The sequence below is a fragment of the Mycobacteriales bacterium genome (genome assembly GCA_030697205.1).
Taxonomy (GTDB): Bacteria; Actinomycetota; Actinomycetes; order Mycobacteriales; family SCTD01; genus JAUYQP01.
On the sequence record JAUYQP010000055.1, the window covers coordinates 1 to 57,671 of the forward strand.

General features: G+C 73.7%; 50 protein-coding genes (1 of these 50 running past the window's edge). 20 read left to right on the top strand and 30 right to left on the bottom strand.

Going from position 1 to position 57,671, the window contains the following annotated elements; translation table 11 throughout:
* Positions 1–55: 55 nt before the first annotated feature.
* Positions 56–2,050: an ATP-dependent DNA helicase gene (locus Q8R60_18290; protein MDP3714420.1), complete on the bottom strand. Its 1,995-nt coding sequence runs from the start codon at positions 2,048–2,050 to the stop codon at positions 56–58.
* A 160-nt stretch (positions 2,051–2,210) separates the two neighbouring features.
* Between Q8R60_18290 and Q8R60_18295 the strand changes: the two genes are divergently transcribed.
* A complete protein-coding gene (locus Q8R60_18295; protein MDP3714421.1) occupies positions 2,211–3,074 on the top strand; it encodes a PAC2 family protein in 864 nt (287 codons plus the stop codon).
* A 16-nt stretch (positions 3,075–3,090) separates the two neighbouring features.
* Here the strand turns inward: Q8R60_18295 and Q8R60_18300 are convergent, their stop codons facing one another.
* Genes Q8R60_18300 through Q8R60_18310 form a run of 3 tightly spaced genes read right to left on the bottom strand, consistent with a single transcriptional unit; the run spans position 3,091 to position 4,774 of the window.
* Complete coding sequence (locus Q8R60_18300) at positions 3,091–3,783, bottom strand: DUF1990 family protein (GenBank protein MDP3714422.1); 693 nt, start codon at positions 3,781–3,783, stop codon at positions 3,091–3,093.
* Complete coding sequence (locus tag Q8R60_18305) at positions 3,776–4,534, bottom strand: DUF1990 family protein (protein MDP3714423.1); 759 nt, start codon at positions 4,532–4,534, stop codon at positions 3,776–3,778. Before Q8R60_18305 ends, Q8R60_18300 begins: the two co-directional genes overlap by 8 nt.
* Before the next feature lie 42 nt (positions 4,535–4,576).
* The gene (locus tag Q8R60_18310) at positions 4,577–4,774 is read right to left on the bottom strand and encodes a zinc ribbon domain-containing protein (GenBank protein ID MDP3714424.1); all 198 of its coding nucleotides are present in this window, start codon (positions 4,772–4,774) and stop codon (positions 4,577–4,579) included.
* A gap of 71 nt (positions 4,775–4,845) precedes the next feature.
* On the opposite strand from Q8R60_18310, the gene Q8R60_18315 reads away from it, so the two are divergent.
* On the top strand, positions 4,846–5,901 hold the full coding sequence (locus tag Q8R60_18315; protein ID MDP3714425.1) for an aromatic acid exporter family protein: 1,056 nt from the start codon (positions 4,846–4,848) through the stop codon (positions 5,899–5,901).
* Positions 5,898–7,115, top strand: coding sequence for a serine hydrolase domain-containing protein (locus Q8R60_18320; GenBank protein MDP3714426.1), 1,218 nt, complete (start codon positions 5,898–5,900; stop codon positions 7,113–7,115). The genes Q8R60_18315 and Q8R60_18320 overlap by 4 nt, the downstream gene beginning before the upstream one ends.
* On the opposite strand, the gene Q8R60_18325 is transcribed toward Q8R60_18320, so the two are convergent.
* Complete coding sequence (locus tag Q8R60_18325; GenBank protein ID MDP3714427.1) at positions 7,116–8,081, bottom strand: pirin family protein; 966 nt, start codon at positions 8,079–8,081, stop codon at positions 7,116–7,118. It abuts the gene before it with no gap.
* Between the two features lie 71 nt (positions 8,082–8,152).
* Here Q8R60_18325 and Q8R60_18330 point away from each other — a divergent pair, with 71 nt between their 5' ends.
* Complete coding sequence (locus tag Q8R60_18330) at positions 8,153–8,821, top strand: TrmH family RNA methyltransferase (GenBank protein ID MDP3714428.1); 669 nt, start codon at positions 8,153–8,155, stop codon at positions 8,819–8,821.
* Here the strand turns inward: Q8R60_18330 and Q8R60_18335 are convergent.
* The gene (locus Q8R60_18335) at positions 8,772–9,575 is read right to left on the bottom strand and encodes a LuxR C-terminal-related transcriptional regulator (GenBank protein ID MDP3714429.1); all 804 of its coding nucleotides are present in this window, start codon (positions 9,573–9,575) and stop codon (positions 8,772–8,774) included. The two genes, Q8R60_18330 and Q8R60_18335, sit on opposite strands and share 50 nt — an antisense overlap.
* Positions 9,576–9,600: 25 nt before the next feature.
* On the opposite strand from Q8R60_18335, the gene Q8R60_18340 reads away from it, so the two are divergent.
* The gene (locus tag Q8R60_18340) at positions 9,601–10,056 is read left to right on the top strand and encodes a MaoC family dehydratase (protein MDP3714430.1); all 456 of its coding nucleotides are present in this window, start codon (positions 9,601–9,603) and stop codon (positions 10,054–10,056) included.
* Here Q8R60_18340 and Q8R60_18345 read toward each other — a convergent pair.
* Positions 10,043–11,281 (bottom strand): low temperature requirement protein A, encoded by a 1,239-nt coding sequence (locus Q8R60_18345; protein MDP3714431.1) that lies wholly within the window; start codon positions 11,279–11,281, stop codon positions 10,043–10,045. The two genes, Q8R60_18340 and Q8R60_18345, sit on opposite strands and share 14 nt — an antisense overlap.
* A gap of 52 nt (positions 11,282–11,333) precedes the next feature.
* On the opposite strand from Q8R60_18345, the gene Q8R60_18350 reads away from it, so the two are divergent.
* Together Q8R60_18350 and Q8R60_18355 are read left to right on the top strand one after the other, a co-directional pair.
* Positions 11,334–12,014 carry a maleylpyruvate isomerase family mycothiol-dependent enzyme gene (locus tag Q8R60_18350; GenBank protein MDP3714432.1) on the top strand — a complete coding sequence of 227 codons (681 nt, stop codon included), beginning with the start codon at positions 11,334–11,336 and terminating at the stop codon, positions 12,012–12,014.
* Between the two features lie 5 nt (positions 12,015–12,019).
* Positions 12,020–14,467, top strand: coding sequence for a DUF3516 domain-containing protein (locus Q8R60_18355; GenBank protein ID MDP3714433.1), 2,448 nt, complete (start codon positions 12,020–12,022; stop codon positions 14,465–14,467).
* On the opposite strand, the gene Q8R60_18360 is transcribed toward Q8R60_18355, so the two are convergent.
* Positions 14,460–16,055, bottom strand: a complete 1,596-nt coding sequence (locus Q8R60_18360) for a S8 family serine peptidase (GenBank protein ID MDP3714434.1) — start codon at positions 16,053–16,055, stop codon at positions 14,460–14,462. The two genes, Q8R60_18355 and Q8R60_18360, sit on opposite strands and share 8 nt — an antisense overlap.
* A gap of 29 nt (positions 16,056–16,084) precedes the next feature.
* Positions 16,085–16,909, bottom strand: coding sequence for a helix-turn-helix transcriptional regulator (locus Q8R60_18365; protein ID MDP3714435.1), 825 nt, complete (start codon positions 16,907–16,909; stop codon positions 16,085–16,087).
* A gap of 115 nt (positions 16,910–17,024) precedes the next feature.
* Between Q8R60_18365 and Q8R60_18370 the strand changes: the two genes are divergently transcribed.
* Both Q8R60_18370 and Q8R60_18375 read left to right on the top strand, forming a co-directional pair.
* Complete coding sequence (locus Q8R60_18370; GenBank protein MDP3714436.1) at positions 17,025–17,447, top strand: hypothetical protein; 423 nt, start codon at positions 17,025–17,027, stop codon at positions 17,445–17,447.
* Positions 17,448–17,691: 244 nt separating this feature from the next.
* Positions 17,692–19,176 (top strand): DUF222 domain-containing protein, encoded by a 1,485-nt coding sequence (locus Q8R60_18375; GenBank protein MDP3714437.1) that lies wholly within the window; start codon positions 17,692–17,694, stop codon positions 19,174–19,176.
* Between the two features lie 155 nt (positions 19,177–19,331).
* Here the strand turns inward: Q8R60_18375 and Q8R60_18380 are convergent, their stop codons facing one another.
* Complete coding sequence (locus tag Q8R60_18380) at positions 19,332–19,742, bottom strand: hypothetical protein (protein MDP3714438.1); 411 nt, start codon at positions 19,740–19,742, stop codon at positions 19,332–19,334.
* Between the two features lie 25 nt (positions 19,743–19,767).
* Here Q8R60_18380 and Q8R60_18385 point away from each other — a divergent pair, with 25 nt between their 5' ends.
* Complete coding sequence (locus tag Q8R60_18385) at positions 19,768–20,109, top strand: hypothetical protein (protein MDP3714439.1); 342 nt, start codon at positions 19,768–19,770, stop codon at positions 20,107–20,109.
* A gap of 66 nt (positions 20,110–20,175) precedes the next feature.
* On the top strand, positions 20,176–20,628 hold the full coding sequence (locus tag Q8R60_18390) for a pyridoxamine 5'-phosphate oxidase family protein (protein MDP3714440.1): 453 nt from the start codon (positions 20,176–20,178) through the stop codon (positions 20,626–20,628).
* On the opposite strand, the gene Q8R60_18395 is transcribed toward Q8R60_18390, so the two are convergent.
* Positions 20,625–21,119, bottom strand: a complete 495-nt coding sequence (locus tag Q8R60_18395; protein MDP3714441.1) for a 2'-5' RNA ligase family protein — start codon at positions 21,117–21,119, stop codon at positions 20,625–20,627. The two genes, Q8R60_18390 and Q8R60_18395, sit on opposite strands and share 4 nt — an antisense overlap.
* Entirely contained in the window at positions 21,112–24,807 is a 3,696-nt protein-coding gene (hrpA, locus tag Q8R60_18400) for an ATP-dependent RNA helicase HrpA (GenBank protein ID MDP3714442.1), read from the bottom strand. The genes Q8R60_18395 and hrpA overlap by 8 nt, the downstream gene beginning before the upstream one ends.
* Before the next feature lie 154 nt (positions 24,808–24,961).
* On the opposite strand from hrpA, the gene Q8R60_18405 reads away from it, so the two are divergent.
* Both Q8R60_18405 and Q8R60_18410 read left to right on the top strand, forming a co-directional pair.
* Positions 24,962–26,437 (top strand): ATP-dependent DNA ligase, encoded by a 1,476-nt coding sequence (locus tag Q8R60_18405; protein ID MDP3714443.1) that lies wholly within the window; start codon positions 24,962–24,964, stop codon positions 26,435–26,437.
* 63 nt (positions 26,438–26,500) lie between these two features.
* A complete protein-coding gene (locus Q8R60_18410; GenBank protein ID MDP3714444.1) occupies positions 26,501–26,824 on the top strand; it encodes a hypothetical protein in 324 nt (107 codons plus the stop codon).
* A gap of 25 nt (positions 26,825–26,849) precedes the next feature.
* Here Q8R60_18410 and Q8R60_18415 read toward each other — a convergent pair whose 3' ends face one another.
* The 4 genes from Q8R60_18415 to Q8R60_18430 all read right to left on the bottom strand — a co-directional run bounded on the left by Q8R60_18415 (position 26,850) and on the right by Q8R60_18430 (position 33,334).
* Entirely contained in the window at positions 26,850–28,040 is a 1,191-nt protein-coding gene (locus Q8R60_18415) for an acyl-CoA dehydrogenase family protein (protein ID MDP3714445.1), read from the bottom strand.
* A gap of 678 nt (positions 28,041–28,718) precedes the next feature.
* Positions 28,719–29,246 carry an amino-acid N-acetyltransferase gene (locus Q8R60_18420; GenBank protein ID MDP3714446.1) on the bottom strand — a complete coding sequence of 176 codons (528 nt, stop codon included), beginning with the start codon at positions 29,244–29,246 and terminating at the stop codon, positions 28,719–28,721.
* Positions 29,243–31,807, bottom strand: coding sequence for a hypothetical protein (locus tag Q8R60_18425; GenBank protein MDP3714447.1), 2,565 nt, complete (start codon positions 31,805–31,807; stop codon positions 29,243–29,245). The genes Q8R60_18420 and Q8R60_18425 overlap by 4 nt, the downstream gene beginning before the upstream one ends.
* A 105-nt stretch (positions 31,808–31,912) precedes the next feature.
* Positions 31,913–33,334: a wax ester/triacylglycerol synthase family O-acyltransferase gene (locus tag Q8R60_18430; GenBank protein ID MDP3714448.1), complete on the bottom strand. Its 1,422-nt coding sequence runs from the start codon at positions 33,332–33,334 to the stop codon at positions 31,913–31,915.
* 64 nt (positions 33,335–33,398) lie between these two features.
* Between Q8R60_18430 and Q8R60_18435 the strand changes: the two genes are divergently transcribed.
* Positions 33,399–34,124 carry a tryptophan 2,3-dioxygenase family protein gene (locus tag Q8R60_18435; GenBank protein ID MDP3714449.1) on the top strand — a complete coding sequence of 242 codons (726 nt, stop codon included), beginning with the start codon at positions 33,399–33,401 and terminating at the stop codon, positions 34,122–34,124.
* A 9-nt stretch (positions 34,125–34,133) separates the two neighbouring features.
* On the opposite strand, the gene Q8R60_18440 is transcribed toward Q8R60_18435, so the two are convergent.
* Entirely contained in the window at positions 34,134–34,763 is a 630-nt protein-coding gene (locus tag Q8R60_18440; GenBank protein ID MDP3714450.1) for a sterol desaturase family protein, read from the bottom strand.
* Positions 34,764–34,834: 71 nt separating this feature from the next.
* Here Q8R60_18440 and Q8R60_18445 point away from each other — a divergent pair, with 71 nt between their 5' ends.
* Positions 34,835–35,482, top strand: coding sequence for a TetR/AcrR family transcriptional regulator (locus Q8R60_18445; GenBank protein ID MDP3714451.1), 648 nt, complete (start codon positions 34,835–34,837; stop codon positions 35,480–35,482).
* Entirely contained in the window at positions 35,479–36,294 is an 816-nt protein-coding gene (locus Q8R60_18450) for a ribokinase (protein MDP3714452.1), read from the top strand. Before Q8R60_18445 ends, Q8R60_18450 begins: the two co-directional genes overlap by 4 nt.
* Here the strand turns inward: Q8R60_18450 and Q8R60_18455 are convergent.
* The 6 genes from Q8R60_18455 to Q8R60_18480 are packed head-to-tail and all read right to left on the bottom strand — an operon-like array spanning position 36,280 to position 45,080.
* Positions 36,280–36,675, bottom strand: coding sequence for a DUF1232 domain-containing protein (locus Q8R60_18455; GenBank protein ID MDP3714453.1), 396 nt, complete (start codon positions 36,673–36,675; stop codon positions 36,280–36,282). The genes Q8R60_18450 and Q8R60_18455 overlap by 15 nt on opposite strands.
* The gene (locus Q8R60_18460) at positions 36,672–37,721 is read right to left on the bottom strand and encodes a hypothetical protein (GenBank protein MDP3714454.1); all 1,050 of its coding nucleotides are present in this window, start codon (positions 37,719–37,721) and stop codon (positions 36,672–36,674) included. The genes Q8R60_18455 and Q8R60_18460 overlap by 4 nt, the downstream gene beginning before the upstream one ends.
* The gene (locus tag Q8R60_18465) at positions 37,697–39,454 is read right to left on the bottom strand and encodes a hypothetical protein (protein ID MDP3714455.1); all 1,758 of its coding nucleotides are present in this window, start codon (positions 39,452–39,454) and stop codon (positions 37,697–37,699) included. The genes Q8R60_18460 and Q8R60_18465 overlap by 25 nt, the downstream gene beginning before the upstream one ends.
* Positions 39,455–39,471: 17 nt before the next feature.
* The gene (locus Q8R60_18470; protein MDP3714456.1) at positions 39,472–41,493 is read right to left on the bottom strand and encodes an ATP-binding protein; all 2,022 of its coding nucleotides are present in this window, start codon (positions 41,491–41,493) and stop codon (positions 39,472–39,474) included.
* An 8-nt stretch (positions 41,494–41,501) separates the two neighbouring features.
* Positions 41,502–43,469, bottom strand: a complete 1,968-nt coding sequence (locus Q8R60_18475; GenBank protein ID MDP3714457.1) for an ABC transporter permease — start codon at positions 43,467–43,469, stop codon at positions 41,502–41,504.
* A complete protein-coding gene (locus Q8R60_18480) occupies positions 43,470–45,080 on the bottom strand; it encodes an ABC transporter substrate-binding protein (protein MDP3714458.1) in 1,611 nt (536 codons plus the stop codon).
* Positions 45,081–45,174: 94 nt separating this feature from the next.
* Here Q8R60_18480 and Q8R60_18485 point away from each other — a divergent pair, with 94 nt between their 5' ends.
* Positions 45,175–46,350, top strand: a complete 1,176-nt coding sequence (locus tag Q8R60_18485; protein ID MDP3714459.1) for an ROK family transcriptional regulator — start codon at positions 45,175–45,177, stop codon at positions 46,348–46,350.
* A gap of 245 nt (positions 46,351–46,595) precedes the next feature.
* Here Q8R60_18485 and Q8R60_18490 read toward each other — a convergent pair whose 3' ends face one another.
* Genes Q8R60_18490 through nagA form a run of 7 tightly spaced genes read right to left on the bottom strand, consistent with a single transcriptional unit; the run spans position 46,596 to position 53,900 of the window.
* Complete coding sequence (locus Q8R60_18490; GenBank protein MDP3714460.1) at positions 46,596–47,384, bottom strand: ABC transporter ATP-binding protein; 789 nt, start codon at positions 47,382–47,384, stop codon at positions 46,596–46,598.
* Complete coding sequence (locus Q8R60_18495; GenBank protein ID MDP3714461.1) at positions 47,381–48,664, bottom strand: beta-N-acetylglucosaminidase domain-containing protein; 1,284 nt, start codon at positions 48,662–48,664, stop codon at positions 47,381–47,383. Before Q8R60_18495 ends, Q8R60_18490 begins: the two co-directional genes overlap by 4 nt.
* Complete coding sequence (locus tag Q8R60_18500) at positions 48,661–49,767, bottom strand: hypothetical protein (protein ID MDP3714462.1); 1,107 nt, start codon at positions 49,765–49,767, stop codon at positions 48,661–48,663. The genes Q8R60_18495 and Q8R60_18500 overlap by 4 nt, the downstream gene beginning before the upstream one ends.
* Positions 49,764–50,711 carry a Gfo/Idh/MocA family oxidoreductase gene (locus Q8R60_18505; GenBank protein ID MDP3714463.1) on the bottom strand — a complete coding sequence of 316 codons (948 nt, stop codon included), beginning with the start codon at positions 50,709–50,711 and terminating at the stop codon, positions 49,764–49,766. The genes Q8R60_18500 and Q8R60_18505 overlap by 4 nt, the downstream gene beginning before the upstream one ends.
* On the bottom strand, positions 50,708–51,973 hold the full coding sequence (locus tag Q8R60_18510) for an aminotransferase class I/II-fold pyridoxal phosphate-dependent enzyme (protein MDP3714464.1): 1,266 nt from the start codon (positions 51,971–51,973) through the stop codon (positions 50,708–50,710). The genes Q8R60_18505 and Q8R60_18510 overlap by 4 nt, the downstream gene beginning before the upstream one ends.
* Positions 51,970–52,824, bottom strand: coding sequence for an alpha/beta hydrolase (locus tag Q8R60_18515; GenBank protein ID MDP3714465.1), 855 nt, complete (start codon positions 52,822–52,824; stop codon positions 51,970–51,972). Before Q8R60_18515 ends, Q8R60_18510 begins: the two co-directional genes overlap by 4 nt.
* Positions 52,821–53,900: an N-acetylglucosamine-6-phosphate deacetylase gene (nagA, locus tag Q8R60_18520; GenBank protein ID MDP3714466.1), complete on the bottom strand. Its 1,080-nt coding sequence runs from the start codon at positions 53,898–53,900 to the stop codon at positions 52,821–52,823. Before nagA ends, Q8R60_18515 begins: the two co-directional genes overlap by 4 nt.
* A gap of 144 nt (positions 53,901–54,044) precedes the next feature.
* Here nagA and Q8R60_18525 point away from each other — a divergent pair, with 144 nt between their 5' ends.
* The 3 genes in view from Q8R60_18525 to Q8R60_18535 are tightly spaced (at most 11 nt apart) and all read left to right on the top strand, a layout consistent with a single transcriptional unit that may run on beyond the window.
* A complete protein-coding gene (locus tag Q8R60_18525) occupies positions 54,045–54,773 on the top strand; it encodes an ROK family protein (GenBank protein ID MDP3714467.1) in 729 nt (242 codons plus the stop codon).
* Complete coding sequence (locus tag Q8R60_18530) at positions 54,770–55,576, top strand: alpha/beta hydrolase (GenBank protein MDP3714468.1); 807 nt, start codon at positions 54,770–54,772, stop codon at positions 55,574–55,576. Before Q8R60_18525 ends, Q8R60_18530 begins: the two co-directional genes overlap by 4 nt.
* Before the next feature lie 11 nt (positions 55,577–55,587).
* Positions 55,588–57,671, top strand: the 5' portion of a protein-coding gene (locus Q8R60_18535; protein MDP3714469.1) for a CehA/McbA family metallohydrolase. 382 nt of this gene lie beyond the right edge of the window; 2,084 of the gene's 2,466 nt are visible here — the first part of the coding sequence; it begins with the start codon at positions 55,588–55,590; its stop codon lies off the right edge, out of view.

A 57,671-nucleotide genomic window follows, 5' to 3' on the forward strand; every position in this document is an offset into this window, starting at 1 on the left:
GGGCGCGGGGCGGTCGGGTCGGGGCGGGGCGGGGGCGGGCGGGCGGGGCGGGCTGTCAGGACCGGCGGCGCTGCGACGGGGGCGGGCCGACCGGTGACAGCGGCGCGGCCGTCTCGTCGATGGCCCGCAGCGACGCGAGGACCGCGTCCTTGGACCGCGCGCGGTAGAAGCCGGGCAGCGTGTCGAGCAGGGTGCGGGAGTAGCCGGCGGTCGCGAGCCGCGGGTCGAGCACGGCGACCACGCCGCGGTCCGACGTCGCGCGGACCAGTCGGCCGGCGCCCTGGGCGAGCAGCACCGCGGCTGGCGGCAGGCTCACCTCGCGGAAGCCCGCGGAGCCCGCGTCGGCCAGGCGCGCCTTCTGCAATGGGTCGTCGACGTGGGAGAACGGGATCCGGTCGATGACGACGAGCTGGCAGGCCGAGCCGGGCACGTCGACGCCCTGCCAGAACGACCGGGTGCCGAACAGGCAGGTCCGCGCGTCGGAGGCGAAGGCGTGCACGAGCGCCCCGACGGAGTCCTCGCCCTGCAGCAGCACCGGCAGGTCGGTCGCGGCACGCACCGACTCGGCCGCGCGGGCCGCGGCGGCTGTCGAGCTGAAGAGCCCGAGGGTCCTCCCGCCGGCTGCCGTGAGGAGCTCAGCGAGCAGCGCATCGACCTCGGCGGCCCACGACGGCTGGGTCGGGGGCGGCAGCTCGGCGGCGATCCACAGCTGGCCCTGCCGCGGGTAGTCGAAGGGGCTGCCCACGTCGACGGAGTCCCAGCGCGGCGCCGGGTCATCGTCGGTCGCGGGCAGGTCGAGACCGAGCTGGTGGGCGGTGTGGCGGAACGACCCGCCGAGCGTCAGCGTCGCCGAGGTCGCGACGACGGTGCGCTCACCGAACAGCTGGGAGCGCAGGGCGTAGCCGACAGACAGCGGCGACACCCGCAGCGCGCCGGTGGTCGTGACGTAGACCGCGGCCCGCTCCGACGGCGACGCGATCTCGCGGGCCGCGTCGGCGACGCCCTGCAGTTGGAGCTTGACCCGCTCGCGGGTGGCCTGCTCGACCTCGTCGTCGCCGTCGGCCCCGGAGCCGACCTCGCGCGCGGCCGCGGTGGCCGCCTCCTGCACGAGGCCGAGCACGTCGCGCACCTCGTCGGGCAGCTGCGGGATCCACCCGGGTTGCAGCAGGACCTGCACCCCCTCGAAGGCGTCCCGCGCCTGCTCGAAGCGGTCGAGCACGGTGGCCGACAGGTCGGGCTTCGCGGCGGCACAGGCCCGGCGTACCTCCTGGTGGGTGAGCTCGGAGGTCAGAGCGTCGGTCGCCGAGTCGACGAACTCGTGCGCCTCGTCGATGACGACCGCGTCGTGCTCGGGCAGGACCGTGACGCCGGTGAAGGCGTCGAGAGCGAGCAGCGCGTGGTTGGCGACGACGATGTCGGCCTCCTTCGCGGTCTCGCGGGCCTTCTCGGCGAAGCAGTCGACCCGGTCGGGGCACTTCGTGCCGAGGCACTCGCGGGCGCTCACCGACACCTGCCGCCAGGCGCGGTCGGCCACCGGGAAGGGCACCTCGTCGCGGTCACCGGTCTCGGTCTCGGAGGCCCACTCGCGCAGCCGGAGCACCGTGCGGCCGAGGTCGGAGGTCGGGCCGGCGAACAGCTCGTCCTGCTCCGGCTCGCGCGCGCCGGGCCCGTCGTGGAGCTGCTGCAGGCACAGGTAGTTGCTGCGGCCCTTGGCCAGCGCGTAGGTCGGCGTGCGGCCGAGCTTGGCCGCGAGCGCCTCCACGAGGCGCGGGAGGTCCTTGTCGACGAGCTGCGCCTGCAGCGCCTTGGTGGCGGTCGCGATGACGACCGTGCGACCGGACGCGAGGGCTGGCACGAGGTAGCCGAGCGACTTGCCGGTGCCGGTGCCGGCCTGCACGAGCAGGTGCTCGCGGTTGCGCAGCGCCCGGTCGACGGCCACGACCATCTGCCGCTGACCCTCGCGGACCGCGGCGCCGGGCAGCACGCCGAGCGCGGTCTCCAGCAGGCTCAGCACCCGGCTCGAGACCGCCGGTGCAGAGGTCGGGGCCACGGCTCCATCATCGCAGGCGTGACGGGCCCGGACGCTGCCCTGTGGAAGCGTCCCGGCGGGTCGCGCGTTGGCCTTGACGACGGCCCCGAGAACCCTGGTGGAGACTGATCACGTGCGCGACCCCGCTGAGCTGTTCGACCTCGACCCCGACCGCCCTGAGATGGGCCGGCCGGTGCTCGTGCAGGCCCTCGACGGCTTCATCGACGCGGGCGGCGCCAAGCGGATCGCCGTGCAGCACCTGCTCACGTCACTGCCGTCGCAGGTCGTCGCGCGCTTCGACGTCGACCTGCTCCTCGACTACCGCGCGCGCCGCCCGATCATGCTCTTCGCCGAGGACCACTGGGAGTCCTACGACGACCCCTCGCTCGCGCTGCACCTGCTCCACGACGCCGCCGGCACGCCCTTCCTGCTGCTCACCGGCCCGGAGCCCGATGTGCAGTGGGAGCGCTTCGTCGCGGCGGTCCGCATCCTCGTCGACCGCCTCAAGGTCCGGCTGTCGGTCGGCCTCAACGCCATCCCGATGGGCATCCCCCACACCCGCCCGCCGGGCGTCATCGCCCACGGCTCGCGCCCGGAGCTGCTCGAGGGCTACCAGCCGTGGATCAGCTCCGTGCAGGTCCCTGCGTCGGCCGGTCACCTCATCGAGTTCCGGCTCGGTCAGGCCGGCTACGACACGATGGGCTTCGCCGCCCACGTGCCGCACTACCTGTCGCAGACGGAGTACCCCGCGGCCGCGGTCTCGCTGCTGCGCGAGGTCGCCAAGGTCGGTGGGCTCGTGCTCCCCCTCGACGAGCTGGTCGCCGCCGCCGAGACGACCCGGGTGTCCATCGACGAGCAGATCGCGGGCTCCGAGGAGGTCAGCGCCGTCGTCACTGGCCTCGAGGAGCAGTACGACGCCTTCGTCGCCGGGCAGGGGCGCTCGCTGCTGGCCGAGTCCGAGCTGCCCTCCGCCGACGAGCTCGGCGCCGAGCTCGAGCGCTTCCTCGCCGAGCAGCCGCGCCCCGGCGACACGCCCCCCGTCTGACCAGCCCGGGATCCCGTCAGGCGTCGGGCTGGTTGACCTCGATGCGGGTGGCTGCCCGACGCACGCCACCCGAGCTCCCACCGGCGAGCAGCTCGGCCTCTACGAGGCGACGCATCCGCGACATCGAGCGGCGGACGAACAGCACCTGCATCGCACGGCCGAAGGTCGCCCAGCCCAGGCGCACCACCGGGTTGGGGATGCGGCCGGTCTTCATGTAGCGGCAGACCCGGAACTGCACCTCACCGGTGTCGAGCAGCTTGACCACGCGCCAGCACATCTCGCCCGCCTCGAGGTGGCCGTGCAAGGTGCGGTAGCACCAGCCGTAGACCTGCAGCAGTCGGCCGTCCTCGACGACCTGCTCGTCGACGACGGACGACACCCGCACGCCGAGCAGGAAGCGCAGCGGGCCGAAGCGGCCGGACAGGAGCATGTCGCGCTGCTCGAGCGGGCTCTCCGGCAGCCACACCGCCTTGATGATGGCGGGGTCGGCGAACTCGTAGTCGCGCACCAGCCGGCACGCGACAGCGAAGGCACCGCCGGGCTCGGGCGGGCCGGGGGCCTCGACGGCGAGCTTCTGGCAGTAGTCGTCGAACGACCACCCGTCCTCGACCGTCGGTGCGCCCTCGAGGACGTAGTTGACGTCGACGTCGTGCAGCTTGGCGAGCTCGGCCAAGGCGTCGTGCGAGCCGAGCAGCCGGACGTCAACCACGGGGCCACCGCCAGGTCGTCGCGGTCACTCCGTCGGGGGCGTTGCCGCCGGCCATCCGCACCGCCGCCTCGCAGACCTGCGTCCACATGTGCAGCTGCATCTCGCGCGCGAGCGGCACCTTGTCGTAGAGCAGGTCGAACAGCCGGTCTCCGCTGCGGGTCCACGACTCGATCTCGAACAGCAGCCGCCCGCCGGGCGCGTCCGACGCGCGGAACTCGATCTCGCCGGCCTCCATGTGGCCGCGCAGGGTCGCGAGGCGGAACGACGTCGGGGTCCGCTCGACGACCCGCACCGGCGCGTCCCACGGGCCGGGCATCCGCACCGCGAACTCCGCGCCGGGCGAGCGGTCGCGCGAGACCGCCTCGAACGTCGCGACCTCCGTCGGCGACGCCCGGTTGGGGTCGACGAGCAGCCGCGACACCAGCTCCTGCGGACCGACCCGCGCGTCGTCGACGACGACGGCGTAGAGGCGTCGGTAGGTGCGACCTCGACCCTGGGTGCGACGCAGCAGCGACGCCTCGTCACCGGGAAGGGGTCGATCGCCGTCGGGAGCGGGTGGCGTGCCCTGACAGTCGATGACGCTGCGCCTGACGAGCGCGGTGCTGCGGGTCCAGCGCCAGGTGGTGAGCGCCATGCCGGGCAGCCGGCGGGCGAGCGAGACGGTGCTGGCCAGCAGCTGCCGCGGGCTCGGCGAGCGCTGCCGCCCGTCGGGGGCCGTGCGGTCATCGGCCGCGACAGGTGAGGTCGTCATGCCGTCGGGGCTACCCCGGCAGGGGTGCCGGCAAGCGTGATCTCAGCCGCAGCAGCCGCCGCCGCAGCAGCCGCCCGCGGGAGCAGGCGCCGCTGCCGAACCGCCAACGGCCACCGCGGTGAAGACCCGCGAGCAGTCGGTGTGACCGTCAGGGCAGCTGGCGGGAGCCGTGTCGGTCATCGACCGGGTCACCTCGAAGGAGGCGTCGCAGGTCCGGCAGCGATAGTCGTAGCGGGGCACGCCCCGATCCTACGGAGCCGACCGGCAGGATGAGCGGCGTGAGGCAGACCCGGACCAGAGGCGAACGGCGCGTGACCGCGCTGCAGATCCTCAAGACCGCGCTCGCTGCCACCCTCGCCTGGGAGTCCGCGCGGCTGCTCACCGGCGAGCAGACACCGGTGTTCGCCCCGCTGACTGCCCTGCTCGTCGTGCAGATCACGGTGCGCCGATCAGTGCGCGAGGCGGTGGAGCGCTTCGTCGGTGTCGTGGCCGGCGTCCTCGTCGCACTGCTGCTGGCCCGGGCCGTCGGCCTGTCGGCGCTGTCGATCGGGCTGCTGGTCGCGGGCGGGCTGGTGGTCGGCAGGCTGGTCCGGCTCGGACCGGCCGGGGCGGTGCAGGTCCCCGTGAGCGCGCTGCTCGTGCTCATCGTCGGCACCCAGGGCGACGTCGTCGTCGCCCGCGTCGAGGACACCGCGATCGGCGCGGTCGTCGGGGTGCTCGTCAACCTGGCCGTCGCGCCGCAGATCCGGCTCGGTCCGGCCGAGGCGGCCGTCGCGGCGCTCACCGCCGACCTTGCTGCGTTGCTGACGACGCTCGGCTCCGGCGTCGCGACCCGCTTCGACCAGCCGACGGCGCGCGGCTGGCTGACCGCCTCGCGACAGCTGCCGGGCAGCCTCGACCGGGCCCGCTCCGCGCTCGACGCCGCGCACGACAGCCTGCGCTTCAACCCGCGCAAGAGACGCGCAGCCGACCGGGTCGACCGGCTCGCCGAGGCCGTCCTCGCGCTCGACCACGTCGTCACGCAGGCCCGCGGGACGACCCGCACGCTGTTCGACCTGGCCCGGGTCCACGGCGAGGTCGAGCTCCCGGCGGTCTACCCCGCTGCCCTGTCGGCGGTCGGTCGGGCACTGCTGGTCCACCAGGCCGTCGTCCGCCAGGACAGCCCCGCCGACCAGCTGGATCGGGCGGTGGAGCAGGCCCGAGAGGCGCTCGCGACCGCGGTGGCCCACGGGCCGCAGACCGGCGCCCTGCGCGACGACGCGTGGCTCGCGCGCGGCGCGATCCTGTCCGACCTCACCCGGCTGGTCCGCGAGCTCGACCCGCGCGGACCGCACCGCGCGGCCTTCCGGCAGGATCAGGCCGCATGAAGGTGACCGCAGACCCCGCCGAGCTCGGCTTCGACCCGGCGCGGCTCGCCCGCATCGACTCCCACTTCGCGCGCTACGTCGACGACGACCTGCTCAGCGGCTGGCAGATCGCGGTGACGCGCAGGGGCCAGGTCGTCCACGCCTCCACCCACGGCCTGCGCGACCGCGAGGCCGGCCTGCCGGTCGAGCCCGACACCCTGTGGCGGATCTACTCGATGACCAAGCCGGTCACGAGCGTCGCGGCGATGATGCTGTGGGAGGAGGGCGCCTTCCAGCTCACCGACCCGGTGTCGCGCTGGATCCCGTCCTTCGCCGACCTGCGCGTCTTCGACAAGGGCTCTGCGGCCAAGCCCTTCACGGTGCCGGCGGCCGAGCCGGTGCGCGTCTGGCACCTGCTCACCCACACGGCCGGTCTCACCTACGGCTTCCTCGGCACCTCGACCGTCGACGCGATCTACCGGGCCCACGGCTTCGAGCTGGGGGCCCCCGAGGGCATGGACCTCGCGGCCGCGTGCGACGCCTGGGCGGGCCTGCCGCTGCTGTTCCAGCCGGGCAGCGCCTGGGGCTACTCCGTCGCGACCGACGTCCTCGGCCGGCTCATCGAGGTCGTCAGCGGGCAGACCCTCGCGGAGTTCTTCGCCGAGCGGATCACCGGGCCGCTCGGCATGACCGACACCGCTTTCTGGTCGGACTCGCCGCGGCTCGGCGCCCTCTACGCCCCCGACCCGACCACGGGCAGGGCACTGCGCTACGACGCCCTCGGCGACCGCGCACGCACCGAGCCCGCGATGCTGTCCGGCGGCGGCGGGCTGGTGTCCTCCGCCGACGACTACCACCGCTTCACCCAGCTGCTGCTGCGCGGCGGGGAGCTCGACGGCGTCCGCCTGCTCGGCACCCGGACCCTGGCCTACATGGCCCGCAACCACCTGCCCGGCGGGCTCGACCTCGGCCACCACAACACCGGCGGCTTCGCCGAGACCGTCTTCGACGGGGTCGGCTTCGGCCTCGGCTTCGCCGTGATGGAGGACCCGCGGCCGGCCAAGACGATGTCGAGCCCGGGCGAGCTCTTCTGGGGCGGGCTCGCCTCGACGGCGTTCTGGGTCGACCCGGTCGAGCAGGTCACGGCGCTGCTGTTCACCCAGCTGGTGCCCTCGAGCACCTACCCGTTGCGCCCGCAGCTGCGCCAGCTCGTCTACAGCGCCCTGGTGGACTGACTACCGGACGACGTGCGGCATGAGGGCGCCCGGCGGGATGGCGCCGAACGTGCCGGACTGGAAGTCCTCGACGGCCTGCTGCAGCTGCCAGCGGGTGTTCATGACGAACGGGCCGTACTGCGCGACCGGCTCCCGGATCGGCTGACCGCCGAGGACCATCACCTCCAGCGCGCCGTGGCGCGACTCCTGGCTCGCGTCGGCGCGCACGACCAGCCGGTCACCGGCGCCGAGCACCGCGGTCTGCCCGGTGCGGATCGGCTGTCCGCCGATCGTGCCGGTGCCACCGAGGACGTAGACGAGCGCGTTGAACAGCGGGTTCCACGGCACGTCGAGCTCCGCGCCCGGGCTGATCGAGGCGTGCGCCAGGGTGATCGGGGTGCGGGTCGAGCCGGGGCCGACGTGGCCGCCGAGGTCACCGGCGATGAGCCGGATCAGCGAGCCGCCGTCGGAGGATGCGAGCAGGACCGAGTCGCCGCCCTCGAGGTTCTGGTAGGCCGGGGCGGTCATCTTCTCGACGCCCGGCAGGTTGACCCACAGCTGGATGCCGTGGAAGACGCCGCCGGACTCGACCAGCTCGGCGGGCGGGGTCTCGATGTGCAGGATCCCCGAGCCGGCGGTCATCCACTGCGTCGCGCCGTCGGTGATCATGCCGCCGCCGCCATGGCTGTCCTGGTGCTGGAAGGCGCCGTCGAGGATGTAGGTGACGGTCTCGAAGCCGCGGTGAGGGTGCCAGTTCGTGCCCTTGGGCTCGCCCGGCGCGTACTCCACCTCGCCCATCTGGTCCATCATGATGAAGGGGTCGAGCTCGCGGGTGTCGACGCCGGCGAAGGCGCGGCGGACGGGGAAGCCCTCGCCCTCGTAGCCCTGCGGCGCGGTCGTCACCGACCGGACCGGTCGGACGACGTCGCCGAGCCCGGCAGGGGACACGCGGGGCAGGGTCAGGGTGTCAGCGGTGACAGCGGGCATCAGGTCCTCCATGTGGTTGAACTCGCAACCATCACAACCATCGTACGACGGATCTGCTTCCCTGTCGTGCTGTGACCACCGCCGAGCCCGTGCGCCTCGAAGGGTTCCACGCCGTCAAGCACGCGCTGCGCTTCGCCCCGGACCTCGTGGTGTCGGTCCGCGTCGCCGACCGCGACGCGGCCGCGGCGCTGGCCCGCGATCTCGCCCCAGACGTGGCCGAGGCCCTGCTCGACCGCGCCGAGGTGGGCCCGGTCGAACACCCGACAGGCGTCGAGGGCACGGCCACGCGTCCGGCGTACGACGGGGGTGTGCTCCTCGCCCGCACCGCTCCCCTGGTGCTGCTCGACGGGGTGCGCCACCCCGGCAACGCGGGCGCGGCGGTGCGCGTCGCGGCCGCCGCCGGCGCGAGCGGGGTGGCGGTGCACGGCGCGCTCGACCCTTGGCACCCGGCGGTCGTGCGTGGCTCGGCCGGGCTGCACTTCGCGCTGCCGGTGCTGCGCTGCTCCCCCGCCGACGTCACCGGGCCGGTGGTCGTGCTCGACGCCGACGGCGAGGACTGGAGCGGTCTCCCCCACGACGCGGTGCTGGTCGTCGGCAGCGAGCGGCACGGCGTCGGTGACGAGGCGCGGGCCCGGGCCGACGCGGTCGTCGCGCTGCCGATGCGGGCGGGGGTGAGCAGCCTCAACCTCGCTACCGCGGTCGCGGCTGCTCTCTACGCCTGGCGGCTGCCTGCGCCTTGATCTCGGCCCAGCTGCCGATGCGGTTGGTGAGGGTGTTGAGGGCCGGCGCGAAGGGGTTGCCCTCGGCGTAGCTGTTCCACTGGGCCGGTGTGCTGCCCAGGCCGTCACCGTGCGGCCGGACCAGGAAGCGGCCGACCTCGTCGAGCATCGCCTCGCGGGTCCAGGCACGGGGCAGGTCGCTGCGGACGAGGTCGGGCAGCGGCTGACCTGCCACCTCGAGGAAGAGCAGCCAGCCGCCGAAGCGGTAGCCCAGCGACGCTGCCGACGGAACCTCGTCTCGGTCGCGCTCGCGGTCCCAGCGCCCAGCCGTGACGGTGCCCGTGGCGGCCAGCGCCGAGGCGATCGCGAACAGCTCCTCGTCGGTGATGCCCTGCAGGCGACGGCGCTTCTCACCGGGCTCGTGCTTGTGCATGCGCTTCTTCTGGGCCGCGGTCAGCAGCGGCCGCACCTCGGCCTCGCTCACTCCGGCGTGGGCCGCGAGGTCGCGCATGAGGACGGTGCCCTTGGTCTTCGCGAGGTACTCGCGCACGGCCTTCTTGACGCGCATCTGCTCGAACAGGCTGCGGCTGCGGTTGCGCTCGATGAGCCGGTCCTGCAGCGTCGGCGCGTCCTTCACCCCGCGCAGGTAGGTGCTGACGGTCTGCGTCGTGATCCCCATCTCCTGGGCCACCTGCTCCATCGTCAGCCCCTGCAGGCGCAGCTCGAGGATGCGGGCCTCGCGGGCGACAGCGGTGGCGTGCGTGACTCGGGGCACGGCGACATCCTGCCAGGATGGGCGCATGACCTCCGACCCTCGTGTGGACAGGATCCAGGCCCTGGTGGGCACCCGGCTCGGCCCGAGCGACTGGCTGCTCGTCGACCAGGAGCGGGTCGACCGCTTCGCCGACGCCACCGACGACCACCAGTGGATCCACGTCGACGTCGAGCGCGCCGCGACGGGCCCCTTCGGGGGCACCGTCGCGCACGGCTACCTCACGGTGTCGCTGCTGCCCGCGCTCGCGTCACCGCTGATGCCGACAGAGGGCTTCGCCTCGCGCCTGAACTACGGCAGCGACAAGGTGCGCTTCCCCGCGCCGCTGCGGGTCGGCACCCGGGTGCGCGCCTGGTCGACGCCGGTGTCGGTCGACGTCACCGACCGTGGCGTGCTCGTGAAGCAGCGCGTCGAGATCGAGGCGGAGGGCTCCGAGCGCCCCATCTGCGTCGCCGAGGCCCTCGCCCTGCTCATCCCCGGCTGACCTCGTGCTCGGCGTGGCGGATGCGGTCGCGCGCCTCCGAGAAGCGCAGCGACTCGAAGGCCACGAGCCCGAGCAGCACGACGGCGAGCAGGCCGAGCGAGGCCAGCGCGGGCAGCCTCGTCGCCAGCAATGACAGCGACACCAGGCCGACCGCGACGACCAGCCGCGCCTTGTTGAGGGTGCGCACGTTGCGCAGCCGGAAGGCGATGTGGGCGAGCAGGTAGACCGAGGCGCCGCCGTAGAGCAGCCCGAGCGGGATGCCGGTGAGCGGGTCGGACAGGTCGTGGCCCTCGGTGTCGGCGACGTAGGACACGACCTTCTTCATGCCGACCGCCATGAAGATGATGGCCGCGACCATCGGCAGGTGGAGGTAGCTGTAGGAGTCGCGCGCGAGGCTGTTGCGCTCTTGGCCCTCCTTGCTCGTGAGCACCCGCTCGGCGACCAGCGCGACGACGTCGAAGTAGGTCCACCACAGGGCGACGCTCACGGCCAGCCCGAGGACGGCGGCGAGCACGACCGCTCCGGTCAGGGGCAGACCGCCCACGCCGACACCGATCGCGACGATCGACTCGCCGATCGCGATGATGACGATGAGACCGTGCCGCTCGGCGAAGTGGGCGGGAGCCGAGAGCCGCCAGTCCGCGGCGTCACCGATGCGGTAGGCGGCCATGTCGACGGCAGCGGCCGCGAACCACAGGAGCACCTGACCGCCACCACCGACCAGCGCGCCCGCGACCAGCAGCGAGCAGGCCAGGGCGACCGGCACCGCGGTGACCCCGAGCTGGCGCAGCAGGGCCCGGTCACCGTCCGCGGCCACGGCGTAGACAACGAGGTGCGACAGCCGCACGAAGGTCAACGCGAGCGCCAGCAGCAGCGGCGCGCTGACGCCCTCGCCGGCGTCGCCGTAGGACTCGGGGATGGCCAGCGCCACGACGAACAGCCCGGCCATCGCCGCGACCAGGCCCAACCGCAGCACGCCCTCGTCGGCCTTGGCCTGGTTGCCGAGCCAGGAGAAGCTCGCCCACGCGAACCACAGCAGCACGAGGAGCAGCGAGCCCTTGACCACGCCGTCGGCGGTGAGGTCGGCCGCGACGAACGCCGTGACCTGCGTGATGGCGAAGACGAAGACGAGGTCGAAGAACAGCTCGAGCGTCGTGACGCGGTGGGCCTCGTCGGTGGGCCGCGACAGCAGCGCGGGGCGGATCCGGGCGAGGGGGCTCGACATGGGGTGATCGTCGGGCACGGTGGGCCTCGACGCCAGCACTAGCCTCGACCGCGTGTCCCTCTCATTGCTCGCCTCCCTCGAGGCGTCGACCGCTGCCTTCGGGCAGCTGCTCGGCTGCAGCGACCTCAACCGCAGGGTGACGACCTGCCCCGACTGGCGGGTGCTCGACCTCGCGCACCACCTCGGCAACGTCCACCGCTGGGCCGTCGCCGCCACGCTCTCGGACTCCCCACCGGTTGTCCCCGAGGACGCACCCGGCCCGTCCGCCGTCCAGGACTGGTACGCCGGCTCCGCCGCCGCGCTGGTCGACCGGCTGACGTCGGCCGACCCGACCGACGCGTGCTGGCACTTCGGCGCACCTCCCCGCCAGGTCGGCTGGTGGGTCCGGCGCCAGGCCCATGAGGCGGCGGTGCACCTGTGGGACGCGCAGGCCGCGCTCGGCACCGGGGTCCCGCTCGACCCCGCGCTGGCCGCGGACGGCGTCGACGAGGTGCTCGACGTCTTCGTGCCACGCCAGGTGCGGATGCAGCGGATCCCCCCGCTGACCGCGGCCGTGCGGCTGGTCGCGACCGACGCGCCGCTCGACCGGGTGCTCGGCGACGGCGGCGTCGCCGCGACGGTCAGCGGCACCGCGTCCGACCTCGTGCTGCTGCTGTGGAAGCGGGTCCCGCTCGAGCGGGTGACCGTCGACGGCGACCCCACCACGGTCCTGTCCGCGAGGCTCGTCCCCTGACCGCCGTGCTGACGCTGCCCGACGACCGATCGCCCGACGCGGTCGTCGACGCCTTCGTCGCCTGGGCGACCTCCCAGGGGCTGTCGCTCTACCCCGCGCAGGAGGACGCGCTGCTCGCGCTGGTGTCGGGCGAGCACGTCGTGCTGGCGACACCGACCGGCAGCGGCAAGTCGCTGGTGGCGACGGCGGCGCACTTCGCCGCGCTCGCCGACGGGCGCCGGTCGTTCTACACCGCGCCGCTGAAGGCGCTGGTGAGCGAGAAGTTCTTCGCGCTCTGCGACGTCTTCGGCGCCGAGCTCGTCGGGATGGCCACCGGTGACGCCTCGGTCAACCCGGGCGCCCCGATCATCTGCGCGACCGCAGAGGTCCTCGCCAACCAGGCCCTGCGCGAGGGCGCGGCGGCCGACGTCGGACTGCTCGTCATGGACGAGTTCCACTACTACGCCGACCCCGACCGCGGGTGGGCCTGGCAGGTGCCGCTGCTCGAGCTGACGTCGACCCAGATGCTGCTCATGTCGGGCACCCTCGGCGACACCACCGAGCTGCGCGCCTCGATGGAGCACCGGAGCGGTCGGCCCGTCACCGAGGTCGCGTCGGTCGAGCGGCCCGTGCCGCTGTCGTTCACCTTCTCGCTGCAGCCGGTCCACGACGCGCTGACCGAGCTGCTCGACACCCGCCAGGCACCGGTCTACGTCGTGCACCCCACCCAGGCCGGAGCGGTCGAGCAGGCCCAGGCGCTGATGTCGCTCAACGTCTGCACCCGCGAGGAGAAGGACGCGATCGCCGCCGAGCTCGGGGCCTTCCGCTTCGCCAAGGGCTTCGGGCCGGTGCTGTCACGGCTGCTGCGCCACGGCATCGGCGTGCACCACGCCGGGATGCTCCCGAAGTACCGCCGCGTCGTCGAGCGGCTCACCCAGGCCGGGCTGCTCAAGGTCGTCTGCGGCACCGACACCCTCGGCGTCGGCATCAACGTGCCGATCCGCACGGTGCTGATGACGTCGCTGTCGAAGTACGACGGGACGCGCGTGCGGCTGCTCACGGCCCGCGAGTTCCACCAGGTCGCCGGGCGGGCAGGGCGGGCCGGCTTCGACACCGCGGGCTACGTCGTCGTCCAGGCCCCGCAGCACGTCATCGACAACGAGCGCTCGATCGCCAAGGCCGCCGGCGACCCGAAGAAGCTCAAGAGCATCAAGAAGAAGACGCCCCCGCAGGGGATGGTGTCGTGGGGCCAGCCGACCTTCGAGCGGCTGGTCGCCGCCGACCCTGAGCCGCTGCGGTCGCAGATGCGGGTGTCGCACTCGATGCTGCTGCAGCTCGCCTCCCGCGGACCCGGTGCGGTCACGGCCGCGAAGCGGCTGCTGCTCGACAACGACGAGTCGCGCCAGCGCCAGCGGGTCCTCGTGCGACAGGCCGTTGCGGCGTACCGCTCCCTGCTCGCGGCCGGGGTCGTCGAGCGGCTCGGACCCGACGACGTGCAAGTGACCGTCGACCTGCAGCGCGAGTTCGCCCTCAACCAGCCGCTGTCGCCCTTCGCCCTCGCCGCGCTCGAGCTGCTCGACGCGGAGTCCGACACCTTCGCGCTCGACGTCGTGTCGGTCGTCGAGTCGGTGCTCGACGACCCGCGGCAGGTCCTGTCGGCGCAGCGCCACAAGGCCCGCGGCGAGGCGGTCGCGGAGCTCAAGGCGCAGGGCATGGAGTACGAGGAGCGGATGGAGCGGCTCGAGGAGATCTCGCACCCGATGCCGCTCGCCGACCTGCTGCTGCCCGCCTACGAGCTCTACGCCGGAGGGCACCCGTGGGTGCGCGACCACGAGCTGCGGCCGAAGGCGGTGGTGCGCGACCTGTGGGAGCGGGCCATGACCTTCACCGAGTACGTCGGGTTCTACGGGCTGGCGCGCTCGGAGGGGCTGGTGCTGCGCTACCTCGCCGACTGCTACCGCGCGCTGCGCCAGACCGTGCCCGCCCCGATGCGGACCCCCGAGCTCGACGACCTGATCGAGTGGCTCGGCGAGCTGGTGCGCCAGGTGGACTCGTCGCTGCTCGACGAGTGGTCCGACCTCGTCGCCGGCGTCCTGCCGGAGCAGTCGGTCGCGGCCACTCCCCCACCGGTCACCCGCAACGAGCGGGCCTTCCGGGTCCTGGTGCGCAACGCGCTGTTCCGCCGGGTGGAGCTGTTCTCGCTGCGCCGCCCCGACCTGCTCGACGAGCTCGGTGACGACGTCGACTGGGTGGCCGCGATGGAGGGCTACTTCGAGGAGTACGCCGTCGTCGGCACCGGACCGGACGCGCGCGGGCCGGCCTTCTTCAGCTTCGACGGCACGACGGCCGTGCAGCTGCTCGACGACCCGGCCGGCGACCGCGACTGGCGGATCGTCGCGGTCGTCGACCCGGTGGCGTCCGACGAGGCCGGCGAGCCGGTCCTGGTGTCGCTGTCGGTGGGCCCCGTCAGCTGAGCCGGCGGCGGACCAGCGCTGCGGCACCGAGCACGACGAGGCCGGCCAGCGGCAGCAGCGGGGTGGCGCCGGTGGCCGGCAGAGGGCCCGCCGAAGGCTGCTTCACCGGTGCGGGCGGCGCGGCCGGCGGGACCGGGGTCGTGGGCGGCACGACTGCGGCGGCGCGCAGGTTGTTGGCGCAGCGCAGCGCCTCGACGGTGTCTACCATGCCGAAGCCGGAGTGGATGTCGCGGCCGACGGCGAGCAGGTCGGCGGCGGTGGTGGTCAGGCAGCGCTCGGCCTGCGCGGGCAGCAGCTCGGGGTTGACCTGCTGCATCAGGGCGACGACACCGGCGACGTGCGGGGCGGCCATCGACGTACCGGAGATGCAGTAGTAGAGCGGCTCGGCCGGGTCCGCGCACTCGGTGAGCGGGGCGAGCACCGATGGCGAAACTGGCGCGAGGATCTGGTCGCCGGGCGCGGACACGTCGACCTGCGGACCGGTGCCGTCCGCGGCCCCACGGCTCGAGAAGCCGGTGATCTGGCCGGCCGGGCACGACCCGCCCTGACCGGGGGCGTTGCCCTTGCAGGCCGCAGCGACGGTGATGGCCGACGGCGTACCTCCTGGGTCCTTGTTGATGGAGCCGGGCTCGGGTCCGTCGTTGCCGGCGGAGAAGACCATCGTGACGCCGGCCGCACTGGCCTTCTCGACCATCGCGTTGGCGGCGTCGAAGTCGGTCGGCATCCCGCCCGGGATCGTGCCGGGCTCGGCGTCGAGCAGGCCCCAGGAGTTGTTGGTGAGGCGAATGCCGAGGTCGGGGTGGCGGATGACGTAGTCGATGGCCGCGAGGGCGTTCTCCTCGAAGCCGATGTCCTCGACGACGCCGTTGACGGCGCTCGCGATCTTCAGCGAGACCAGCGAGACGTCCGGGGCGACACCGGACAGGTCGCGGTCGGTCTGCGTCCCGCCGCCGTCGCCGCCGACGGTGCCGGCGACGTGCGTGCCGTGGCCGACCTCGTCCTGCAGGGCGAGCTCGCCAGTCGACTCCGAGTAGGTGTCGAGCTGGGCGGTCGTCAGCAGGCCCGCGTCAGCGAGGCTCGACAGCTCGAAGTTGTAGCCGCCGACGACGCGGTCACCGAAGCCGGGGTGGGGCGCGAAGATGCCGGAGTCGATGATACCGACCGTCACGCCCTCACCGGTGACGCCGTCGCGCGTGCGCTGCGCGCCGCCGCTGGTGTAGGTGTCGGGCTCGGCGACGCCGTTGGCGCGGATCTGCTCCTTGGAGCGGTAGAGGTCGAGCGTGATCTTGCGCTGCGGGACGACAGCCGTGACGCCCGGGAGCGCACGCGCGGCCTGAAGGACAGCCATTGGCGCGGTGACGGCGACCGCGTCGATGCTGCGCAGCTGTACGCCGCTGACGACCCCGAGGCGCTCCAGCCCCAGCAGGTCCGCCCGATCCGTCGGGGCGTCGAACGCGACGATCGCCTTGACGAGCGGGCCTGCGACTGCGGGCGCCGCGGTCGCCCCTGCCTGCCCCGGGAGGGCGGCGGCGCCGGCGAGGCAGGCGGCGGTCAGCAGGAGGGCGGCGGGGGCGGTGCGGCGGGACACGGAAGGGACTCCAGGCAGGTCGAGGGCTGTCACCCTCTCGTTTCGCCACCGGCACGCCGGTCCCTGCTCCGCAGGACCCGCTCCGTCTCGGCGTCGGCCGGGAAGAACGACTCGACGGTGAGCTCGGCAAGCGTGACGTCCGCGGCCGTCCCGAAGGTCGCCGCGGTCGTGAAGAAGCTCAGCACGCCGTCCGGCGTCTCCAGCTGCACCGGGAGGACCACGCCCGGGTGGTCGGTGAACGGCTCAACCTCACTCACCCCGGGCAGGGCGGCGAGCTCGTCGTAGAGCGCCTGCAGGACCGGGTCGCCGGTGAGGGCGAGCTGGCGGCGCAGTCGACCGAGGACGTGACCGCTGAAGGCGTCGAGGTCGCGGATGCGACTGCCGAGGCCGTCGGGGTGCAGGGCGGCCCGCAGCACGTTGACACCGGGCGCGAGCACTTCCGGGGCGACGCCCTCGAGCAGGACCGTCGCTCCCTGGTTGGCGAGCATGAGGTCCCAGCCGCGGTCGACGACGACCGCGGGGTAGGGCTCGTGGTGACCGAGCACCAGCTCGAGGGCTTGGCGGACCGGCGCCATCTGCGGCGCGTCGAGATCGGTCTCGCCGTAGAGCGGGGCGAAGCCGGCCGCGACCAGCAGCTCGTTTCGGCCGCGCAACGGCACGTCGAGGTGCTCGGCGACGTGGAGCAGGAAGGACCGGCTGGGCCGGCTGCGGCCGGTCTCCACGCACGACAGGTGCCGGGTGCTCACCTCGGCCAGGCACGCAAGGTCGAGCTGGGACATCCGGCGTCGGGTGCGCCAGGTCCGCAGCAGGTCACCGGGCCCGGTGCTCGTCGTCGTGCGGGCCCGGTTCGTCATGTGGGCACGGTGCCACGACGAGGTCACTGCGGCCATGACCTCGGAGGTCATCGACACCGTGCGATCGGGAGCCGACCCTGCTGTCGTCCGATCCACCCACGACCTGGAGGTCACCATGACCGCTACCACCGCCCACGCCCCTTCCGTCACCTCAACCAGTGCGAGCGCCTCGATGCGCCGCGTGCTGCTCGCCGACGCCGTCGTCACTGCTGGCTTCGGAGCGCTCGCCCTGCTCGCCCCGACCTCGTGGTTCGACGCGGGCTGGCTGCCCCGAGCCGTCGGAGCCGTCCTGCTCCTCGTGGCCGTTGAGGTCGGGCTCGCGTCGCGGTGGAGCGGCCGCCGACTTCGGCTCGCCGGCACCGTCACGGGCGAGCTCGCCGTCGCCTGGGTCATCGGCGCGCTCGCCGTCGCCGTCCTGGTGGACCTCCCCACCACAGGCGCTGTGGTGCTCGAGGTCTCGGCAGCGGTGACCGTCGTCTTCGCGGTCCTCGAGCTCCGCCTCGCGCGCCTTATGCGCGCGGATGACGGCCAGAGCTGAAGGCACGCTCGCTGCTCGCGAAATGTCCACGGCTGCATGCAGCTACGGGTGCAGGGATTCCTCCGTTGGGCGCTGCAGATACTGGCTCGCTACGTACCGAAACCGGTCTGGTCGCGGACACCAAATAGTTGTCCACACCCCTTGCGATCCCGCAGATCCGGGTTACTATTAGCACAAGCGTTCGGGTGCCGGTACGGGGGTGAGGGTGGTGCAGGCGACAGCGGGGGTCCCGACTGACGCGCGCGTGACCGCTGCCCGTGCTGCGCTGCAGGCCGCGATCGAGCCTTCTGCTGACGGGCTGGTCGCGGCGGCTGATGTGCACGAGCTGCTGGCGATGCAGGCCGAGATCGCGGCCGCTCTCGCGGCCCGGTTGCAGGTCGTGGACGCGACCCAGACGTGGCAGCAGACCGGGTCGAAGGCGCAGTGGGCGTGGCTCGCCCGTCATTCGGCGACCGAGACGTCCGCCCCGATGAGCCCGTCGGAGGCGCGCCGGTGGGCGAAGCTCGCCCGCGGCCTGCGGGAGCGGCCGGACGTGGAGCGGCTGGTGCGGTCCGCGCGGATCAGTGCCGCGCACGCCTCGGTGTTGCTCACCCAGCTCGACCTCCTCGACAAGCGGGTCATCGGGACGGCGTTGCACAGCCCGGAGTGGTTGGCGGAGCAGCAGCAGGCGTTCTGCGATCTCGCGGAGCTCACCGACCCCCTCGTCCTGCAACGCGAGCTCGGCAAACGCCTCCGAGCCCTCGCTCCCGAGCCGGCAGCGCAGGAGGACCGGGACAAGGTCACCGAGCGCAAGGCCTCCCTGACCGAGGGCTTCGCGGGGATGTGGAACCTGATCGGGACCTTGGACCCGCACAGCGGGCAGGTCCTGAAAGCCGCGTTGAGCGCGTGGCGCCGCAACGACCACACCGCCGGGGACACCCGCAGCCCCGCGCAACGTGACGTCGACGCGCTCGTCGGGATCGCCAGCTTCTGGATGAGCCGGACCGAGACCGTGACCCGAGGCCGCGGCGTGCAGGTCGTCGTCACCGTCCCCGAGGCCCGACTCGCGGCGCACCAGAGCATGCGCGACCTCTACGGCGTCCCGGTCACGTGCCCGGACACCGGGGCCAGGCTCCCGGATCCGAGGACCCAGCCGTTGTTCAGCCGCGACGGGCAGCTCCTCCCGCACACCGACACCACCGGGCCAGACCCGGTCTTGCCTCCGGAGCTGCTCGGGGACCCCGTCCCACCCGCGACCTACCCCGACGGGTCAGCGGTCGCGGAGTCGACGCTGGAGATGCTGCTGTGCAACGCGACCCTCACCCGGGTCGTGCTCGACCAAGACAGCGCCGTGCTCGACGTCGGCCGGGGAAGCCGGGTGTTCACCCACCCGCAATGGCTCGCGAGCATGACCCAGTGGGACTGGCAGTGCGCCACCGACGGCTGTCAAGCCCCCGCTGACCGCCTCGAGCTGCACCACGCGCTGTGGTGGCGCAACGGCGGCACCACCGACCTCGTCAACTGCGCCCCGCTCTGCACCGGCAGCAGCAGCTGCCACAGCCGTGTCCACGACGGCGCCACCCTGCGACTACGCGACGGCCGGCTCCTCGACCAGCACGGCTTCCGACCCGCCGAGACCCACGAGCAGGTCTGGCCGCCACCCCTGCCAGCACCGCCAACCCAACAGCCCCGCGCCACAGCAGCAGCGACCTACCGCCTCCACGCCATCCTCAGCACCACCGCTGCCTGACGAAGAGACACCGCCCCGCGCAGAAGCGGACAAGGACACGAGGCTCTATCGCCTTCCTGCACGGACGTGTTCGCTACAGGGCAAAGGCCACGAGGTCGGGCCTGTGCAAAGCGATCAGCTCGGCGCGCGTCCCGGTCGCCTGCCTCTTGGCCGGATCAGCTAGCGACGTCGGCGTCGCTCGCTTCGCGTCGGTGCGCGTACACCCCGAGAGCAGCCTGCGCGGCCGCCATGAGGAGCGACAACACGAAGGGCAGCACCTTTCCCTGGGCGAGCCCGAAGACCACGCCGAAGAAGATCCATCCCAGACAGGTCACCGCAAGGAGGCCACGGATGTCTCGTCCCCGCATCGGCCTCGACTGCGTAGGCGAGCCGATCCGGAGCGAGCGGGAACGTCGCAACGCCCACCAGCAGAAGGCCAACAGCGTCGAGGCGAGGACGAAGGCGAGCGCGGCCCACAAAGGATCATTGCGCCGGTAGAACGCTGCGTAGTAAAAGAACGGAACCACCAACATCATGAGTAGCGCGCCGTTGCGCATCTGCCTCGGGTCCTTGGTCAACAGCGCCATACGTCACGTACTACCCACCGTCGCCGTGCAGAAGTCCGTGGTGGCACCACACCGCATCGGGTGGTCCTGCGTTCTCGCGCTCAGTGCGGCCTGGGTGGCCGTCCTCCGCTGGCGACTCCAGGCCGAGGGGTACGACGGGCCGCTGGTCTGGCCGATCAGGGCCATGGCGGGGTTGCCGGCGGTCGTGGGGGTCGCCGTGCTGTTCGTGCCCGCGCTGCGGGCAAGTCGATTCACGGGGCGGGTCGGCGCCTGCACCGCCGTCGAGCTCTTGAGAGTGACGGTCTACGCCGCCGTCGCGGACCTCTCCGGCGAGACGCAGTCCTGCTTCGGGCCGCCCGCTGCCTGCGAGGAGCTGCTCGGTCGCTGACAGCAGCGGCGCTGGTGGGCAACCACGGACCAGACCTGTCAGACGTGCGTGGCAGGGTGCTGCGACATGACGTCCTGGTCCGACTTCGCCGCTGACCAACCCGACCTCGCCGCCCGGGTCCGGGCCCGTTTCGAGGCCACCAAGCACAAGACGATGGCCACCCTGCGCAAGGACGGCTCGCCACGCATCAGCGGCACCGAGACCGCGTTCGACGCGACCGACCTGACGCTCGGGTCGATGCCCGGCTCGGTCAAGCTCGCCGACCTGCAGCGCGACCCGCGCGTCGCCCTGCACTCGACCACCGTCGACCCCGTCGACGGCCAGGAGGCGCAGTGGCCCGGCGAGGCCAAGGTCGCCGGCCGGGCGGTCGCGATCCCGCAACCGGGCGGGCCTGACGGCGCCTACTTCCGGGTCGAGCTGGAGGAGGTCGTCCTCACGACCATCACCGACAGCGGCAAGGAGCTGCGCATCGAGTCGTGGCACCCGGCGCACGGCTACCGCGAGCGGGTCCGCGCCTAGGGGACGACCTCGGCGACCAGCTCCCACGGACCGCCGCGGTACCACCACAGCCCCAGCCCGCGGACCGTCACCGGCCACGGTGCGAACGACGACGACAGCGACTCCAGCAGCGAGCGGGCGACAGTCGGCGGGACCTTGTTCGCCACCGTCACGTGCGGCCGCAGCCCCTGCGTGTCCTGCGCGGTCAGCCAGCCGGCGAAGCGCCGCCGCAGGCCCGCGTGCAGCGAGACGAGCTCGGGGCAGTGCACGTCGTACGCCACTCCCCTGCCGAGCGAGCGGACACCGGCCACGACCCCGTCGTACGACGACACGACGCTGTCGCGCAGCGCCTGCTCGACCGCGACGACCTGCTCGCCGGGCAGCGCGTGGAACAGCGTCAGGTGAGCCGCGACGTGGTTGCGGCTCGGCGGGAAGTGCTCCTGCCGCAGCGCGTCGAAGCGGGCCTGGGACCGGTCGTCCAGCAGCGCCGTGACGACCAGCGGGTCAACCACTGATCGCGTCCATCGCCTTGTAGATGCGCTGCTCCGAGACGGGGTAGCGGGTCTTGAGGTCCGGGGCGAACAGCGACACCCGAAGCTCCTCGACCATCCACCGCAGCTCCTCCACCGCGGGCGTCCCGACCAGGGTTCGAGGCACGCCGGTCAGGAACGCGACCCGCTCCTGCTCGACAGCCTCGACTCGCCGTTGCGACTGCCCGTCGCGAACGGGGTCCCGGGGCAGGCGGTCGAGGCGTCGGAGAACGCCGCGCAGGTAGCGCTCGACGTCGCGCAGCCGGCCCGCCCCGACGGCGGCGACGAAGCCCGGCCCGACCAGAGCGGACACCTGCGCGGTCATGTCAGCCACCGCCGACCGCAGCGGAGGCCGCGTCTCCGCGGCCAGCGCCGCCGTCAGCTCGTGCCAGACCGACAGCACCCTCTCGGTCGAGGCCACCACCGTCGCCACCGAGCCCGGCAGCGCCTCCTTCACCGAGGCGAGCTGCGCCGCGAAGTCCGCTGCGATGCGCACCGGCTGCACCAGCCCGTCGACCGCCGCGACGACGACGTCGTCGAGCAGCGCCGTCACCGAGCCGTGCGGGTTGCGCGACAGCGCGAGCTTCTGCGCCGTGGTCAGCCGGTCGGAGATCCCACGGACCGGTGACGGCACTCCGAGCAACAGCAGCCGCCTGACCCCGAGGCGGTGCGCGGCCTCAGCCGCGGCCGGAGTCGGCAGCACGCGCAGGGCGACAGAAGCCCCCTCGTCGACGAGAGCCGGGTAGCCGCGGACCGCCCCGTCGGACACCTCGACCGGCACCGGCTCGGCGGGGAAGGCCGTCAGCCCCGCCACCTCGATCGAGACCGCCGACGACAGCGCCTTCGCGACCCGCGGCGCCAGCGACGTCTGCAGCGCGGCGAGGTCGCGCCCCTCCCCCAGCACCTCGCCTGCAGCGTCGACGACGCGGAACAGCGTGCGCAGGTGACCGGGCACCCGCTCCCACTGCCAGTCCTCGCGCCGCACCATCAGCCCGCGCAGCACCCGCAGCTCGCGCTCCAGCGCCGGCAGCAGCTCCTCCTGCCGCGGGTCGACCCGTGCGAGGATCTCGCGCGCCGCGTCGGGTGCCGGCCCGACCTTCACCCGCAGCTGCTTGGGCAGCGACTTGAGCAGTGCGGTCACCAGCTCCTGACGCAGTCCCGGGACCTGCCACTGGAAGTCCTCGGACACCAGCCGGTTGAGCACCTCGACCGGCACCTCGACCGCGACGCCGTCATCGTCCGCGCCCGGGTCGAAGGCGTAGTCCAACTCGAGCACGAGGTCACCTGACGACCACGCCGACGGGTAGTCGCCCGGGGTCACGTCGACGGCGGCGGCGGAGAGCAGGTCGTCGAGCCGCATCGTCAGCAGGTCGGGGGTGTCGCGGCGTACGTCCTTCCACCACGCGTCGAAGTGCCGGCCCGAGACCACGTCGGCCGGGATCCTGCTGTCGTAGAAGTCGTAGACCGCCTGGACGCCCACGACGAGATCACGTCGGCGGGCCCGCTCCTCGAGCGCCTCGACGTCGCCCAGCAGCGCCTGGTTAGCCGCGAAGAACGCGTGATGGGTGTCCCACTCGCCCTCGACCAGCGCGTGCCGCAGGAAGAGATCGCGCGCGGTCTCCGGGTCGATGCGGCCGTAGTCGACGCGGCGCTGCGCGACGAGTGGGATGCCGTAGAGCGTGACCCTTTCGTAGGCCTGCGCACCGGCGCGCTTGCGGCTCCAGTGCGGCTCGCTGTAGACCCGCACGACGAGGTGCCCGGCGAGCTGCTCGACCCACTCCGGCTGCACCTTCGCGACCATCCGCCCCCACAGCCGGTTGGTCTCGACGAGCTCGGCGGCCATGACCCAGCGCGGCTGGCTCTTGGCCACGGCGGAGTCGCGTACGACGGAGAAGCGCGCACCGCGGGCGCCCAGGTAGTCGCGCCGCTCCCCCTCCCGCAGTCCCACGTGGGAGAGCAGCCCGGCGAGCAGCGCCTGGTGGATGCGGTCGTCATCGGCGCGCGAGGTGTCGAGGGCCATCCCCTGCTGGCGGCACACCGACCGCAGCTGGCTGTGGAGGTCCTGCCACTCGCGGATCCGCTGGTGGTGCAGGAACTCCGACCGGCAGCGTCGCCGGAAGGCGCTCGACGACAGCTCCTGCCGCAGCTCGCGCACGTGGTCCCACAACCGCAGCACCGACAGGTAGTCCGACGTCGGGTCGGCGAAGCGCGCGTGCTGCTCCGCGGCGGCCTGCTGCTTGTCCGAGGGCCGCTCGCGGACGTCCTGGATCGACATCGCCGCGACGAGCACGAGCACCTCGGGCAGGCAGCCGAGCCGGTCGGCCTCCACCACCATCCGGGCGAGCCGCGGGTCGACGGGCATCCGCGCGAGAGTGCGGCCCATGGGGGTCAGCGCGTCGTTGACGTCACGGGCCACCGGGTCCAGCGCCCCCAGCTCGTAGAGCAGGTCCTTGCCGTCCTTGACCGCGCGCCGGTCGGGTGGCTCGACGAAGGGGAACGCCTCGACGTCGCCGAGGCCGATCGACGTCATCTGCAGGATGACGCTCGCGAGGGAGGTGCGCAGGACCTCGGGCTCGGTGAACTCCGGCCGACTGGCGAGGTCCTCCTCGTCGTACAGCCTGATGGCGATGCCCGGGGCGACGCGCCCGCAGCGGCCGGCGCGCTGGTCGGCCGATGCCCGGCTGATCCGCTCGATCGGCAGTCGCTGCACCTTCAGCCGCTGGCTGTAGCGGCTGATCCGCGCGGTCCCCGGGTCGACGACGTAGCGGATCCCCGGGACCGTCAGCGAGGTCTCCGCGACGTTGGTCGCGAGCACGACGCGGCGCTGCTGGTGCTGCTCGAAGACGCGGTGCTGCTCGGCCGCGGACAGCCGCGCGTAGAGCGGCAGCACCTCGACGTGGTCGGGCAGCGAGCCGCGCAGCACCTCGGCGGTGTCGCGGATCTCGCGCTCCCCGGACAGGAAGACGAGCACGTCGCCCTGCCCCTCGGCGCACAGCTCGTCGACGGCGGAGGCGATCGCCTGCGGCTGGTCGAGCTCCTCGTCCGGCGGCCGGTAGCGGACCTCGACGGGGTAGGTGCGGCCGGTGACCTCGATGACCGGGGCGCCGCCGAAGTGCTGGCTGAAGCGGGCCGTCTCGATGGTCGCCGAGGTGATGACGAGCTTGAGGTCCGGCCGCTTCGGGAGCAGCTGGGTGAGGTAGCCGAGCAGGAAGTCGATGTTGAGCGACCGCTCGTGGGCCTCGTCGACGATGATCGTGTCGTAGCGGCGCAGCAGCCGGTCCGACTGCAGCTCGGCGAGCAGGATGCCGTCGGTCATGACCTTGACCAGCGTGTCGTCGCTGGACCGGTCGGTGAAGCGGACCTTGTAGCCGACCGCCTCGCCCAGCGTCGTCCCGAGCTCCTCGGCGATCCGCTCGGCGACTGACCGCGCGGCGATCCGGCGCGGCTGGGTGTGGCCGATCGTGCCGTGGACGCCGCGGCCGAGCTCGAGGCAGATCTTCGGCAGCTGGGTGGTCTTGCCGGAGCCGGTCTCGCCCGCTACGACGACGACCTGCGAGGACGCGATGGCGGCCGCGATCTCGTCACGGGCCGCCGACACCGGCAGGTCCGGAGGGTAGCTGATCGTGGGGACGAGCGAGCGCCGTCGGGCGGCGCGCGCGTCGTCGTTCATCCTCCTGGAGCCTAGCCAGTTCTCCCCCGACAGAAGCGGCTTGTGCGCGGCTCTCGGCGCAAGCCCGCCCGCGTAGCGCCGACAGAGGCGCACAAGCGGAAGGACAGGGGCGGGGGCGGGGCGGGGCGGGGCGGGGGCGTGGCAGGGTGAGGCGGTGCTGCTCGCCGAGGTCGCTGCCGCATCTGCGGCCGTCGGGGCGACCCGGTCCCGCACGGCCAAGCTGGGCCTGCTCGCCGACGTCCTGCGGGCCGCGGCTGCAGCGGAGGTCGCGCTGGTCGCGGCGTACCTGTCCGGCGAGCTCCCGCAGCGGCGCACCGGCGTCGGCTGGCGCTCGCTCCAGCAGCGCCCCGACCCGGCGACCGACCCGACGCTGACCGTCATCGCCACCGACGAGCGCATCGCGGCGCTGGCGGCGCTGTCCGGCCCCGGGTCGAGCTCCGCGAGGCAGGCCCCGCTGGCCGAGCTGCTCGGGCTCGCGACCGCCGACGAGCAACGCCTCCTCGTCGGTCTGCTGTCCGGCGAGCTGCGGCAGGGCGCGCAGACCGGGCTCGTCACCGACGCCGTCGCCCGCGCCGCCGGCGTGCCGCTCGCCGCGGTCCGCCGCGCCGTTCTGCTCTGCGGCTCGCTGCCCGAGGTCGCCACGACCGCGCTCACCGGCGGAGGCCTGTCGGCGTACTCCCTGGTCGTGGGTCGTCCGCTGTCGCCCATGCTCGCCTCCCCCGCCAGGGGCCTCGCCGAAGCGCTGGCCGGCGAGCGCGCGGTCGAGTGGAAGCTCGACGGGATCCGGGTGCAGGCGCACCGCGACGGCGACGAGGTCGGCGTCTTCACCCGCAGCCTCGACGACATCACCGAGCGGGTGCCCGAGCTCGTCGCCGCGGTACGCGCCCTGCCCGTGACCGCGGTCGTACTCGACGGCGAGGCCCTGGCGCTCGACGGCGACGAGCGGCCGCTGCCCTTCCAGGTCACGGCGTCGCGGACGGCCAGCCGCGAGGGCGTCGCGCTGACGGCCTTCTGGTTCGACGTCCTGCACGTCGACGGCACCGACCTGCTCGACGCGCCGCTGGCCGAGCGCGTCGCGGTCCTCGACCGCCTCGTGCCCCGACCGGCGCCGCGACTGGTGACCGCCGACCTCGCCGCTGCGGAGGCGTTCGCGGCGGACGCAGTCGCCCGCGGTCACGAGGGCGTCGTGGTCAAGGACCTCACAGCGTCGTACGACGCGGGGCGCCGCGGATCGGCCTGGCAGAAGGTGAAGCCGCGGCACACTCTCGACCTCGTCGTGCTGGCCGTCGAGCACGGCTCGGGTCGGCGCCGCGGTTGGCTGTCGAACCTGCACCTGGGCGCCCGCGACGGCGACGGCTTCGTGATGCTCGGCAAGACCTTCAAGGGCCTGACCGACGAGCTGCTGCGCTGGCAGATCGAGCGGTTCCGCGAGCTCGAGGTCAGCGACGACGGCGGGGTCGTGACGGTCCGGCCGGAGCAGGTCGTGGAGGTGGCCTTCGACGGCGTGCAGACCTCACCGCGCTACCCGGGTGGCGTCGCGCTGCGCTTCGCGCGGGTGCTGCGCTACCGCGACGACAAGCCGGCCGCCGAGGCCGACACCCTCGACGCCGTGCGCGATCTGCTCCCCTGAGGTTCTCCACAGATCCGACATCCGGCGGTCACGCGGCCGCTTGCGGTGCCAGGGTCGTGCGCCATGGAGATCACACCCGAGTTGAGCGAGACCGAGGTGTTCGTGCTGAGCGCCTACCGCGACTACCCGATGGACCCCGGCGACGTGACGCTGCTCGTCGACGGCGTCGCAATGGAGGTGGCCGGCCTCGCCGACCACTGGGACACCGTGCTGCGCGACAACATCGCGCTCACCCTGCGCGAGCTGCCCGTCGACCGCGTCGTCGTGGCGATCGCCCGGCCGGGAGCCGAGCTGCGGCCCGGCGACCACGTGCTGTGGGCCGAGCTGCGCGAGGAGCTGCTCGGCGAGGTCGACGTGGTGCCGCTCGTCGCGCTGCCGGCCGCCTGACCCGCAGGGCCACGACCCGTGCCGGTCAGCCGAGCAGCCGGTCGCTGACGATCCGGCGCTGGATCTCGCTGGTGCCCTCGAAGATGGTCGTCAGCCGGGCATCGCGCCAGTAGCGCTCGACGCGTCGCTCGGTGGTGTAGCCGTTGCCGCCGTGCAGCTGCATCGCCTGCCCGGTCACCCGCACCGCCATCTCGGTCGCCTGCAGCTTGACCATCGCCGCCTCCGACTCGCACGGCACGCCCTCGTCGAGCAGGTGCGCGACCTGCAGCCAGTAGGCACGGGCCTGTGCCACATCGGCGGCCATGTCGGCGACCGCGAAGCGCAGCGCCTGGAAGTCCGCGATCGGCCGGCCGAACTGCTCGCGCTCGAGCAGGTAGGCGGTGGTGTCCTCGAGCGCGCCTCGGGCGACGCCCACCGCCCGGGCTGCGGTGTGGACCCGCGCGATGTTGAGGGAGCGCTGCACGGCGGCGAAGTCGCCCTCGTCGGCCTGCGCGCCGGCATCGGCGTAGAGGCCCGTGAGGCGGTCGCTGTCGGGCACCCGGACGCCGTCGAGGACGAGGTCCCAGGTGAGGAAGCCGTGGTAGCCGATCTTGTCGATCGTGGTGCCGGTCATCCGGTCGGGGAAGACGCCTCGCTCCTTGACGACGAGGAAGGGCTCGAGGCCGGCAGAGCGCGGCTCACCGGGCTCGGGATCGCGGACCCGCGCGAGCACCTCGACGAAGTCGGCCGCGAGCGCGTTGCCGGCCCAGCGCTTGTGCCCGGTCAGCACCCAGTCGTCGCCGTCGCGGACCGCGCGGGTCTGCACACCCGCGAGGTCCGAGCCCGCGTCCGGCTCGGACAGCGCGATCGCGCCGATCCACTCGCCAGTGGCCGAGCGCTTGAGCAGCTCCGCACGGCGATCGGCATCGCGCACCTGCGTGCCGAGCCCCTGGGCGCGGGCCAGGATCGACCCCACCGACAGCCAGCCGCGGGCCAGCTCCTCGGAGACGAGGCAGTACTCCAGGACACCAAGCCCCTGGCCGCCGTGCTCGGTCGGGATCGTCAATCCGAACCACCCGCGCGCCGCCATGTCCTCGACGAGCTCGCGGGGCATCTCGCCCTTCACCGGGTCGAGCGCATCGGCGACCGGCAGCACCACGTCGCGGGCGAAGGCATGCGCCTCCTCCTGGAGCGCCAGGCGAGCGGAGGTCGACCAGGGCGGCAACAGCGGTGTCATGACCGTGCTCTTCCCCGAGGTGACACCGATGTCACCTACGTGGCACGACCGCCTGAGATATGGCGCGTGCCACAGTCTGCCCGGTCCGTCCCAGCGCCCCGACACCGTCGCCGACCTCGGAGGTCCCCTCGTGCGCGTCCCCCTCACCCTGCTCGCCTCCGGAGCCTTCGTGGCCGGCACCCTGCCAACGTCACCGCGAAGACGACCGCGATCAAGGACGCGCTGCTCAACGTGCGCACCGCGATGCGCAACTCCGGCCACGCCGACTCCGCCTGGTCGCTCGTCGTCCAGACCTACGAGTCGCCGCTCCCCAACGGCTCGGGCATCCGCTACTCGGAGAGCGGCTACACGCGGCAGAACACCGTTGGCTGCGGCTTCTGGAACGCCGTCGCGCAGTCCGGCATCACGGGCGCGAAGGTGCTCGACGTCGCGAGCGCCTTCAACGGCCGCCGGCTGTGCGAGACGACCGTAGGCCTGCTCGAGGAGAAGGGCCGGACCTCGTGGACCCAGGCCGGCGCCTCGGACGTGACGGAGTCGGCACCGCGCGACGAGCCGCGCGGTGTCGTCCGAGCCGTCCGGCGCGAGGTCGGTGAGCACCCCGCGCAGCGCCTCGGCGGCGGCGGCGGACCCGGACGTGCGGCAGCACGACATCCCCCACCGCGCTCTTCGGCCGTGGATCTAGGCGAGGTCCAGCAGCATGCGGGTGTTGCCCAGGGTGTTGGGGCGCACCCGCGCGAGGTCCAGGAACTCCGCGACGCCCTCGTCGGGCGACTGAAGCAGCTCCGAGGCGACGCCGGGGTCGACCGGGATGTCGCTCGCCTCGACGAAGCCGTGCCGGCCGAAGAACGCGGTCTCGAAGGTGAGGCAGAAGACCCGTCGTATGCCGAGCTCGCGAGCGCCTTCCAGCAGCGCGCGGAGCACCGCGCTGCCGATGCCCCTGCCGTGGTGCGCCGGGTCGACGGCGACGGTGCGGACCTCCGCGAGGTCCTCCCACATGACGTGCAGCGCCCCGCAGCCGACGACCTCGCCGGCGAGCTCGGCGACCCGGAACTCCTGCACGTCCTCGTAGAGGACGACGGTGGCCTTGGACAGCAGCCTGCGGTCGGGCGCGTAGGTGTCGACCAGGGCTCGGACCGCGGGCACGTCGGACGTGCGCGCACGGCGCACGGTCAGCTCTGTCACGCGGTCCAGCCTGCCAGGGCTCAGAGCGTGACGACCTTCGCCACGCGCTCGTCGGCGCCGAAGACGACCGCGACACGGCCCTTGTCGGTGCAGTACTCGAAGCGGTCCCCGACCCGCACGCTGGGCTGGCCGAGGGTGAGCAGCACGCCTTCGGGGCTCTGAGCATCGAGCTTCTTGAGCGCCTCGTCACCGAGGTCGGCGACGTCGGCCCGGCAGGCGTCGCCCTTGACGCCGATCGCGCGCTCCCACATCTGCAGGAAGGCCTCCGGTCCGCGCTCGAGGTCGGCACGGAAGGCCTCGGGGTCGGAGGCGGACCGGATCGCGTGCTCGGCCCAGTCGGCGTAGAGGCCGTAGTGGTCGACGCCCTCGACGTTGTAGTCCCAGGTGCGGGTGCCGGTCGAGCTCTTGTCGACGACCGCACCACCGAAGCCGGTGAAGGGGTAGGTGACCTTCGGAGCCGACGCGGAGACCGGTCGGCCCTGCGTGCTGAAGCCGTTGATGTCGGAGCCGAAGCCCAGGCCGAACGCGAAGCGGTCGTCACGGGCCTTGCGCAGGAACGGCCAGTCGCTCTTGGCGAATCCCTCGGACCCACCGGCGTGCGGGGTGACGACGCCGCCCATGGTGAGGATGCGCTGGTAGATCGTGTCGTCGGACCAGGTGTGGCTCGACACGACGCCGGAGTAGTTGGCCCGGCTCAGCTCGTCGAGCGCCTCCCGGCGGGCCTTGGAGCTCATGTGGTCCGGGTCGAAGAGCATCCCGCGCTTGACCATTCCCTTGAGGAACTCACGGCCGAGCTCGGTGAGGCCGATCGTGTTGCAGTGCGGGCCCGGGCCATAGGCCGGACTGACGCCTGTGGCACCCGCGGACTGCAGGACCCCGGCGAAGATGGAGTCGCGGCCCTGCCCGCTCGGGTCCTCGTCGAGCAGGTTGAGCTGCTGCTTGTCGTGGTCCTCCGGGTCGACGCGACCCTCGCAGGAGTCCATCTGCCAGTAGTGGCCGGTCTCGCCGCGGTTACCGGTGTTGACGATGAGGCCGGTCGCGCCGCCGTCGCCGGTGACGCCCGTGAACCCGTTGTCGAACTTGTTGGTCATCTCCATCTGGCGCACGCCGAGGTCGTAGACCTCCTGCATCCGCTGGTCGACGAGCGCGGCGTCGCAGGCGGAGGTGTCACCGAGGTACTCCCGGCAGTCGAGCGGCACGGAGACCTCGATGCCCATCACGACCGCGAGCTTGCCGGCGTTGATGACGCGACGCGCCTCGAAGGGGTCGAGCACGATCCGGAAGAAGCCCTTGCCCGGGCCGCCGGCCTGCGCGTCGATGTAGCGCTCGAGCTCGCGCAGCCGCTGTGCCTGGAGCCGGACGCCGTCCATCTCGTTGCAGCTGTTCTTCTTCAGCGGGTAGAGCTCGCACAGCTGGCCGTTCTCGACGAGCAGGTTGGTGAACATGCGCAGACCGCCGAGGTGCGCGCGCTCCAGCCAGCGGTAGTAGACCTGCTCGTGCGTGAGCGAGTCGTACTGCGGCCAGTAGCCGAAGCTCGGGTAGCCGACGGTGTCGTGGCCACTGCCGGGGGTCTTGCCGGACACGATGTCCTCGAGCGCGGAGCCGCGACCGCCGGGGCCATGGTCGTCGCAGTCGACGAGCGCCTTCGCGATGCCGTAGGGGTGCCACGGCCGGCCGCAGCGGGCCTTCCCACCGAGGAACTCGAAGGCCATCATGTGCAGGTGCGCGTCGAGGTAGCCGCGCGTCTCGGTGTAGCCGGTCGAGCCGAGCAGCACCGGCCCGGCGACGTCGAGGTCGGCCTCGGGGAAGACCGCGCAGCCGGTGGCGGGCTCGAGCGCGAAGCGCGCGGTCGCGCTCGCGTCACGACCGGGTACGACGGACAGGGCGCCGTCGGTGGCCGCGCTGAGGGTGCCGGCGATCGGCGGGTCCACGGGGCCGGGGTTCTCCGGCTCTCCGTCGTCGACGGGCAGCTCGAGGGAGAACGCGCCGGGGGCGCCCTTGACGACCCACTCGGCCGCCGCGGAGGGCTCCGCGGCGATGACCGTGGCGCTGCCGCGGACCTCCTCACGGACCGGGGCGGTGGCGTCGAGAGCCCCGACCTGCGCCTCGCCGAGCGCGCCGAGCAGCGGGTCGCGCACCGCGTCGACCTGCTCGTCGGAGGTGCCGGCCACCGTCCCCGTGGCCGTGCGGCCGGCGAGCGAGACGGCCGTGCCGAGGTCGTCCGGGGAGGCAGCGAGGTAGTCCGCGCCCGTGCCGTAGAGGAGGTACTTCCCGAGGTCGAGGGCCTGGAAGCGGAACGGCTCGGCGGCCGACGGCGACGCTGCCGTCGCCGCGAACGCCTCGGCTCCGCGGGCGACGTACCTACCGTTGCTCGCCTTGAGCGCCCAGCAGCCCCCCGCGAGGGAGTAGCGCGGCTCCGCGGGCGCAGCGGCCGGGTCCGCCGGGTCAGTCGCCTGCGCGGCGGCGGTGCGGGCCAGCGCGAGGTCGGTCGTGAAGCCCGTGCCGGCGCTCGTGACGGCGGTGAGCGAGCCGGCGCCGAGGGCACCGAGCAGCAGGGAGATGAGCAGCGGGCGGCGAGCCGGCACGGGGACGTCCTTCGATGCGGGGGGTGGAACGGGTTCTCGTTCCTCACCCTGTTCGCCGTCTCGCCCGCGTTTCCTGCCTGTGCCACCCGCTTCTCCCGATCAGGGTCAGGCGGCGGAGAGGAGGTCCTTGAGCTCGTCCGCGAGGTAGCCGGCCAGGGCGTCGAGGTCCGGCACGAGATAGCGGTCGGCGATCAGCCCGAAGTGCAGCTCGCCGTCGTAGGACATGACCGTGATGTTGAGGCCCTGGCCGTCGGCGATGGCCGACAACGGGTAGTAGGCGAGCAGCCGCGCCCCGGCGTAGTAGAGCGGGACGGGCGGGCCCGGGACGTTGCTGATGATGAGGTTGAAGGCGCTCACCCGCTCGACCAGCCGCAGCCGGGCCGCGAGCCGCGCGGCTTGACCGGCCAGCGCCGGCGCGGCGAACTGCGTGACGTCCGACAGCAGGTCGGCGGGCAGCGCGCCGTGCTGCGACTTGGCGTGGCCCATCGCGGCGCGGACCGCCTGCAGCCGCTCGACCGGGTCGGCCAGCTGCGTCGGAAGCGCCGCGAGCATGCTCGACACGCGGTTGCCGCCCGCTCCCTTCTCGGCATCGGAGCGCACCGACACGGGCACGCCGGCGACCAGCGGGGCCTCGGGCAGCGCGTCGTGGTCGAGCAGCCAGCGACGCAGGGCCCCGGCCGAGAGCGCCATCACGACGTCGTTGACGGTGGTGCCGTGGGCGTTCTTCACGGCCTTGACGTCGTCGAGCGAGAGGCTGACGAAGGCCCACCGGCGGTGCGGGCCGATCGAGCGGTTGAACGGCGTCGCGGGGGCCCGCAGGCCGGGGCGCGACAGCACGTCGGCGTGCTCGCGGCGCAGCAGCCGATCGATGACCGGGAGTCGCGGCGCGGCGGCGGCGAGGTCCGGGGCGGAGCGCAGCAGCGACAGCCCGACACGGGCCGCCCGCACGGGGTGTCCGGCGAGCGAGACCCCGCTGCGGGCGAGCAGCCGCGCGGCGCTCGGGGGCCGCTCGACGGGCGGCCGGTCGACCCGCTCGTCCGGGCGCCCCTCCGGCGTGAGGTCGAGAACCGCGGCGAGGATGTCGTTGCCCGACACCCCGTCGATCGCGGCGTGGTGGACCTTCGAGTAGACCGCCTTGCGGCCACCGGACAGGCCGTGCACGAGGTAGAGCTCCCACAGCGGCCGGCGCCGGTCGAGCGCCCGCGCGTGGAGCCGCGCGCACTGGTCGGCGAGCTGTCGGTCGTCACCGGGGGCGGGCAACGCAAGCTCCCTGACGTGGAACTCCACGTCGAAGTCGGGGTCCTCGATCCAGTAGGGCTGGTCGAGGCCGAGCGGCACCTCGACGAGCCGCCTCCGGAACGGCGGGATGAGGTGCAGCCGTGACTCCACGAGGTGAGTGAGCCGCTCGAGGGTCAGCTCGTGGTCGGCGGTCGACGGGTCGAGCACGCAGACGCTGCCGACGTGACCGAAGACCGAGGAGGTCTCCATGGCGAGGAAGGCGGCGTCGAGGCCGGTCAGCTGCTGCACGTCCTGCGTTGTACTGCAGTTGCGCCCGCAGCACCAGCCTGCGGCCGCCTGCGAGAGTGAGCGCATGAGCGACAGTCGCGTCACCTACTCGTCGTACCTGCGGGTCGAGGAGCTGCTGACCCTGCAGCAGGAGCCCCGGGCCCACGACGAGCTGCTCTTCGTGGTCCTGCACCAGAGCCACGAGCTGTGGTTCAAGCTGGTGCTCCACGAGCTCGACGACGCGACCGCGCTCATCGCCGCCGACCGCTTCCCGCAGGCCGAGACCCGGCTGCGCCGGATCGTCACGATCATGCGCCAGCTCATCGCGCAGTGGGACGTGCTCGGCACCATGTCCCCCGCCGGCTACCTCGAGTTCCGCCACGCGCTCGAGGGCGGCAGCGGCTTCCAGTCGGCGCAGTGGCGCGAGGTCGAGTTCGCCAGCGGCCTCAAGGACGAGGGGTACGTCGACTCCGCCTGGCTCTCGGCCGAGGAGGTGGCGCGGCTGCGCGCCAGGCTCGCCGCCGCCTCGCTCGCCGACGTCTTCGACGGGGCGCTGGCCCGCCACGGGGTGGCCGACGTCGCCGACGTCCTGCGCGGCGGACCCGACCACGCGCTGCTGATGATGCTCGCCGAGACGCTGCTGGACTACGACGAGGCGGTCGGCCACTGGCGGCACCGCCACGTGCTCGCCGTGGAGCGCCAGATCGGGCTCAAGCCCGGCACCGGCGGCTCCTCCGGCGCGGCCTACCTGCGCTCGACACTCACCCGGCGCTTCTTCCCGTCGCTGTGGGAGGCCCGCACCCGGCTGTAGCGGCTGTGGTCAGAGACCGAGGGTGAGGACCGTGTCGGAGCGCTCGACGTCGGTCTTGGCCGGGGCAGTGCCGAACAGCCGGTCCGCGCCGATCCGGCTGACGCCGAACCAGTAGTGCTCGTTGCGGTAGTGGTGCAAGCGGTGGTGGACGTAGAGGCGGCGGTAGGCGGCGCGCCGGGGCTTGTAGTCGGTGTGGACGAGAAAGTGCACCCACTCGTAGGCCAGTGAGGTGGCCGCGACGGCGGCGACGAGCGCCCAGCGGGTAGCCGCGCCGGGCAGCGCGAGGCACAGCGCGCCGACGACCGCGGCGCCGGCGAGGTGGCCGCGCAGCGGGATGAGCAGGATGTCGAGGTCGCGGGGCGCGGCGTGGTGGGCCCGGTGCTTGCGGGCCTGGTAGAGGTCGACGGTGCGCCCGCCGACGGTGAGCGGGCGGGCGTGCAGGACGACGACGTGGATGACCCACTCGACGACTGGCTGGGCCGCGAGGACGGTCACCACGACGAGCAGCTGGCCGGCCGTCGGCCCGGCGGACAGCGCGCCGGCGAGTCCGACGGCGAGGGCACCGGCCAGCGCCCAGGGCGAGCTGTGCCCGACGAAGCGACGGGCGGCCTGGCGCAGCGTGCGGACGTCCTCGGTCATCGACCGACCGTAGGATATATTGGATAATCCAACAAGTCGCCAACCTCAATCATCGACGCTACCGTCCGCGCGTGTCCCCCGCGACTGCCTCCGCACCCTCCCCGGACGAGCCGTCGCAGGGACGTGTCTACGCCGGCCGACGACCCGACGAGCGACGCGCCGCCCGCCAGCAGGCGATGCTCGACGCCGGTCTGGAGGTCTTCGGCACCCACGGCTTCGCCGACGCCACCATCGGGCTGCTCTGCTCGACCGCCCGGGTCGGCACCCGGGCGTTCTACGAGGCCTACGACTCCCGCGAGTCGCTGCTGCTCGAGGTCGCGACGATCGTGGTCCTCGAAGGCGTCCGAGCGCTGCAGGACGCCGTAGACGCGGCCCCGCCGACGCTCGAAGGCCGGGTGCGGGCGGGCCTGTCGGCGTACCTGTGCTTCCTCACCGACGACCCGCGCCGGGTGCGGGTGGCCTACTCCGCGGCACCTGCCGCGGGCGAGCTGACCGCGGACCGGCACCGCGCCTGCCTGGGCTTCGCCGAGCTCATCGCCGAGCAGACTGCGGGCCTCGTGATCGCCCCGCGGGCCGTGCGCAACCCGCTGCTCGCGCTCGCCCTCACCGGGGCAGTCGGCGAGCTGCTCGGCTGGTGGGCCGACCAGCCCGCTCCCCCGCCCGTCGAGGACCTCGTCGAGGAGCTCGTCGAGCTGTTCCTGCGGGCCCTGCGGCCGTGACGCTGACCGTCGTCGGGTCCCTCAACGTCGACGTCGTCGTGCGGGTCCCGGCCCTGCCACGACCCGGCGAGACGCTGCTCGGGACCTCGGTCGCGCGACTGGCCGGCGGCAAGGGCGCCAACCAGGCCGCGGCGCTCGCGGCCCTCGGCGTCCAGGTCGCGCTGGTGGGGGCCGTCGGCGACGACGCCGACGGCGCGCTGTGCCTCGCCTCGCTCGACGGCGTCGACGTCAGCGGGGTGCGCCGGGTGGCCGCGCCGACCGGGCTCGCGCTGATCGAGGTCGACGACGCGGGCGAGAACACCATTGTGGTGGTGCCGGGCGCCAACGCGCTGGCCGAGGCGCCCGCCGTCGTCGGCGACCTGCTGGTGCAGCTCGAGGTGCCGCTCGACGTGGTGACGCTGTCGGTCGAGCGGGCCACGGGCCTCGTCGTCCTCAACGCCGCGCCCGCCGTTGCCCTGCCAGTGAGCCTGCTCGCGCGGGTGGACGTGCTGGTCGTCAACGAGGGCGAGGCCGCGCTGCTGCCCGCCGAGCCGCCGGTGCGCCGCGGGGTCGTCACCACGCTGGGGGCGCGCGGGGCGGTCGTGGCGGCAGCGGACGGCAGCCACACGGAGGTGCGGGCGCCGGTCGTCCGCGCGGTCGACACCGTCGGTGCGGGCGACGCCTTCGTCGGGGCCCTGGTCGCCGCGCTGCTCGACGGTCACGACCTCGTCGAGGCCACCCGGCACGGCTGCGCCGCCGGAGCGCTCGCCGTCACCCGGCCGGGGGCCCGGTCTGCACCGACCCGCGACGAGCTGGCCTCAGCCCTCGGGTAGCCGCGCGGCACGGCGCACCAGCCCGAGGCCCTCCGGGGTCCCCGGCCAGTGCCGCTCCAGGGCAAGCGGACCGGCCCGTCGCACGACCACCCGTAGCACGAGCAGGACGAGCACGACGTCGTCGGCCCAGCCGAGGACCGGCACGACGTCGGGGACGAGGTCGACCGGCGACGCGAGGTAGGCCACGACCAGCCACAGGCCGACCCGGGTACGCCGGGGCAGCGCCCGGTCGCGGGCCAGCCGGCCCACCAGCCGCACGAGGTCGGGCACGAGCCGCGCGGCAGCGCGCATGTCGAGGCTCCGGCTGCCCCGCCACAGGGCGAGCACCAGCAGCAGCCAGCCGACCAAGACGCCACCCACCCCCAAGACGACCGGCCTCATCGCGCAGCGAGCCAGCCCAGGACGGACCCGAGCGCGGCGGCGGTGCGCAGCCGGAGCAGGTCCTGGCCGTCGGCGACCTCGACGACTACCCCGCCAGCGGTCCCACGGGCCCGGCCGGGTCGGGTCCCGACGAGCAGCGGCTCGTCACCGACGGGCGCCGTCAGGTCACGCCCGCTGATCCGGTCGAGGACGACCGGCTGGCCGTCGCAGTCGGCCACCTGGCGGGTCGTGGTGCGGGCCAGCTCGGTCGTGCCCGGCGCCGCCGCGAGCACCCTGGCCGCGCCGGTCCAGGAGCAGCCCGGTGGCGGCTCGCCCTGGGGCACGGCGCTCTGCACGGCCGCGATGCGCAGCCGCGGGTCGAGCTCCGACGGCGACTGGCCGTCGAGCGGGTCGAGCAGGGCCAGCGCGGTCACCGACGTGGCGGTGCGGGTGCGCAGGTCGGTGCCGCCGGCCTGCCAGGTGTCGGCGAGCAGCCGGCCGGCTGCGTCCACGCAGGAGCGCGCCCGGTCGGCCGCGGTGGCCGCCGCGACCGGGGCGGCGTCGAGCGGCTCGCGGGTCAGCCACCAGGTGCAGCCGGCCCCCGCGACCCTGCCACTGCCGTCCCGACGGGCCCGCCCGACGCCCTCGGCCCAGGCCAGCGTGGCGGTCAGCCGCAGATCGGAGCCGGTTTCGCCCGGGGCGACGGCGGCCAGCTGCCGCCAGGTCCCGTCGACGCGGTCGTAGACGGCCGACGGCGTCGTCGCCGTCCCCGCACCGCCGGGCAGCAGATGGCGGCTCGCGGTGCCGCCCGCGACCTGCGCGACCTCGACCACCTCCTGCGCGGTCGTGCCCGCGACCAGGTCCCTCACGTCGTAGGCGATCCGGTAGCCCGCAGGCTCGACACCGGGGCCGGGGTGGGGACCGCCGTCGCCGTCGCCGTCGGCACGCAGGAGCACGATGCCCGCGACCGCCAGCGCGACGACCAGCGCGACGACCACCGCGACGACCACCGCGACCGCGGCGACTGGCGCGGGGCGCCTCCTCAGCGGTGCGACGGACCGACCCACAGCGGCAAGGGTGCCAGGTCGGGCTCGGCGACCTCGGTGTAGTAGCGGATCGTCCAGTAGGGCGTGAGGTAGTCGACGCCGGGCGCGGCGTGCGTCGGGCCCTCCTCGCCGTCGAGTTGCGTCGGCGGGCGCTGCCACAGGAAGTCGGTCGGCGTGCGCAGCGCGACGGGCAGCGGGTTGCGGGCGCGCATCTGCGGCTGCGGGTCGGGCTCGAGCGTCGCGGAGTCGGGCACCGTGACGGTGCCGGCAGCAGTGTCGACGTCGAGCTGGTTGGCCGGGACGCACTCGAGCTCGGTGCCGCAGCGCTCGCTGTTGCGCACGACCCGACCCGCGGCCGAGTGGGTCGTCGCGCGGTAGTCGAGCCACTCGTCGAGGTGCCGCACCGCGTCGTCGATGCGGTGCTGCTCACCGGTGCGGCCGAAGACGATCGACTCGAAGTGCGCGTTTCCGTCGTCACCGGTGGTCGCGTCCATGACCGCCAGCCCACGCGACAGCTCCTCGCGCACGACCGGGTCGCCCTCGAGACGGATCGTGTTGGAGAGAGTGAGGTGGTTGAGGTTGTACTTGTAGTAGCCGTCGTTGGGCATCGCCGCGTCCACCTCCATGGCGACGGCGTAGACCGGCAGCTGCGAGGAGACCTCCTCGACCCACACCGCCTCCCACACGGCCTGCTGCTCCGGCGTCCCGTCCGCCGCGACGTGGCGCGCGGACTGCGTGACGTGCAGCCGCGCCGACGGGACCTGCTGCATGAAGGCCGGTGAGATGAAGTTGTCGAAGTCGTGCCCGTTGAAGCCGGTCACCGGCACGTTGAGCGGCAGCTTCGGGACCGAGATGTTGCCGTGCGGGCGTGGGAAGGACCAGCCGAACTTCACCAGCCGGGTCGCGAGCGCCAGCACGTCGGCGCGGATCTGCGCGCGCAGCGCGGGGTCGTCCTCGCCGACGAGGTCGTAGGCGTGCAGCAGGCCGTAGAGCGTCCCGGCGTAGGAGTCGCGGCTCGGCGCGGTCTCGCAGTAGTACTCGCCGTCGGGGATCTCACCGGTCAGCCCGTCGTCGACCCAGGTGAACGGGCCGAAGATGCGCTTGTTGCCGCCGGGCGTGATGCCGATCCCGTCGGGGGTGTCGGCGGGGGCGGGCGCGCAGCCGCGCATGAGCATCCCCTCCTCCCCCTGAAAGGCCGGGATGCCGCCGCCGAACGACGGCGGGCCGCCCGCCGGGGAGGTCGGGTCGTACGACGTGTTCGGTGCGAACTCGGTCTGCCACGCGCGGCCGATCCGGGTGAGCAGGTGGAACTTGTCGCTCATGAGGCGGACCCGCGCCAGCGCCTCGGAGCGCTGCGCCGTCCAGTAGGCCCGCTGCTCGTCCGTCAGCGGCGTACGCCCCTTGGCCTTGCCCTTGCCCTCCTTCGGGCCACCGAGCTTGTCGTCGGCGACGGCGTAGCGCATCGACTCGCCCGCGAGGTAGACACCGGTCCACAGCGCCGAGTCGCCCCAGGCACCGCCGCTCACGACCTGACCGAGGACCCGCTCGGGGGTGGCGTAGTCGATCTCGAGGACCTGGCCGTAGCGCAGGTGGTCGGTCATGCGCCGCTCGAGCTCGAGCACCGCGCTGTCGTCGGCGCAGGCGAGCGGCCCGTCGCAGACCGGCGGGGCCGGCTTCTGGTCCGGCTTCGCGACGGCGACCGTCGAGGGCACCGCCACGGCGACGGCGGTCAGGAGCAGGGCGAGTCGGCGCACGGAGCGGTCCCCCAGGGTCAGGTGGTCACGAGGGGCGCGTCGGTGCGCCCTCCGAGGAAGACGGAGCGGAGCAGGTCGTCGCGGTGCAGGAGCTCGGCGGTCGGGCCCTCGAAGCGGACCGTGCCCTTCTCCATGAAGTAGGCGCGGTCGGCGAGGGTGAGCGCGACGTTGACCGACTGCTCGACGAGCACGATGGTCACGCCCTCGGCGTTGAGCCGGCGCACCGTCGCGAGCAGCTCCTGGACGACGATCGGCGCGAGGCCGAGCGAGAGCTCGTCGATGAGCAGCAGCTTCGGCTTGAGCAGGAAGGCCTGGGCGAGCACCAGCTGCTGGCGCTGGCCGCCCGACAGCGCGCCCGCGCGCAGGCCCAGCAGCGGGCGCAGCGCGGGGAAGACGTCGAGCACCTCGTCGAGGCGGGCCGCGAGCAGCGCCTTGTCCTTGCGCAGCAGGAAGGCACCGAGGCGCAGGTTCTCCTCGACGGTGAGACCGGGGAAGATGCCGCGACCGCCGGGGGCCTGCACGATGCCGCGGGCGGTGGTGCGCTCCGGCGGCTCACCGGTGATCGGCACGCCGCCGAGCCAGACGTTGCCGCCGTCGGGCTCGACCAGGCCGTTGATGGCGTTGAGGGTCGTGGACTTGCCGGCGCCGTTGGTGCCGAGCAGCGCGACGATCTCGCCCTCGCGGACCTGCAGGTCCACGCCGAAGAGCACCTGCACCCCGTCGTAGGAGACGGTGAGGTCCTTGGTCTCGAGCAGCAGCACGCTGCCGTCGGCCGCGGTGCGGGCCCCCTCGTCGACATGGGTGGGGTCGCGACGGGCGACGTCGGCGTCGATGTAGCGGGCGACGGTGAGGATGTGGAACACCCCGCGGGTCAGGCACAGGGCCGCTGCAGCGAAGGCCCAGCCGTAGCCCCCCTGATCCGCGATGAGGGCGATCAGCAGGGCCGGGATCGCGCCGAGCAGCCAGATCACCTGCCCGATGGAGTACGCCGACGACCGCAGCTCGGGCGGCGCGATGAGCGTGCCGATCGTCGCAAGCAGCGGGCTGATCAGTCCAAACAGCGCGAACAGCCCGAACAGCAGGGGCATCGTGATCCACAGCGTCGGCGCCAGGCCGAAGACCCCCAGCACGCCCGCGGACACGAACATGACCGTGGCGATCCAGCGCACTCCGACGTGGGGAGCCTCGTTGAGGCGCTCCTGCGCGATCCTCGCCCCGATGAACGTCGAGACCATGGCCCCAAGACCGGCGACCGCACCGATCACCCCGACACCGAAGGCACCGATGTCGTAGGTCTCCTTGAAGTAGAACGGCAGGATCAGCACCGAGCCCAACGTGCCGCCGCCGACGATCCAGATGCCGGCGAACCAGACGTAGCGCTGCGAGCGGATCGCGTAGAGCCGCGGGAAGACCTCGCGGAAGGGCAGCTGCTCCTCGGTCTCGCGGCGCTCGTGGCTACCGCGTGCCGGCTCGGCCACCTTGCGGACCGCGAGGATCGTCAGCAGCGTGGGGATCGCCAGCACGACGAAGGCCGCGCGCCAGCCGAAGAACTGCGCGATCACCCCCGCCCCGAGGGCGCCGAAGATCGCACCGACGGTGTTGGCCTGGGAGTGCACGCCCAGGGCCTTCGCGCGCACCCGCGGCGGGTAGAAGTCGGCCAGCAGCGACAGCTGCACGGGGTAGCTCACGGTGCGGCCGAGCGACGAGCCGATCCGCGCGAGCACCAGCAGCGTCAGCGTGAACGCGGCAGCGGAGGCGAGCGAGAAGACCGCCCACGTCGCGGCGCAGGCGATCGCGATCGGCATCCGGGCCCGCCGGTCGGCGGCCAGCGACACCGGGATCGCGATGAGCGGCGCGACCACGAGCACCAGGATCCCGATGACGCCGAAGGCGCCGACGCCCTTGCCGAAGGACTCCGCGATGATCGGGCCGAGCCAGATGAAGGTCGCGTTGTCGAGCTCGTCGACGGCGTTGAGGCCGAACATCGCCGCGGCCGGCTTGGGGTCCTCGCCGTCGAGGTAGCCCCGCAGCCGCGACATGGGTCCCCTCATCGGCCCGCCCCGACGAGGACGGGCTGCGGCTCGAGCTCGGGCTCGGGCTCGGGAACCGGCTCGACCCGCGGCCTCGCCTCGACCCCGGTGACGAGCAGCGCGACCCGGTCGCGGACCGCGAAGGCGACCCGGGCCAGCCCACCCGGCAGCACGAGGACGAGCACGAGCAGGCCGACGCCGGTGGAGAGGATCCCGAAGTACGGCGAGACGTCGGCGGCGAAGTAGGGGATGCCAAGGAGGTACGCCGTGCCGAGCACCGCCCCGCCGACCGAGCCGAGGCCGCCGATGATCGCCGCGGCCAGCAGGCCGAGCGAGCGGTGGGCGGGGAACGCCTCGGGGCTCGCGGTGGTCACCCCGGCTGCCCACAGGAAGCCGGCGAGGCTCGCCAGGGTGCCCGACAGGACGAAGGTCGTGAGCTTCGTGCGGACCACCGCGATGCCCATCGCGGCGGCCTGCGCGGGGTTGTCGCGAACGGCCACGACGTTGCGGCCGAAGCGCCCGCGCTGCAGGGTCCGCACCCCGAGCATGACGACGACGAGGAAGACGAGGCAGACGTAGTAGTAGGTGTCGATGCCTATCCAGGCGGGGCGCTCGAGGACACCGGTACCGGCGAACCACGGCTGGTCGAACAGCCAGGTGGAGCACACGACCGCGAAGCCGAGCGTGACCACCGCCAGCAGCGGCCCGGGCAGCCGCAGGGCCGGGAGTCCGAGAAGCAGCGAGATCAGCCCCCCGAGCGCACCGACGGCGAGGAAGGCCAGCCAGAACGGCACGCCCAGCACCTCGTGGAGCCGGCTGCCGAGGACGCCGCCGACGCCGGCCAGCGCCCAGTGGCCGATGGACAGCTGACCGCCCCAGCCGGACAGCACGGTCAGGGCGATCGTCACGACGCTGACCGCACCGATGGTGGCCAGCAGGAAGGTGCTCGAGGAGCTGAGCACACCGGGCGCGAGCAGGAGCAGGGTGGCGGTGACGCCGACGCTCGCGAGCACGACGCCCCGCCAGCGGCGGTCGCCGGTGATCTCGGGAGGCAGCGCGCGCACCGGGTCCGAGACCGCCCACGACGACTCCTCCGAGGCCGTGGTGCGGCGCTTCTCGAAGCGGCGCAGGAGCAGCACGACGAGCACCACACCGAGCACGACCGCGTCGGTGACGCCGCTCTTGCCTGTGTAGAAGATCGCGAGCTGGTCGACGAGGCCGAAGACGAGCCCGAGCCCGAAGGCGAGCCCGACGGACTCGAAGCGCGCGACCGTCGCGGCGGCCAGGCCGCGGGCCAGCAGCGGCAGGCCGACCGCCTCGGTGCTCGAGAAGCCGACGATCGGGGCCAGCAGGATCGCGCCGATGCCGGCGAGCAGGCCACCGATGACCCAGGCCAGGGTGCTGACCCGGCGGACCGGGATGCCGAGCAGCTGGGCGCGCGCGGAGTTCTCCGCCGACGCGCGCATCGCGATGCCGTAGACGCTGCGCCGCAGGAAGAGCACGACGCCGAGGACGGCGAGCGGGCCGACGACCAGGACCATCAGGTGCTGCGGCCCGATGATGACGCGCCCGAACTCGAAGGACGGCTCGCTGAAGGGGACGGGGAACGACGTACCGCCTCCGGCGAAGACCGCGTCGTCACCGTTCTTCGGCTTGGGCAGGACCAGCCGGCCGACGGTGACGACCTGGGCGACCCCGACCGTCGCGATGAGCACGATGAGGCGAGGGCTGCGGAACAGCCGCTGGATGACGGTGCGCTCGATGGCGGCGGCAAGCAGGGCGGTGCCGGCGAGGCTCGCCAGCAGCGCCGGCCAGTAGGCCCAGTCGAGGACCTGGGTGAAGGTGAGCATGAGCGCGACCGCGAAAGCGCCGATCTCGCCGTGGGCGAAGTTGACGACGCGGTTGCTCATGTAGATGAGGACGAGGCCGACGGCGAGCAGCGCGTTGGCCATCCCGATCGTGAGACCGAGCAGGACGAGGTCCAACTAGGGCTTCTTCCAGGTGTCGTCGAACAGCGGACGCAGGTCCTCGCCACCGGACTTCCCCGGTCCGAAGCGGCTCCAGTACTTGGGGTACTCCGGGAAGGAGTAGTCGCCGGCGTTGCGGTCCCACCGCACCACGGTCTGGTGGTCGTAGCCGGTGAAGTCGAACGGCCGCGCCAGGCTGGTCGGGACGGTGTAGGTCATCGGGACGTGCGCGTCGTAGTAGAAGTCGCGCTTGATGGCGTTGACGCCGACCTGCAGCGAGTTGGCGGTGAGCACCCCGGTCAGGTCCACGGCCCGCTCCATGGCCTCCGTCGAGGTGAGGATGGCGATGCAGGCGATCAGCACCGATGCCGAGCCGGACTGGCCGTCGCCCGGGTAGTACTTCTCGTAGATCTTCGTGCAGTTGTCCTCGTTGGGGTGGTCACCGGGCTTGATGCGCGGCGACAGCCCGATCGCGTTGACCCACTGGTTCTGGTTCATCAGCGAGCCGCCCAGCGCGGCGTCGATGAGCGCGGTGCGGCCAGTGAAGGTGTAGATCGGGTGCCAGTCCTGCTGCTCGGCGGCGTTGCTGAAGAAGATCATGCCGATCGCGTTGTTGGCGACGAACCAGACCTGGCCGCACTTGCCCTTCATCCGGATGACCGCGGCGGTGGCCTGCTGCTGGGCCGTCGAGGCGTCGTCGGCGTAGCGGATGACATCGGCGAAGGACAGGCCCTCGGCCTTCATCAGTGCGACCAGGATCTTCTCCTGGTTGTTGAAGTCCTCGGTGTCGGGGTGCACGAAGCAGGCGCGCTTCTCGACCGGGCCGTCCGGCGACGTACCGAGGTAGTGGCGACCGAAGCTGGCCCAGTTGGCGAAGTCGCTGTCGGCGTCCTGGAAGAGCTGGAACTGCCCGATCCCGCGGCTCTTCTGCTCGGCCTTGGTCGAGCGTCCGCCGAAGATCGGGATCTTGCGCTTGAGGACCGCGTCGCCGACGGGGTGCAGGCCCACCAGCGCCATGAAGACCTTGTGCTGGTCGACCATCTCGATGGCGGCCGCGGTGTTGCGCTCGGGGCACTGCAGGCCGCCGTCGTCGACGGTGACGGTCGACAGGGTCCGGCCGCGGACGCCGCCGGTGTCGTTGACGTGGCGGGTGAACGCCGCCACCGCCTTCTCCGGGTCGCCGACCACCGCCGGGCCGAGGGCCGCCTCGAGAGCGCCCGCGTCGCCGCAGCCGGACTTGTTGTAGTCGAGACCGATCTTCACCGAGGTCGGGGTGACGCCCTGGGTGCGGAGCCCGAAGTCGGGGACGGCCACGGTAGAGCCGGGCTTCACCGTGGTCGGGACGCTGCCAGGCACGGTCTGACCCGGGCGCGTGCCCGGGGTGGAGCCGGGCTGCTGCGCGCCGGGCCCCGTCGTCGCCGTGGCCGACGCGGTGGGGATCGGCTGGCCGTCGGGGGTCGTGGAGCTCTCCCCCGGCACCACGACCTGGTCCGGCGCGCCGGCCAGCGCGTCGGGGCCGGACGCCTTCTGCTGGTCGAGCTCGTAGCGCACCTGCCCGACCGACAGCAGGGACGTCACGAGGACTGCGGCAGCCGCGATCGCGACAGGCTTCGTGCGGGGATCCGTCACGCTCGTCCACCTTCAGGGCAGGATGGTGAGTGCAGGGCTTATTTGTAGCAGTAGATTACATTGTTCGCCGCCAGGGTCAACGAGGAGTGTTTCGGTGTCGGTGACCACGGTCCTGCTCAGCAACCGGCAGATGGGTGACGTCAACCGCTCCCGGGTGCTCAGCGCGCTGTGCGACCACGGGCCGCTGTCGCGCGCCGAGCTGGCCCGACTCGCGGGCGTCCCTCGCGCCACGATCGGCACCATCGCCCAGGGCCTGGTCGACGACGGGCTGCTGGAGGAGAGCGAGCCGGTGCGCGGTTCGGGCAAGGTCGGCAAGCCCGGCCGGCCGCTGTGGTTCCGCCGCGACGCGGGGATCTGCGCGGCCGTCGCGTTCGGCAGCGACGCCGTCGAGGCCGCGCTCGTCAACGCCCGCGGTGACGTCCTCATCCGCGTCGAGGTCCCCTGCGACACCGCCCGCGCGGGCAGCGACGAGCTGGTCGCCGCCGTCCTCGAGGGCGTCGCCCGCGCGGTCACCGGCGCGCCCGCCGCGGTCCTCGGCATCGGCGTCGCCGTGCCGGGCGTCTGCGACCCCGCCACCGGCACCGTCGTCGGCTCCGGTCCGGTGCCCGGCGCCCGGGGCCGCGCCCTCGCGACCGCGCTCGAGCAGGCCCACGCGCTGCCCGTGCTCGTCGACAACGACGCCCGCGCGCAAGCCCTCGGGGAGAAGTGGTTCGGCGACGGCCGCGGCGTCGCGACCTTCGCGTCGGTGCAGACCGGCTCCGGTCTCGGGGTCGGCCTCGTCCTCGACGGCGAGCTCTACCGCGGCGCCGACGGCGCGACCGGCGAGCTCGGTCACACCGTCGTCGCCCTCGATGGCGAGCCCTGCTCCTGCGGGCTGGTCGGCTGCTGGGAGACCGTCGCGACGCTGCGCTGGCTGCGCACCGAGGCCGCCGCGCTCGGCCTGCCCGGTGCGGTCTCCCTCGACGCCGCCGCGCTCGTCGCCCTCGACTCCGACCCGGCGCGCGCGCTGCTGGCCCGCTACGCCGACCACCTCGCGGTCGGCCTCGTGACGCTGGTGCACCTGCTCGCGCCCACACGACTACTGCTGCACGGCGACGTCGTCGGTGGCGGCGAGGTCCTGCGCGCGCTCGTCGCGGAGCGGGTCGCCGCGCGCTCGCTGCCGCACGTCCGCGAGTCGGTCGAGGTGCTGCTGTCCTCGCTCGACCAGGACGCCAGCCTGCTGGGCGCGGCCGGACTCGTGCTGTCCCAGCGCTTCACCCTGGCGGCCTGACCCCGTCGTACGCCCTCGGATGTGGCGATCACGCGAGCGTCCGCCCGCGTGCATGATCGCCACATCTGCCCCCGTCGTGCCCCCAGCGGCCCCTCCCGCTGCCGCCGCCCCAGCCCCGTGATCATCAGGGGGTCTGCACGAAACACCCCGGCGAGTTCCGTGCAGGCCACCTGTTGATCATGAACGCGGGGCGGCGCGGGTCGGGCGGTGGGCGAGTGCAGGGGGTGGCAGCGGGAGGGCCCGCGTCAGCCGGAGCGGTTGATGGCGGCGGGGTCGGAGCCGAGGTAGGAGCGCACGACGGCCGGGTCGCGCACGACGTCCTGCGGCTCGCCCTCGGCGATGACGCGGCCGGTCTCGAGGGCGTAGAGGCGGGTTGTGAGCGAGAGCACCAGCGGCATGTCGTGCTCGATGAGGACGAGCCCGCAGCCGAGGTCGTCGCGCACCCGCAGCAGCAGCGGGGCGAGCTGCTCGGTCTCGCGCTGGGCGATCCCCGACGACGGCTCGTCGAGCAGCACGACCTTGGGCCGCGCGATGAGCAGGCAGGCCAGGTCGATGATGCGCCGGGTGCCGGTGGAGAGCTCGCCGACGAGCTTGTCGCGGTAGCCCCCGAGCGAGAAGACCTCGACGAGCTCCTCGGCGCTGCGGGTCGCGACCTGCTCGCCCTCGCGGACGCGGCTGCCACCGAGCAGGGTGCCGAGCAGCGACGACCCGACCGGGCGGTGCCGCTCGGAGGCGGCGCGCAGCGTGTCGAGCACCGACATCGAGTGGAAGAGCCGCGCGTCCTGGAAGGAGCGACCAAGACCGGCGCGGGCCCGCGCGTGGATCGGGGCGCCTGACACGTCGACCCCGTCGAGCAGCACCGTGCCCTCGCAGGCCGTGATGCCCGACAGGCAGTCGAACAGCGTCGTCTTGCCGGCGCCGTTGGCCCCGATGACGCCGACGACCTCTCCGGCCTCGACGGTGAGGTCGACGCCCTGCAGCGCCTTGACCCCACCGAAGGACACTGCGATGCCACGTGCCTCCAGCACCGTCACGATCGGGCTCCCGTCAGTCGGGCGAGGGCCTCGCGGCACATCGCATCCAGGATCGTGTCACCGCGGACGAGCCCGGCGGGGTCGACGAGCTCGGCGTCGCCGTCGCGCCGGGTCAGCGGGTAGAGCGCGAAGCGGGTCCCGAACAGCTGCCGCTCCTGCGCGAGGCCGCGCCGCCAGACCTCGGCGACGGTGAAGGCCGCGCCGGGCGAGCCGCCGCGCAGCGCCTCGAGCAGCACCGGCACCGCCATCGCGTGCCACTCCCAGGCCTCGAGCCAGGGCTCGAGGTCGGCGACCCACTCGGCGGGCAGGCCGTCGCGGCAGCCCGCGGCGAGGAAGGCCTCGAGGCGGCCGTCGCCGTCGAGGGCGGCGAGGGCCCACCCCAGCAGCTCCGGGTCGGGGCCGGGATCGGTGAGCCAGGACCGGCAGGCCCGGGCGAGCGGCGTGAGGCCCGGGACGGCCGCGAGCTCGGCCTCCCACACCACGGTCCGGTCCTGCGACGGGTCGGCCCACCAGCGCAGCGCGGCCGCGGCCGGCAGCCGGGACGCCACCGGTCGCGGGCCGAGGTTGAGCAGCAGCCCGCCGAGAGCAGCCGGCAGGTCGGCCGGCCGGTGCGGGTAGGGCCCGAGGTGCAGCAGCCCCGCCATCGGCCCGTCGGAGACCGGGAAGTTGTCGGCGAGCAGCAGCGGCCGCCCGAGCTCGCGCGACAGGTCCTGCGCCAGCGAGGTCGGCACGTCGGCCGACAGGATCCCCGGCCCGGTCCAGTAGACGTCGACATCGGCGGGCAGCGCGCCGACGAACCCACGCAGGTACGACGTGACGCGGTCCGTGCCGTAGTCGACCGGGCAGGTCGCCCACTCCACGTCGTCGGGGAGCCCCGCGACCGCAGCGGCCACCGCCTCGCCATGGACCCGCCCGAGGTCCTCGCCGCCGGGCGGCACGTCGTCGAAGGCCACCCCGAGCAGCCGCGCCCCGAGGTCGTGGAACGCCTGCAGCTTCGCGACCAGTGCGGCCTCGTCAGCCGGCGCCCAGTCGAGACCCGGTGAGACGACGAAGCCGACGCGTACGCCGTGACGCTCCCCCGCCGCGAGCAGCTCGGCGAAGTGGGCCATCCGGTCGGGTGGGTAGGGCTCGCGCCAGCGTGCCCGCTGGAACGGGTCGTCCTTCGGGGCGTAGACGTAGTCGCGCCCGCCGGCGGTCGGCAGCCAGGCGAGCAGCGCCAGCCGGGCGTCGTCGGCGTAGGGCTCGCCGTAGAAGCCCTCGAGCACGCCGTGGACGGTCACGCCGCCGCCAGCGCGTCGAGCAGGGCGCGCAGGGCTGGGGCGCCGAGACCGAGTTCGTCCTCGTAGCCGCCGTCGAGCGCGTCGGGGTGCGGAAGGTAGCCGTACCAGGACGGCGCGAGGCCGACGGGCACGACGGTGCCCGGCCGGGTCACCTCGGCCGCGAAGGCCCCGAGCGGCTCGCCCGGCATCGACACCAGGTGCGCGGTCCCGACCTGCCACTCCAGCAGCTCGGCGACGACGGTGGCCTGACCCCCGGAGACCAGCCGCGACAGCTCGGCCTCGGCGACGGGCAGCTCGATCGCGCGGTGCGACAGCTCGAGGTGGACCCCGCCGTCGGTGACCCGGGCGGCGGCGGCGACCGCGAGGGCGGCCACCGCGGCACCCACCGAGGCCGCCAGCGACGGGCCGCCGCCGGCCCGGTCGTAGCCGTCACCGCCCGGCGGGTTGACGTCACCGAGCGCGCCGGCGACGACGACCGCCGTGCCGCCGAGCGCCGCCTCGAGGGCGGTGCGGCAGTGCCCGACCCAGTCGGCGGTGACCACGTGCACGTCGGGCCCGTGGGTGACCGGGTGGATGCCGACGCCGATGACGGAGGCGAGCCGCGACCCGGACCGCCACAGGTCGAGCAGCTGCAGGCGAGGGACGTGGGACCGGCCGCGCCGGTTCACCGCGAGCGTGACCGGCACGTCGACCTCGGCGATGCCGAGCGCCACCGGAGCGAGGTCGGCCAGAGCACGGGAGGCCGCATCGACGCAGGCCGCGGCGAGCAGCTCGGGGTAGCCGGGGTGCAGGTCCATCCCGAGCAGCGTGTCGGGGCCGGAGTGCGTGTGGGTGCACGACGTCAGCACCCGCTCGACGTGCACGCCGGTGGTGGAGGAGACGGCGAGCCGCAGCGCTGCCCCGGCCTCGGCGGACAGGCCCACCAGGTCGAGCACGAGCAGCACGGCGGTGGCCGCACCGTCGGACAGCGCGACCGCACGCACCTGCAGCGGGTCTGCGACGACGAGCCGAGGGACGGCCGGCTCGCGGTGCAGGAAGCCGGCCAGGCGCACCGCGGCGGTGGGCGTGATGTCGGCGACGGCGACCCCGGCGAGCAGCGTCACGCGACCGTCACCGGCGCCCCGGTGCGGGCCGACTCGTAGCCCGCGAGGACTGCGGCGAGCGCGGCCCGTCCGTCGCGGCCGTCCGCGACGAGCGGCGAGCCGGTCGCGACCGACCGGGCGAAGGCTCCGGCGGTCCCCCGCAGCTCGGGCTGCCCGACCTCGACCTCGGCGCCGTCCTGCAGCAGTCGGCCGCCGTCCACCTCCAGGGTGCCGCGCGCCCCCGTGAAGCGGAACGAGAACTGCTGCTCGGGCGCCTGCCACGAGACGACCACCGACGCCGGGGTGCCACCGACGAGGCGCAGCTCCAGCGACGCCACCTCCTCGACCGGCCCGGTCAGCTCGGCCGACACGACCTCCTCGAGGTCGGCGAGCGTCCAGCGCAGGGCGTCGAGGACGTGCACGCCCAGGTCGATGAGGACCCCACCCCCGGACAGCGCGGGGTCGCGGAACCACCCGCTGTCCGCAGACCAGGACTGCGGACCGGCGTGGCCGAGCGAGACCTCGACGCGCTCGACCTCACCGATGGCCGGCACGCGGCGGCGCAGCTCCTGCAGGCCGGGCGAGATGCGGCCCTCGAAGCACTGACCCAGCAGCAGCCCCTCCCGGTCGGCGAGGGCGACGAGCTCATCGGCGTCGCGCAGCGTCGTGGTGAGCGGCTTCTCGACGAGGACGTGCTTGCCGGCCCGCAGCGCAGCGAGAGCCACCTCGTGGTGCAGCACGTTGGGCACGCAGACGTGCACCGCGTCGACGTCGGGGCGCGCGACGGCGGCCCGCCAGTCGGTCGTCGCGTCGCCCGACCCCCACGCGTTGCGGGCGAGCTCGGCACTGCGGGCGCTTCGGCTCGCGAAGGCCACGACGTCGGCGTCGCCGCCCAGGCGCAGCGACGGCAGGTGACCGGTGCGCGCGACGGTGCCGCACCCGACGACGGCGACGCGGACGGTCATGCGGGCACCCCGCTGGCCATCCCGTGCAGCACCCCGTCGGCGACCTTGCGCAGGGCGGTCGCGACGTCGTCGCAGTCGCTGTCGTCGTACGCCGGTGAGACCCCGATGCGCACGGTGCGGCGGAGCAGGTCCTCGGTCTGCGGGCACATCCCCATCGCGTAGGGCGCGACGCCGGGGACGTGCCAGGGGTGGCCCTTCATCGAGGCGGTGCGCTGCTCGAGGACGGCGGGGGTGGCGTAAACGGGCAGCCCGCCGTAGGGCGAGCCGGCCGGCACTCCCTCGGCGCACAGCGCCTCGGCGAAGCGCGCCGCGGTCGCGCTGTCGGGAAGCAGCAGGGCGATGCCGGAGCCGCCCTCCCCGAGCGGGTCGGGGTAGCGGCGCCGCGCCACGCCGTCGAGCGGTCCTACGGTCGCGAGGATGCGGGCCTTGGCCGCCCGCATCCGGTCGAGCAGCCCGTCGAGGCGGGCGAGCTGCGCGCGGGCCAGCGCGCCCTGTAGCTCGGTGAGCCGCAGGTTGTCGCCGACGAAGGGCTCCGGCGCGTGGTCGCGACCGGCGCCGTGCTGGGTGAGGAAGTGGCCCCCCTGGTCCTGGAAGGCCGCAGCACGCAGAGCGAGCCGCTCGTCGCAGGTGACGACGACGCCGCCCTCCCCGGTGGTGATGTTCTTGTCGAGCTGCATCGAGAAGGCACCGATGTCGCCGATGGTCCCGAGCCGGCGGCCGTGCAGCGTCACGCCCATCGACTGGGCGGTGTCCTCGACGATGGCGACGCCTGCGGGGCCGGTGACGGCGAGCAGCGCGTCGAGGTCGGCCTGGCCGTTGTCGAGGTGCACCGGCATGACGGCGGCGGTGCGCGGCGTGAGGACCGACGCGACCGAGGCGGCGTCGAGGCAGAGCGTGTCGTCGACCTCGGCGAAGACCGGCAGCGCCCCGGCGAGCACGACCGCGTTGACCGAGGCGACGAAGGTGCAGGCCGGCACGACGACCTCGTCACCGGGCCCGATCCCCAGCGCCGCCAACGCGGTGCGCAGCGCTGCCGTGCCGGACGACACCGCGACCGCGCGGGCGCCGAGCAGCGCACCCACCTCGGACTCGAAGGCCGCGACCTCCTGCGGCGGCACCGGCCCGTAGTAGCGGAAGAGCGCGCCGCGGTCGAGCACCCGCAGGACCGCCTCGCGCTCCTGCGCACCGAGCAGCTCGCTGCCCTTGCCGGTCGGCAGCGGGCGGGTGCGGACCGGGGTGCCCCCGTCGAGGGCGAGCGTCACGACGCCTCCAGGTGGTCGAGCAGGCGGCGCGCCGTCTGGCGGCGCAGCGAGAGCGGGAACGCGTGGCCGACCCCGGGCAGGACCTCGAGCCGCGCGCCCGGAAGGGTGTCACGGTGGTGCTCGCCGTGGGCGAGCGGCACGACGGTGTCGGCGTCGCCGTGCAGGACCAGGGCAGGTACGCCGGGTCCGGCGGGCCAGTCCGCCGGCTGGCGCGCGGTGTGGAAGGCGCGCAGGTCGTTGCGCAGTCCCGTGACCGACCGCAGGGCGCGGGCGCGCGAGCCCGCGAACTCGAGCAGGTCGGCCTCGACGTCGGCGTCGACCTGCTCGCGCTCCGAGGGCCCGAGCTCGGCGACGCTCTGGGCGACCACTGCCGCGGGGTCGCGCAGCGCAGCCTGCGCCCGGCGGGACGCGAGGGTCGCGAAGGCGTCCCAGAGCAGGGGCACGCCGGCCAGCGCGCGCATGCCGCGCGGCACCGTGATGAGGTGCTCGGCGACGGCGCACAGCAGGGCGAGGTGGGTGACGCGGTCGCGGTGGTGGGCGGCGAGGGCCCGCGACGACGGCCCGCCGCCGCTGATGCCCACGACCGCGGCCCGCTCGATCCCGAGCGCGTCGAGCAGCGCGGCGTAGGCGTCGGCCTGCTCCCGGGGGGTCCGGCCGGTGCGCAGCGGGGTCGCGCCGTAGCCGGGTCGAGAGGGCAGCAGCACCCGGTGCGTCGAGGACAGGTCGCGGGCGAGCGCGACTGCCTGGGTCCAGTCGCCGGGAGAGCCGTGCACCAGCAGGACAGCCGGGCCGCTCCCGCTCTCCGCGACCTCGACCGGCCCGCGGGCCGTCTCGACCACCCGCGGCGTCACTGGAGCACCCCCGCGACGAGCACGCGGCGCACCCGCAGGTCGGCGTCGAGCACGACGACGTCGGCGACCGCCCCCGGCCGCAGCGCGACGTCGAGGCCGAGCGCACGGGCCGGGGTGGTGGACGCCATCGCGAGGGCGTCGGCGAGCGGCACGCCCCAGGACACCACGTGGCGCACCGCGTCGGACAGCGACAGCCCCGAGCCGGCGAGGGTGCCGTCGGCCAGCCGCAGGACGTCCCCGTCGCGGACCAGCCCCTCGGGCGCGCAGCCGTCGACGCAGTCGCTCACCAGGGCCACCCCCTGCGGGCCGCGGGCGGCGACGAGCGCCCGGACCGACGCCGGGTGGACGTGGACGCCGTCGGCGATGACCTCGACGACCAGGTCGGGCTCGGTCAGCGCGAGCCCGACCAGCCCGGGCTCGCGACCGGTCAGCGGCGACAGGGCGTTGAAGCAGTGGGTGACGCCGGTAGCGCCGGCCCGCACCGCCGCCACGCCCTCGGCGTAGGTCGCGGTGCTGTGGCCCAGGGACACCCGCACCCCGCGGTCGGCCAGCGCCCGCACGAGGTCGAGCGCACCGGGCAGCTCGGGTGCGACGGTGACGCAGCGGACGTCGCCGGCATCGAGCAGCGCCAGCGCCTCGGCGACGTCCGGCACACGCAGGGCCTCGGGCGGCTGGGCTCCCGCGGCGGCGGGCGAGAGCCACGGGCCCTCGAGGTGCACGCCGACGCAGCGTGCGCCCTCGCTCGGGCGGGGGGCGGTGACAAGCGCGCGCAGCTCAGGCAGCGGGGCCGCGAAAGCCGTGGCGAGGTACGCCGTGACGCCCCCGCGCGCGAGCGCCCGGGAGACGGCCGGCAGGTCGGCCCGCGGGCCTTGGCAGGGCGCTCCCCCGGCGGCGTGGACGTGCAGGTCCACCAGGCCAGGTGCGACGACGCAGCCGGTGACGTCGAGGACCTCGACCGGGTCGCGTCCGGCATCGGGGCCGGCGTCGGGGCCGGCGATGCGGTCGCCGTCGACGAGCAGGTCGGCGTCGGACCAGCCGTCGGCCGTGAGCACGCGGCCGCCGCGCAGCGCCAGCACCGGGTCCTCCTCCTGCGTCGTCCTGTCAGGGCCGTCGGCCTGTCAGGGTCGTCGCTGTGTCGCGTCGCACCTTGACACCGGCGTCGTCAATTTGCAAACTGTCCATGCAAACTACTGCATCCCCCTCGACGAGCGGAGCCTTCCGTGGCCACCCACCCGACAGCGCCGGTGGCGTGCGTCGAGGTCGGGGGCGGCAGCACGCAGACGGTGGTGCTCGGCAGCGGCGAAGCGCGGGTGCTCGACGGCGCGGTGCCTCCGCCCGGGGTGCCGCTGCTCATGGCGGTCCCCGGCCTCATCGAGGGAGACCGCGTGCTCGCGGCCAGCAACCTCGGGTGGTTCGACGTCGACCCCGCTGAGGCCCTCGGCCTCGGCCGGTCGGCCGCGCTGCTCCTCAACGACGCCGAAGCAGCCGCGCTCGGCGAGTCCGCGCTGCGCGACGGAGCGCCGCTGGTCTTCGTCGGCCTCGGCACCGGTGTGGGTGGTGCCGTCGTACGCACCGGCCCGGTCGTTGCCGCCGCCAACCTGCTCGGCCACACCACCGGCTTCGGCGACGCGCTGTGCCCCTGCAGCCGCACCGGCTGCCTCGAGACGGTCGCTGCCGGATGGGCGCTGCCCGACCCGCTGCCGGAGTCACGCATCGGCCCGCTGGCAGCTGCCGTCGCCCGGGCGGTGCGGCTCGAGCCGCTCGCCGACCCGCCGCTCGTGGTCGTCGCCGGTGGCCTCGCCCGCCGCTACCCGGCGATCGTCGACGCGCTCGCCGCCGCGCTGCCCGACCGCGACGTGCAGCCGACCGCTGCTGCGCCGGAGCTCAAGTCCGCATCGGCCTACGGCCTCGCGCTGGCCTACGCGCAGCTGCAGGAGCGGGTCGCGTGAGGGTCGCGGTCGAGGCCGACGTGGAGCTCGAGGCCGAGGTCGTCGGCGAGGGGCCGGAGCTGGTCTGGCTGCACGGCCTCTCCGGCAGCCTCGAGGACGGCCGCCCGGTCGTGGACCGGCTGTCGCACCGGTTCCGGGTGCTGCACTACTCCACCCGTGGCCACGGCCGGTCGACGCCGCTGCTGGACCGCAGCCGCTACGGCTACGACCGGATCGCCGCGGACCTCTCCACCGTCCTCGACGAGGTCGGCTTTACCCGACCACTGCTGGTCGGCGGCAGCCACGGCGCCAACACGATCCTGCGCCACGAGACGCTCCACCCGGGCCGGGCCCGCGGCCTGCTGCTCATCGCCCCGGGCGGCAACGCCCTGCGCCGACCCCCGCGGCTGCAGTTCGCGATGCTGCGCGCGGCCCTGTGGCGCGGGTCCCGCAAGGGCCTCGACGGCGTGATCGAGCTCTGCACGGGCTTCCACCCCGACGACCCGCGGGCCGACCCGCACCTGGTCGCCGCGATGCGCACCCACGACCTCGCCTCGCTGCGGGTCGCGATGCGCCGCATCCCCGACCAGCAGGCCGTCGACCCGGCGGCGCTGCCCGGCTTCCAGGTCCCGACCCACGTGGTCGCGTGGGACGGCGACCCAGTCATCCACCCGATCGCGGTCGCCCGCGAGGTCGCCCGGCTCGTGCCCGGCGCGACCTTCGCCGAGATCGAGCGAGTCGACGGGCTGTCCGCGGCGCAGGTCGCCGACGTGGCCGCCACCGAGGTGCTCCGCTGGGCCGACACCGTGGTCGCCCAGTCCTGAGGAGGTCGTCCGTGCTCCGTCCCCGTCGTGCCCTCACCGGTGCCGCACTTGTCCTGCTGGCAGTCACTCCGCTGCCCGCCCTGTCGCTCGTCGGCGCGCCGGCCGGTGCCCCGCTGGTCCCCGCCGGCCACGTCGAGCTGGTCGGGCCGCTGCACGAGCACAGCGGCTACTCCGACGGCTGGCCCGGGTCGACACCCGAGGACTACTACGCCGCTGCGAAAAGCACCGGCAACGACTTCCTCATGGCGGGCGAGCACAGCGACACCCTCGGCGTGCCGCTCGTCGCCAACGACGAGTGCCTCGGCCCGGGCGTCACCGGGTGCGCGGTCGCCGACAGCGACCCCGTCAAGGCCGCCACCAAGTGGGAGGCGATGGCCGACTACGCCGAGGCGGCCACGACGGAGGACTTCGTCGGCGTACGCGGCTTCGAGTGGACCAGCGACCGCTACGGCCACATCAACACCTACTTCTCGAAGCACCAGACCGGCGCGAAAGTCGACGGCGGCTATGCCTCGATGGCGACGTTCTACCGCTGGCTCACGACCCGCCCGGAGCTCGGCGGTGGCGGCGACGGGCTCGCGACCTTCAACCACCCCGGCGCCAAGGCGCTCCAGGTCGTCGGGGGCAGCGACCCCGGCCGCGACTGGAACGGCTTCGCCTACGAGCCCACCGCCGACCGCCAGATGGTTGGGCTCGAGGTCTTCAACGACACCGACCACTACGGCGACCGGCTCGACGACGCGCTCGACCAGGGCTGGCACGTCGGCGCTGTGGGCGCGGAGGACCTCGGGCACAAGCGCACCGACGACTGGGGCGGGCCGTCGTGGGCCAAGACCGTCGTGCTCGCCCGCGACCGGTCCGCGCCGGCGCTGCGCGAGGCGATGCAGGCCAGGCGCTTCTACGCCGTACGCACCCCTGACGTGCGGCTCGGGCTCACCGTCGACGGCGCCGTCATGGGCAGCCGGCTCGTCGCGCGCGACCGTCACCTGGTGGCTGCGTCCGCCCGCGCGACCGGCCGCACCGGCCTGACGCTCGAGCTCGTCACCACCGGCGGCCGGGTCGTCGCGACCGGCACCGACGACCTCACGACGACGGTCACCCGCGCTGCCGGTGACCGCTACCTCTTCCTGCGAGTCCGCGACGGCGCGACCCCGGTCGGCTACAGCTCGCCGGTCTGGCTCGAGGCCGGCACGGCGGCCCCCACCGGCGAGTGGCTCGCCGGTGACCTGCACGTGCACACCTGCTACTCCCACGACGCCTACTGCGGGCCGGACGACGACAACACCGCGCCCGAGGAGGCCTACACCGCAAGCGGTTCGCCGACCGAGCGCTTCGCGGAGGCGTCCGCGAAGGGCCTCGACTACCTCGCCCTCACCGACCACCACTCCGACTCCGCGCCGCAGGAGAGCGGCTACGACTCGGTGAACGACCCGGGCTTCGGGACGAGTGGCGTCATCGGGGTGAAGGGCTACGAGAACTCGATCGGCGGCCACGCGCAGATGCTCGGGGCGCAGCGGGTCTACCCGCGAGCCGGCGACACCGACGACGCGATCCGCGCGATGGCCGACGCGCTGCGGGCCGACGGCGGGCTGTTCCAGGCCAACCACCCCGCGGACGACGTCACCGCTCCGGTGGAGGACTGCTCCGCGTTGCCGTCGATGCACTGGAAGTACGGCCTGCGAGTGCCTGTCGACTCCGTCGAGGTCTGGAACATCGGCCACCACCTCCAGCCGCCGCTGCCCGCCGGCACCTCCAACGGCGACGCCCTCGCCTACTGGGAGTGCTGGCTGTCCTCGGGCGCCCGGGTCGCCCCGACCGGCGGCAGCGACTCGCACTGGCTGTCCACCGCCGCGGTGCAGGGCGTCGGCAACCCGACCACCTGGGTCTTCGCAGAGGAGCGCAGCCAGCGCGGGGTGCTCGAGGCGATCCGCGCCGGGCGCACCTCGGTGTCGTTCCGCCCGCCGGCGGCCGGCGGCGCACCGCTGCTGCTCGAGGCCGACCGCGACGGCGACGGGCGCTACGACGCCCTCGTCGGCGACACCGTCGAGCCGGGCACTCCGCTGCGGGTGCGCTCACTCGACCCCGCCGCCACGGG

Excerpts from the sequence above, each read along its gene's own strand:
- Q8R60_18295 (MDP3714421.1), top strand. The coding sequence starts at position 2,211 with ATGGGCCGGCCGGTGCTCGTGCAGGCCCTCGACGGCTTCATCGACGCG.
- Q8R60_18305 (MDP3714423.1), bottom strand. The coding sequence starts at position 4,534 with ATGACGACCTCACCTGTCGCGGCCGATGACCGCACGGCCCCCGACGGG.
- Q8R60_18320 (MDP3714426.1), top strand. The coding sequence starts at position 5,898 with ATGAAGGTGACCGCAGACCCCGCCGAGCTCGGCTTCGACCCGGCGCGG.
- Q8R60_18325 (MDP3714427.1), bottom strand. The coding sequence starts at position 8,081 with ATGCCCGCTGTCACCGCTGACACCCTGACCCTGCCCCGCGTGTCCCCT.
- Q8R60_18340 (MDP3714430.1), top strand. The coding sequence starts at position 9,601 with ATGACCTCCGACCCTCGTGTGGACAGGATCCAGGCCCTGGTGGGCACC.
- Q8R60_18345 (MDP3714431.1), bottom strand. The coding sequence starts at position 11,281 with ATGTCGAGCCCCCTCGCCCGGATCCGCCCCGCGCTGCTGTCGCGGCCC.
- Q8R60_18365 (MDP3714435.1), bottom strand. The coding sequence starts at position 16,909 with ATGACGAACCGGGCCCGCACGACGACGAGCACCGGGCCCGGTGACCTG.
- Q8R60_18370 (MDP3714436.1), top strand. The coding sequence starts at position 17,025 with ATGACCGCTACCACCGCCCACGCCCCTTCCGTCACCTCAACCAGTGCG.
- Q8R60_18380 (MDP3714438.1), bottom strand. The coding sequence starts at position 19,742 with ATGGCGCTGTTGACCAAGGACCCGAGGCAGATGCGCAACGGCGCGCTA.
- Q8R60_18390 (MDP3714440.1), top strand. The coding sequence starts at position 20,176 with ATGACGTCCTGGTCCGACTTCGCCGCTGACCAACCCGACCTCGCCGCC.
- hrpA (MDP3714442.1), bottom strand. The coding sequence starts at position 24,807 with ATGAACGACGACGCGCGCGCCGCCCGACGGCGCTCGCTCGTCCCCACG.
- Q8R60_18410 (MDP3714444.1), top strand. The coding sequence starts at position 26,501 with ATGGAGATCACACCCGAGTTGAGCGAGACCGAGGTGTTCGTGCTGAGC.
- Q8R60_18415 (MDP3714445.1), bottom strand. The coding sequence starts at position 28,040 with ATGACACCGCTGTTGCCGCCCTGGTCGACCTCCGCTCGCCTGGCGCTC.
- Q8R60_18435 (MDP3714449.1), top strand. The coding sequence starts at position 33,399 with ATGAGCGACAGTCGCGTCACCTACTCGTCGTACCTGCGGGTCGAGGAG.
- Q8R60_18440 (MDP3714450.1), bottom strand. The coding sequence starts at position 34,763 with ATGACCGAGGACGTCCGCACGCTGCGCCAGGCCGCCCGTCGCTTCGTC.
- Q8R60_18455 (MDP3714453.1), bottom strand. The coding sequence starts at position 36,675 with ATGAGGCCGGTCGTCTTGGGGGTGGGTGGCGTCTTGGTCGGCTGGCTG.
- Q8R60_18470 (MDP3714456.1), bottom strand. The coding sequence starts at position 41,493 with ATGTCGCGGCTGCGGGGCTACCTCGACGGCGAGGACCCCAAGCCGGCC.
- Q8R60_18505 (MDP3714463.1), bottom strand. The coding sequence starts at position 50,711 with ATGACCGTCCGCGTCGCCGTCGTCGGGTGCGGCACCGTCGCGCGCACC.